This window comes from Microbacterium sp. GXF7504 (assembly GCF_054798235.1).
The window spans coordinates 568,977-625,182 of the sequence record NZ_JBSJZI010000003.1 but is presented as its reverse complement, the minus strand read 5'-3'; the positions used below and the strand labels follow the sequence as shown (position 1 = coordinate 625,182).

The 56,206-nt window shown below is 71.7% G+C and carries 53 protein-coding genes, 1 pseudogene and 2 riboswitches (2 of these 56 only partly in view); of the genes and pseudogenes, 17 read left to right on the top strand and 37 right to left on the bottom strand.

Going from position 1 to position 56,206, the window contains the following annotated elements; all coding sequences use genetic code 11:
* Positions 1–515 carry the 5' portion of a succinyl-diaminopimelate desuccinylase gene (gene dapE / locus ACWAUO_RS10360; RefSeq protein ID WP_460775190.1) on the bottom strand. It extends 559 nt beyond the left edge of the window, so 515 of the gene's 1,074 nt are visible here — the first part of the coding sequence; its start codon is at positions 513–515; its stop codon lies off the left edge, out of view.
* A 43-nt stretch (positions 516–558) separates the two neighbouring features.
* Between dapE and dapD the strand changes: the two genes are divergently transcribed.
* A complete protein-coding gene (gene dapD / locus ACWAUO_RS10355) occupies positions 559–1,503 on the top strand; it encodes a 2,3,4,5-tetrahydropyridine-2,6-dicarboxylate N-succinyltransferase (RefSeq protein WP_460775189.1) in 945 nt (314 codons plus the stop codon).
* Between the two features lie 82 nt (positions 1,504–1,585).
* Positions 1,586–2,383, top strand: a pseudogene (gene ppk2 / locus ACWAUO_RS10350) (polyphosphate kinase 2).
* Between the two features lie 21 nt (positions 2,384–2,404).
* On the opposite strand, the gene ACWAUO_RS10345 reads toward ppk2, so the two are convergent.
* From ACWAUO_RS10345 to ACWAUO_RS10270, 16 genes are all read right to left on the bottom strand, one after another.
* Positions 2,405–3,700: a citrate synthase gene (locus ACWAUO_RS10345; protein ID WP_460775187.1), complete on the bottom strand. Its 1,296-nt coding sequence runs from the start codon at positions 3,698–3,700 to the stop codon at positions 2,405–2,407.
* Positions 3,701–3,863: 163 nt separating this feature from the next.
* Complete coding sequence (gene dapC, locus ACWAUO_RS10340) at positions 3,864–4,973, bottom strand: succinyldiaminopimelate transaminase (RefSeq protein ID WP_460775186.1); 1,110 nt, start codon at positions 4,971–4,973, stop codon at positions 3,864–3,866.
* A gap of 1 nt (position 4,974) precedes the next feature.
* On the bottom strand, positions 4,975–5,295 hold the full coding sequence (gene fdxA / locus ACWAUO_RS10335) for a ferredoxin (RefSeq protein WP_460775184.1): 321 nt from the start codon (positions 5,293–5,295) through the stop codon (positions 4,975–4,977).
* A gap of 9 nt (positions 5,296–5,304) precedes the next feature.
* Positions 5,305–5,682 carry a histidinol dehydrogenase gene (locus ACWAUO_RS10330; protein WP_460775182.1) on the bottom strand — a complete coding sequence of 126 codons (378 nt, stop codon included), beginning with the start codon at positions 5,680–5,682 and terminating at the stop codon, positions 5,305–5,307.
* Positions 5,683–5,932: 250 nt separating this feature from the next.
* Entirely contained in the window at positions 5,933–6,247 is a 315-nt protein-coding gene (locus ACWAUO_RS10325) for an AzlD domain-containing protein (RefSeq protein ID WP_460775180.1), read from the bottom strand.
* Positions 6,244–6,978: an AzlC family ABC transporter permease gene (locus ACWAUO_RS10320; RefSeq protein WP_460775178.1), complete on the bottom strand. Its 735-nt coding sequence runs from the start codon at positions 6,976–6,978 to the stop codon at positions 6,244–6,246. Before ACWAUO_RS10320 ends, ACWAUO_RS10325 begins: the two co-directional genes overlap by 4 nt.
* A 17-nt stretch (positions 6,979–6,995) precedes the next feature.
* Positions 6,996–8,906 carry a translational GTPase TypA gene (gene typA / locus ACWAUO_RS10315; protein ID WP_460775176.1) on the bottom strand — a complete coding sequence of 637 codons (1,911 nt, stop codon included), beginning with the start codon at positions 8,904–8,906 and terminating at the stop codon, positions 6,996–6,998.
* 130 nt (positions 8,907–9,036) lie between these two features.
* A complete protein-coding gene (locus ACWAUO_RS10310) occupies positions 9,037–10,752 on the bottom strand; it encodes an ABC transporter family substrate-binding protein (RefSeq protein ID WP_460775175.1) in 1,716 nt (571 codons plus the stop codon).
* 56 nt (positions 10,753–10,808) lie between these two features.
* Complete coding sequence (locus tag ACWAUO_RS10305) at positions 10,809–12,863, bottom strand: dipeptide ABC transporter ATP-binding protein (RefSeq protein ID WP_460775174.1); 2,055 nt, start codon at positions 12,861–12,863, stop codon at positions 10,809–10,811.
* Positions 12,860–13,795 (bottom strand): ABC transporter permease, encoded by a 936-nt coding sequence (locus ACWAUO_RS10300; RefSeq protein WP_460775172.1) that lies wholly within the window; start codon positions 13,793–13,795, stop codon positions 12,860–12,862. Before ACWAUO_RS10300 ends, ACWAUO_RS10305 begins: the two co-directional genes overlap by 4 nt.
* 1 nt (position 13,796) lies before the next feature.
* Positions 13,797–14,816 carry an ABC transporter permease gene (locus ACWAUO_RS10295; RefSeq protein WP_460775170.1) on the bottom strand — a complete coding sequence of 340 codons (1,020 nt, stop codon included), beginning with the start codon at positions 14,814–14,816 and terminating at the stop codon, positions 13,797–13,799.
* A 115-nt stretch (positions 14,817–14,931) separates the two neighbouring features.
* Positions 14,932–15,333 carry a PH domain-containing protein gene (locus tag ACWAUO_RS10290; protein WP_460775169.1) on the bottom strand — a complete coding sequence of 134 codons (402 nt, stop codon included), beginning with the start codon at positions 15,331–15,333 and terminating at the stop codon, positions 14,932–14,934.
* 125 nt (positions 15,334–15,458) lie between these two features.
* The gene (locus ACWAUO_RS10285; RefSeq protein ID WP_460775167.1) at positions 15,459–17,132 is read right to left on the bottom strand and encodes a dipeptide ABC transporter ATP-binding protein; all 1,674 of its coding nucleotides are present in this window, start codon (positions 17,130–17,132) and stop codon (positions 15,459–15,461) included.
* Positions 17,129–18,082, bottom strand: a complete 954-nt coding sequence (locus ACWAUO_RS10280) for an ABC transporter permease (protein ID WP_460775166.1) — start codon at positions 18,080–18,082, stop codon at positions 17,129–17,131. Before ACWAUO_RS10280 ends, ACWAUO_RS10285 begins: the two co-directional genes overlap by 4 nt.
* Positions 18,072–19,001 (bottom strand): ABC transporter permease, encoded by a 930-nt coding sequence (locus ACWAUO_RS10275; protein WP_460775164.1) that lies wholly within the window; start codon positions 18,999–19,001, stop codon positions 18,072–18,074. Before ACWAUO_RS10275 ends, ACWAUO_RS10280 begins: the two co-directional genes overlap by 11 nt.
* A 165-nt stretch (positions 19,002–19,166) precedes the next feature.
* Positions 19,167–20,777: a peptide ABC transporter substrate-binding protein gene (locus ACWAUO_RS10270; protein ID WP_460775163.1), complete on the bottom strand. Its 1,611-nt coding sequence runs from the start codon at positions 20,775–20,777 to the stop codon at positions 19,167–19,169.
* A gap of 353 nt (positions 20,778–21,130) precedes the next feature.
* Here ACWAUO_RS10270 and ACWAUO_RS10265 point away from each other — a divergent pair, with 353 nt between their 5' ends.
* Both ACWAUO_RS10265 and ACWAUO_RS10260 read left to right on the top strand, forming a co-directional pair.
* Complete coding sequence (locus ACWAUO_RS10265; RefSeq protein WP_460775162.1) at positions 21,131–21,940, top strand: CPBP family intramembrane glutamic endopeptidase; 810 nt, start codon at positions 21,131–21,133, stop codon at positions 21,938–21,940.
* 237 nt (positions 21,941–22,177) lie between these two features.
* On the top strand, positions 22,178–23,155 hold the full coding sequence (locus tag ACWAUO_RS10260) for a hypothetical protein (RefSeq protein ID WP_460775160.1): 978 nt from the start codon (positions 22,178–22,180) through the stop codon (positions 23,153–23,155).
* A 115-nt stretch (positions 23,156–23,270) separates the two neighbouring features.
* Here ACWAUO_RS10260 and gcvP read toward each other — a convergent pair whose 3' ends face one another.
* The 4 genes from gcvP to ACWAUO_RS10240 all read right to left on the bottom strand — a co-directional run bounded on the left by gcvP (position 23,271) and on the right by ACWAUO_RS10240 (position 29,155).
* Positions 23,271–26,150, bottom strand: coding sequence for an aminomethyl-transferring glycine dehydrogenase (gcvP, locus tag ACWAUO_RS10255; protein WP_460775159.1), 2,880 nt, complete (start codon positions 26,148–26,150; stop codon positions 23,271–23,273).
* Complete coding sequence (gene gcvH / locus ACWAUO_RS10250) at positions 26,147–26,533, bottom strand: glycine cleavage system protein GcvH (protein WP_460775157.1); 387 nt, start codon at positions 26,531–26,533, stop codon at positions 26,147–26,149. Before gcvH ends, gcvP begins: the two co-directional genes overlap by 4 nt.
* On the bottom strand, positions 26,530–27,648 hold the full coding sequence (gene gcvT, locus ACWAUO_RS10245) for a glycine cleavage system aminomethyltransferase GcvT (RefSeq protein ID WP_460775156.1): 1,119 nt from the start codon (positions 27,646–27,648) through the stop codon (positions 26,530–26,532). Before gcvT ends, gcvH begins: the two co-directional genes overlap by 4 nt.
* A 38-nt stretch (positions 27,649–27,686) precedes the next feature.
* A riboswitch (glycine riboswitch) is annotated at positions 27,687–27,795 on the bottom strand.
* A riboswitch (glycine riboswitch) is annotated at positions 27,796–27,892 on the bottom strand. It abuts the riboswitch before it with no gap.
* An 84-nt stretch (positions 27,893–27,976) separates the two neighbouring features.
* A complete protein-coding gene (locus tag ACWAUO_RS10240; RefSeq protein WP_460775154.1) occupies positions 27,977–29,155 on the bottom strand; it encodes a MarP family serine protease in 1,179 nt (392 codons plus the stop codon).
* A 111-nt stretch (positions 29,156–29,266) separates the two neighbouring features.
* On the opposite strand from ACWAUO_RS10240, the gene ACWAUO_RS10235 reads away from it, so the two are divergent.
* From ACWAUO_RS10235 to ACWAUO_RS10210, 6 genes are read left to right on the top strand one after another with little or no spacing between them, the layout of a single operon-like run.
* Positions 29,267–30,025: an NUDIX hydrolase gene (locus ACWAUO_RS10235; RefSeq protein ID WP_460775152.1), complete on the top strand. Its 759-nt coding sequence runs from the start codon at positions 29,267–29,269 to the stop codon at positions 30,023–30,025.
* Positions 30,022–31,350: a quinolinate synthase NadA gene (gene nadA, locus ACWAUO_RS10230; RefSeq protein WP_460775150.1), complete on the top strand. Its 1,329-nt coding sequence runs from the start codon at positions 30,022–30,024 to the stop codon at positions 31,348–31,350. The genes ACWAUO_RS10235 and nadA overlap by 4 nt, the downstream gene beginning before the upstream one ends.
* A gap of 1 nt (position 31,351) precedes the next feature.
* Positions 31,352–32,920 (top strand): L-aspartate oxidase, encoded by a 1,569-nt coding sequence (gene nadB / locus ACWAUO_RS10225; protein WP_460775148.1) that lies wholly within the window; start codon positions 31,352–31,354, stop codon positions 32,918–32,920.
* Positions 32,914–33,780, top strand: a complete 867-nt coding sequence (gene nadC / locus ACWAUO_RS10220; protein WP_460775147.1) for a carboxylating nicotinate-nucleotide diphosphorylase — start codon at positions 32,914–32,916, stop codon at positions 33,778–33,780. Before nadB ends, nadC begins: the two co-directional genes overlap by 7 nt.
* Before the next feature lie 25 nt (positions 33,781–33,805).
* Entirely contained in the window at positions 33,806–34,945 is a 1,140-nt protein-coding gene (locus ACWAUO_RS10215) for a cysteine desulfurase family protein (RefSeq protein ID WP_460775145.1), read from the top strand.
* A complete protein-coding gene (locus tag ACWAUO_RS10210) occupies positions 34,942–35,895 on the top strand; it encodes a glycosyltransferase family 2 protein (protein ID WP_460775144.1) in 954 nt (317 codons plus the stop codon). The genes ACWAUO_RS10215 and ACWAUO_RS10210 overlap by 4 nt, the downstream gene beginning before the upstream one ends.
* Here ACWAUO_RS10210 and ACWAUO_RS10205 read toward each other — a convergent pair.
* Positions 35,855–37,801 (bottom strand): ABC transporter ATP-binding protein, encoded by a 1,947-nt coding sequence (locus ACWAUO_RS10205; RefSeq protein WP_460775269.1) that lies wholly within the window; start codon positions 37,799–37,801, stop codon positions 35,855–35,857. The genes ACWAUO_RS10210 and ACWAUO_RS10205 overlap by 41 nt on opposite strands.
* Before the next feature lie 72 nt (positions 37,802–37,873).
* Between ACWAUO_RS10205 and ACWAUO_RS10200 the strand changes: the two genes are divergently transcribed.
* Positions 37,874–38,059, top strand: a complete 186-nt coding sequence (locus ACWAUO_RS10200; protein ID WP_460775142.1) for a hypothetical protein — start codon at positions 37,874–37,876, stop codon at positions 38,057–38,059.
* Positions 38,060–38,077: 18 nt separating this feature from the next.
* Here ACWAUO_RS10200 and ACWAUO_RS10195 read toward each other — a convergent pair whose 3' ends face one another.
* Positions 38,078–38,713 carry a DUF1345 domain-containing protein gene (locus tag ACWAUO_RS10195; protein ID WP_460775141.1) on the bottom strand — a complete coding sequence of 212 codons (636 nt, stop codon included), beginning with the start codon at positions 38,711–38,713 and terminating at the stop codon, positions 38,078–38,080.
* 287 nt (positions 38,714–39,000) lie between these two features.
* Between ACWAUO_RS10195 and ACWAUO_RS10190 the strand changes: the two genes are divergently transcribed.
* Positions 39,001–40,425: an MDR family MFS transporter gene (locus ACWAUO_RS10190; RefSeq protein WP_460775267.1), complete on the top strand. Its 1,425-nt coding sequence runs from the start codon at positions 39,001–39,003 to the stop codon at positions 40,423–40,425.
* A gap of 84 nt (positions 40,426–40,509) precedes the next feature.
* Entirely contained in the window at positions 40,510–41,058 is a 549-nt protein-coding gene (locus tag ACWAUO_RS10185) for a type 1 glutamine amidotransferase domain-containing protein (protein ID WP_460775139.1), read from the top strand.
* A gap of 85 nt (positions 41,059–41,143) precedes the next feature.
* On the opposite strand, the gene ACWAUO_RS10180 is transcribed toward ACWAUO_RS10185, so the two are convergent.
* The gene (locus ACWAUO_RS10180) at positions 41,144–41,284 is read right to left on the bottom strand and encodes a hypothetical protein (protein WP_460775138.1); all 141 of its coding nucleotides are present in this window, start codon (positions 41,282–41,284) and stop codon (positions 41,144–41,146) included.
* A 43-nt stretch (positions 41,285–41,327) separates the two neighbouring features.
* On the opposite strand from ACWAUO_RS10180, the gene ACWAUO_RS10175 reads away from it, so the two are divergent.
* Positions 41,328–41,672 carry a hypothetical protein gene (locus tag ACWAUO_RS10175; RefSeq protein ID WP_460775137.1) on the top strand — a complete coding sequence of 115 codons (345 nt, stop codon included), beginning with the start codon at positions 41,328–41,330 and terminating at the stop codon, positions 41,670–41,672.
* A 31-nt stretch (positions 41,673–41,703) separates the two neighbouring features.
* Here the strand turns inward: ACWAUO_RS10175 and ACWAUO_RS10170 are convergent, their stop codons facing one another.
* The 4 genes from ACWAUO_RS10170 to ACWAUO_RS10155 form a co-directional block, all read right to left on the bottom strand.
* The gene (locus ACWAUO_RS10170) at positions 41,704–42,282 is read right to left on the bottom strand and encodes a hypothetical protein (RefSeq protein WP_460775135.1); all 579 of its coding nucleotides are present in this window, start codon (positions 42,280–42,282) and stop codon (positions 41,704–41,706) included.
* Between the two features lie 54 nt (positions 42,283–42,336).
* On the bottom strand, positions 42,337–43,143 hold the full coding sequence (locus ACWAUO_RS10165; protein WP_460775134.1) for a DNA-formamidopyrimidine glycosylase family protein: 807 nt from the start codon (positions 43,141–43,143) through the stop codon (positions 42,337–42,339).
* A gap of 71 nt (positions 43,144–43,214) precedes the next feature.
* Complete coding sequence (locus ACWAUO_RS10160; RefSeq protein WP_460775132.1) at positions 43,215–43,934, bottom strand: VIT1/CCC1 transporter family protein; 720 nt, start codon at positions 43,932–43,934, stop codon at positions 43,215–43,217.
* Between the two features lies 1 nt (position 43,935).
* Positions 43,936–44,343 (bottom strand): VOC family protein, encoded by a 408-nt coding sequence (locus tag ACWAUO_RS10155; RefSeq protein WP_460775131.1) that lies wholly within the window; start codon positions 44,341–44,343, stop codon positions 43,936–43,938.
* 73 nt (positions 44,344–44,416) lie between these two features.
* On the opposite strand from ACWAUO_RS10155, the gene ACWAUO_RS10150 reads away from it, so the two are divergent.
* Positions 44,417–44,761 (top strand): LysR family transcriptional regulator, encoded by a 345-nt coding sequence (locus ACWAUO_RS10150; protein ID WP_460775129.1) that lies wholly within the window; start codon positions 44,417–44,419, stop codon positions 44,759–44,761.
* 50 nt (positions 44,762–44,811) lie between these two features.
* Here ACWAUO_RS10150 and abc-f read toward each other — a convergent pair whose 3' ends face one another.
* Positions 44,812–46,464: a ribosomal protection-like ABC-F family protein gene (abc-f, locus tag ACWAUO_RS10145; protein WP_460775128.1), complete on the bottom strand. Its 1,653-nt coding sequence runs from the start codon at positions 46,462–46,464 to the stop codon at positions 44,812–44,814.
* A 189-nt stretch (positions 46,465–46,653) separates the two neighbouring features.
* Between abc-f and ACWAUO_RS10140 the strand changes: the two genes are divergently transcribed.
* A complete protein-coding gene (locus tag ACWAUO_RS10140) occupies positions 46,654–48,795 on the top strand; it encodes a hypothetical protein (protein WP_460775126.1) in 2,142 nt (713 codons plus the stop codon).
* A gap of 88 nt (positions 48,796–48,883) precedes the next feature.
* Here the strand turns inward: ACWAUO_RS10140 and ACWAUO_RS10135 are convergent, their stop codons facing one another.
* The 6 genes from ACWAUO_RS10135 to ACWAUO_RS10110 all read right to left on the bottom strand — a co-directional run bounded on the left by ACWAUO_RS10135 (position 48,884) and on the right by ACWAUO_RS10110 (position 53,572).
* On the bottom strand, positions 48,884–49,552 hold the full coding sequence (locus ACWAUO_RS10135) for a hypothetical protein (protein WP_460775125.1): 669 nt from the start codon (positions 49,550–49,552) through the stop codon (positions 48,884–48,886).
* Positions 49,553–49,582: 30 nt separating this feature from the next.
* Positions 49,583–50,449, bottom strand: a complete 867-nt coding sequence (locus ACWAUO_RS10130; protein WP_460775123.1) for an NADH:ubiquinone oxidoreductase subunit 4 (chain M) — start codon at positions 50,447–50,449, stop codon at positions 49,583–49,585.
* A gap of 44 nt (positions 50,450–50,493) precedes the next feature.
* Positions 50,494–50,772, bottom strand: a complete 279-nt coding sequence (locus tag ACWAUO_RS10125) for a GlsB/YeaQ/YmgE family stress response membrane protein (RefSeq protein ID WP_460775122.1) — start codon at positions 50,770–50,772, stop codon at positions 50,494–50,496.
* Between the two features lie 123 nt (positions 50,773–50,895).
* A complete protein-coding gene (locus tag ACWAUO_RS10120) occupies positions 50,896–51,660 on the bottom strand; it encodes an alpha/beta fold hydrolase (RefSeq protein WP_460775120.1) in 765 nt (254 codons plus the stop codon).
* Positions 51,661–51,713: 53 nt separating this feature from the next.
* Positions 51,714–52,379: a response regulator gene (locus ACWAUO_RS10115; protein ID WP_460775118.1), complete on the bottom strand. Its 666-nt coding sequence runs from the start codon at positions 52,377–52,379 to the stop codon at positions 51,714–51,716.
* A complete protein-coding gene (locus tag ACWAUO_RS10110; RefSeq protein ID WP_460775117.1) occupies positions 52,376–53,572 on the bottom strand; it encodes a sensor histidine kinase in 1,197 nt (398 codons plus the stop codon). The genes ACWAUO_RS10115 and ACWAUO_RS10110 overlap by 4 nt, the downstream gene beginning before the upstream one ends.
* A gap of 178 nt (positions 53,573–53,750) precedes the next feature.
* Between ACWAUO_RS10110 and ACWAUO_RS10105 the strand changes: the two genes are divergently transcribed.
* Positions 53,751–54,374, top strand: a complete 624-nt coding sequence (locus ACWAUO_RS10105; protein WP_460775116.1) for a hypothetical protein — start codon at positions 53,751–53,753, stop codon at positions 54,372–54,374.
* Positions 54,375–54,432: 58 nt separating this feature from the next.
* Here ACWAUO_RS10105 and ACWAUO_RS10100 read toward each other — a convergent pair whose 3' ends face one another.
* Both ACWAUO_RS10100 and ACWAUO_RS10095 read right to left on the bottom strand, forming a co-directional pair.
* Positions 54,433–54,888 (bottom strand): MmcQ/YjbR family DNA-binding protein, encoded by a 456-nt coding sequence (locus ACWAUO_RS10100; RefSeq protein ID WP_460775114.1) that lies wholly within the window; start codon positions 54,886–54,888, stop codon positions 54,433–54,435.
* Between the two features lie 175 nt (positions 54,889–55,063).
* A protein-coding gene (locus tag ACWAUO_RS10095) for an HNH endonuclease (RefSeq protein ID WP_460775113.1) crosses the window boundary here: on the bottom strand, positions 55,064–56,206 show its 3' portion. Its footprint extends 402 nt past the window's final position; the window shows 1,143 of its 1,545 coding nt (coding positions 403–1,545); its start codon lies beyond the right edge, outside the window — the gene reads right to left on this strand; it ends in the stop codon at positions 55,064–55,066.

Here is a 56,206-nt window from a genome sequence, read left to right as displayed (position 1 = left end):
TTGCCGTTGCAGCCGCCCTCGACCTGCCCGTTCGACGGCTCGCCGAGGATCGCGAAGTCGCCCGCGAACAGGTCGGGCCGGGTGCGGGCGAGCCGGGTGAGGCCGTTCAGCTCGGCCGCGACCTCCTCGTGGTCGTACCACATCCAGGTGAGGTCGACGTTCGGCGCGGTGAGCTCGGCGGCGAGCTTCAGCTGCACCGCGACCCCCGCCTTCATGTCGACGGTGCCCCGACCCCAGAGGTACGGCTCGCCGTCGATCTCGACGTCGCGGACCGGCACGTTGCCGTTGATCGGCACCGTGTCGATGTGCCCGGCGATGACGACGCGCTTGTCCCGACCGAGCTGCGTGCGGGCGACGATCGTGTCGCCGTCGCGGTACACGTCCAGGTGCGGCAGGCCTGCGACGGCGGTCATGATCGCGTCGGCGAGGACGGTCTCCTCCCCCGACACCGACGGGATGTCGCAGAGCGCCCGGGTGAGGTCGACGGCGGACGCGGTGAGGTCGAGCGGGGGCATGCTGCGAGTCTAGCGATGGGCGCGGAATCGATACGCTGGAGGGATGAGCGAACGCTGGATCTGGGGTACGGGACTGACGACGACGACCACGGGCGGGACGGTGCTGGACGCCTGGTTCCCCGCGGTGCACGAGGGCCGCCCGGACACCGCCGTGGTCCCCGGTGACGACCTGGTCGCGGCTGCGGGCCCGGACGAGCGCCGCGGCGTCGTGGTGGCGCCGGTGACGGTCGCGGTGGATCTGGACGCGGCGCCCGCGTCGACCGCCGACGCGTACCTGCGCCTGCACGCCCTGTCGCACCTCGTGGTGCGCCCGAACGAGCTGAACCTGGACGGCATCTTCGCGCACCTGCCGAACGTCGCGTGGACGAACGCCGGCCCGGTGCACCCGGACGACCTGCCGCGACTGCGCATGGGCCTGCAGCGTGCGGGCATCCAGGTGCAGAGCCTGGACAAGTTCCCGCGCCTGACCGACTACGTCGTGCCCGCCGGGGTGCGCATCGGCGACGCGAGCCGGGTGCGGCTGGGCGCCCACCTCGCCCCGGGCACCACCGTCATGCACGAGGGCTTCGTGAACTTCAACGCCGGCACGCTCGGCGCCTCCATGGTCGAGGGCCGCATCTCGCAGGGCGTCGTCGTCGGCGACGGCAGCGACATCGGCGGCGGTGCCTCCATCATGGGCACGCTCTCCGGCGGCGGCACCCACCGCGTCTCGATCGGCCGCCGCAGCCTCCTCGGCGCGAACGCCGGCATCGGCATCTCCCTCGGCGACGACTGCGTCGTGGAGGCGGGCCTCTACGTCACCGCCGGCACGAAGGTGCTGCTGCGCGACGAGCCCCTCCTCGACGACGGCTCGCGCCCGGTCGTGAAGGGCGCGGACCTCTCCGGCAAGCCGGGGCTGCTGTACCGCCGCAACTCCATGACCGGCCAGGTGGAGGCCGTCCGCCGCGCCGGGGTCGGCGTCACGCTGAACGAGGCGCTGCACGCCTGAGCGCACGCATCCGCACGAGGGGGCGGTCCGGTTCGACCGGATGCGCCCCCTCGCCGCATCCGGGACCGCTACGCTCACGGGCATGACGTCGAAGCTGCCGAAGAAGGTCTACAACCGCGAACTGCGGCGGCTGCAGGCGCAGCTCGTCGACCTGCAGGCGTGGGTGCAGGCCACCGGCGCCAGGGTGGTGGTGCTGTTCGAGGGCCGGGACGCCGCGGGCAAGGGCTCGACGATCACGCGGGTGCGGGAGTACCTGAACCCCCGCGTCGCGCGGGTCGTGGCCCTCCCGACCCCGACCGAGCGGGAGCGGACGCAGTGGTACTTCCAGCGCTACGTCGCGCACCTCCCCGCCGCCGGCGAGATCGTGCTCATGGACCGGTCCTGGTACAACCGCGCCGGGGTCGAACGCGTCATGGGCTACTGCACCCCCGAGCAGTACGAGCGGTTCCTCGAGCAGGTGCCGGTGTTCTAGCGGATGCTGACCGACGACGGCATCCTGCTGCGCAAGTACTGGTTCAGCGTCTCCGACGTCGAGCAGGAGCGGCGGTTCCACGACCGCGCCGAGGACCCGATGCGGCGGTGGAAGCTCAGCCCCACGGATGTGGAGGCGATCACCCGCTGGGAGGACTACTCCCGCGCGAAGGACGTCATGTTCGAGCGCACGGACAGCGACCACGCACCGTGGTACGAGGTCGACAACGAGGACAAGCGCCGCGGCCGGATCAACATGATCCATCACCTGCTCGGCAGCATCCCGTGGCATCCGGTCGAACCGCCGGCGCTGGAGATCCCGCCGCGGCCACCGGCGACCGGGTACCGGCGCCCGCCCGCGGACGAGCGGAACCTGGTGCCGGACCACGCCGCCACGCTCACGGCGTGAGGCGGGTCCGGCCGCCGGGGCTCAGACGCCCGGGTAGTTCCGCTCGGGCGCGCCCGTGTACAGCTGCTGCGGGCGGCCGATCTTGCCCTGCGGGTCGTTCGCGGCCTCGCGCCACTGCGCGAGCCAGCCGGGCAGGCGCCCGATCGCGAACAGCGGGGTGAACATGCGGGTCGGGAAGCCCATCGCCTTGTAGATCACGCCGGTGTAGAAGTCGACGTTCGGGTACAGGCGGCGCTGCACGAAGTAGTCGTCCTCGAGGGCGATCGCCTCGAGCTCCTTCGCGAGGTCGAGCAGCGGGTCGCTGACGCCGAGTTCGGCGAGCACCTCGTCCGCGGACTCCTTGACGAGCTTGGCGCGCGGGTCGTAGTTCTTGTAGACCCGGTGACCGAAGCCCATGAGCTTGACGCCGTCCTCCTTGTTCTTCACCCGCTCGACGAAGCGCTTGACGCTCTCGCCGGAGTCGCGGATGTCGCCGAGCATCGTGAGCACGGCCTCGTTCGCACCGCCGTGGAGCGGGCCGTAGAGGGCGTTGATGCCGGCCGAGATGGAGGAGAACTGGTTGGCGCCGGTCGAGCCGACCAGGCGCACCGTGGAGGTGGAGGCGTTCTGCTCGTGGTCCTCGTGCAGGATGAGCAGCCGCTCGAGCGCCCGCGACATGACCGGGTTGACCTCGTACTCCTCGCTGAGGACGCCGAAGTTCAGCTTCAGGAAGTTGTCGACGAAGCTCAGCGAGTTGTCCGGGTACAGGAACGCCTGGCCGATGCTCTTCTTGTGGGCGTAGGCGGCGATGACCGGGAGCTTCGCGAGCAGACGGACCGTGTTGAGTTCGACGTGCTCGGGGTTGTGCGGGTCGGACTCGTTCTCGTAGTAGGTCGAGAGCGCGGCGGTCGCGGCCGAGAGCACCGACATCGGGTGCGCGGTGTGCGGCAGCGCCGAGAAGAAGTGCTTGAGGTCCTCGTGGAGGAGCGTGTGGCGGCGGATGCGGGTGTCGAAGTCCTCGAGCTCCGCCGGGGTCGGCAGCTCGCCGTAGATGAGCAGCCAGGCGACCTCGAGGTAGGTGGAGTGCTTCGCGAGCTGCTCGATCGGGTAGCCGCGGTAGCGCAGGATCCCCTGGTCGCCGTCGATGTAGGTGACCGCGGACTTCGTCGCCGCGGTGTTCACGAATCCGTAGTCCAGGGCGGTGTGCCCGGTCTGGCGGGTGAGCGTCGACACGTCGATGCTCGGGTTTCCGTCGGTGCCGTGCAGAACGGGGAACTCGGCGGTACGGCCTCCCACGGTGAGGGTTGCTGTCTCCTGCTGTGCGCCCGTTTCGCTCACGGCGCCTCCTTGCGTGTCGATGTGTCGTCGAGTGGGAGCGATCGCCGATCGGCGATCCGGCACGACCCGCTCCACATCGGCAAGACCGTGCTGGTACAGCCTATCCGTCGCGGAAGCCTATGACGTTCATCGGCAACGGATGCAGGTATCCGATGTACGGATCCTACGAACCGTCGCCGAGGCGTGCCGCCGCCGTGCGGATGCGCTCGTCGTCCGCGGTGAGCGAGAACCGCACGTGCTGCGGGTGGAAGGGCCCGTAGAAGTGGCCGGGACCGGCGAGGATGCCGCGCTCGGCGAGCCACGCGAGGCTGTCCCAGGCGTCCTCGCCGCGGGTGGCCCAGAGGTAGAGCCCCGCCTCGCTGCGGTCGATGCGGAATCCGGCCTGCTCGAGCGCGGGCTTCAGCAGCTCCCGGCGGGTCCGGTAGCGCGCCTTCTGCGCGGCCACGTGCGCGTCGTCGCCGAGGGCTGCGACCATGGCCGCCTGGACGGGGGCCGGGACCATGAGGCCGAGATGCTTGCGCGCCGTGAGGAGGCGACCCACGATCGCGGGGTCGCCGGCGAGGAAGGCGGCGCGGTAGCCCGCGAGGTTGGACTGCTTGCTCAGCGAGTACACCGAGAGGAGCCCGGTGTGGTCTCCCCCACTCACCCGCGGGTCGAGCACGGACGGCACCGGCTCGGCGTCCCACGGGGCGTCCCACCCGAGTTCCGCGTAGCACTCGTCGCCGGCGAGCACGGCGCCGAGCTCGGCCGCCCGGTCGCGGGCACGGCGGAGCTCGGCCGCATCCCACACCCGCCCGTCGGGGTTGCCGGGCGAGTTCACCCACACGAGGCGGGTGCCCTCAGGCCATTCGTCGGGGTCGTCCAGCGCGACCGGGGTCGCGCCGACGAGCTTCGCGCCGACCTCGTAGCTCGGGTACGCGGCGCGCGGGAACACCACGGTGTCGCCCTCGCCGAGCCCCAGCAGGAGCGGCAGCAGCGCCACCAGCTCCTTCGACCCGATCGTCGGCAGCACGTGGTCGGGCGTGAGCCCCGGGACGCCGCGGCGGCGGGCGTACCAGTCCACGATGGCCTCGCGCAGCGGCACGGTGCCGACCGTCTGCGGGTAGGCGTGCGCGTCGGTCGCGGCACGGAGCGCGTCGGCGACCACGTCGGGGGTCGGGTCGACCGGCGAGCCGATCGAGAGGTCCACGATGCCGTCGGGGTGGCGGCGGGCGGTCGCCGCGTACGGTGCGACCGCGTCCCAGGGGTAGTCGGCGAGGTCGTCGACGCTCATCTCACTCGCCCTGCGGGGGCAGCGACGAGACGACCGGGTGGTCCTTGTGGATCACGCCGACCTTGGCGGCACCGCCGGGCGAGCCGATGTCGTCGAAGAACTCGACGTTGGCCTTGTAGTAGTCCTGCCACTCCTCGGGCAGGTCGTCCTCGTAGTAGATCGCCTCGACGGGGCAGACGGGCTCACACGCACCACAGTCGACGCACTCGTCGGGGTGGATGTACAGCGATCGCTCCCCCTCGTAGATGCAGTCGACGGGGCACTCGTCGATGCAGGCACGATCCTTGACATCGACGCACGGAAGGGCGATCACATACGTCACGGGACGAGTCTACCGGGGCTCGGCGGTGGGCCGGCCCAGCCGCGCGGGGTCGGGGAAGGCGACGACGAGCGCGGTCCAGACCGGCACCGCCGCCATCCAGACGAGGGCGGCGATCTCGTGCGCCTGCGTGAACAGCACCGACCCGCCGGCGGAGGGCTGGGCGAGCACGAAGGTCGCGATCATCATCCCGAGCCCGGCGGCGAGGGCCGCCCAGCGGTCGCCGACGAGGAGGCGGACGGCGAGCAGCAGCGCCCCGGAGCCGACCACGGCGAGGAACACGCCGACCGGGAGTCCCAGCCAGGTCGCCGCGTGCGCGGCCGAACCCGCGGCGCCGTACACGAGGCCCACGGCCAGCGCGATGGCCCACGATGCGATCCGGTTCCCCACCCGCCCAGTCTACGTGCGGGTCTGCGCGGGCACCGGGTGTGGCCGGGGTCCGCGCTCGCTCGCGTCGCGGCATCCGCCGCATCCCATCGATGCATGTGGCGCTTCGTGCGGCTTCGAAGCCCCGGATGCCGCAGCATCCGCCACCTGACCGTGAGACTGCGTCGGGCGCGTGCACGCAGGTGGCGGCTCGCGCGGGGTCAGGGGTTCGGATGCCGCAGCATCCGCCACGCGGGCGGCGACGCCGCCCGGGTCAGACCGCCCAGCCGAGGAGGCGCAGGAGGGCCGCGACCACCGCCGCGGCGACGACGACGACGAGGAACGAGGCGCGGAGTGCGAGCAGGCCGCCCGCCACGAGCACCGCGGGGATGCGGGCGTCGACCGTGATCGCCTGCCCGTCGCCGAGGGTCTGCACGGCGACGAGCGCGGCGAGGAGCGCGACGGTGAGCAGCTCCGCGATCCGCGCCGGCCGCGGCGCCTCGAGCAGGGAGGGCGGGATGAGGTAGCCCACCGTCTTCAGGGCGACGCAGGCGATGGCGGCGAGCAGCACCGCGGTCCACAGGGTCATGCGTCGGCCTCCTCGGGACCGCGGCGGGCGGGGCCGCTCCCGCGTCCGCCGAGCCAGTTGGTCCAGCCGACGACGATCGCGACGACCGCCGCGACGAGCACCGGGAGCCCGGGCATGAGCGCCGGGGTGAGGACGGCGGCGACGACGGCGGCGGCGGCGCCCACCGCGACCGCCTGCCGGCCGCGCAGGCGCGGCCACAGCAGGGCCAGGAACGCGGCGGCCGCCGCCGCGTCCAGGCCGTACGCCTTCGGGTCGCCGAGCACGTCGCCGAGGAGGGCCCCGGCGAGGGTCGACAGGTTCCAGCCCAGGTAGATCCCGATGCCGGTGACCCAGAACCCGACCGTGCGGGCCTTCGGCTCCTCCTGCGCGAGCGAGACGGCGGTGGACTCGTCGATCGTGAACTGCGCGGCGGCGGCGCGGCGCCAGAAGCCGCGGCCGATGACCGGCGACATCCGCATCCCGTACGCGATGTTCCGGGCGCCGAGCAGCGCCGCGGACGCGATCGCCGCGGGGGCGGCCGCCAGTCCCCCGGCGCCGATGACCCCGACGAACGCGAACTGCGAACCGCCGGTGAACATCACCAGGCTCAGCACGCAGGTCTGCCACACGTCGAGGCCGGAGGCGACCGCGAGGGCGCCGAACGAAATGCCGTACGCGCTCGTGGCGAGCGCCACCGCGAGGCCCTGACGGGCCGCTGCGGCGGACGGGGACGCGGGGCGGGCGGTGCTCACCCCACGATTCTGCCGGATCAGGCGTTGGCGTCCTGGCGCTTCAGCCGGGCGGTGGCGCGACCGCGCTCGGTCGAGTCGAGGACGACCTTGCGGATGCGGACCTTCTCCGGGGTGACCTCGACGCACTCGTCCTCACGGGCGAACTCGAGGCTCTCCTCCAGCGACAGCAGGCGCGGCGGGGTCATGGACTCGAACGTGTCGGCCGTGGAGGAGCGCATGTTGGTGAGCTTCTTCTCCTTGGTGATGTTCACGTCCATGTCGTCGGCGCGGGAGTTCTCGCCGATGACCATGCCCTCGTAGACCTCGTCGCCGGGCTGGATGAAGAACGACATGCGCTCCTGCAGGCCGATGATGGCGAACGGCGTGGCGGTGCCCGCGCGGTCGGCCACGATCGAGCCGTTCTGGCGCGTGGTGATCTGGCCGGCCCACGGCTCGTAGCCGTGCGAGATGGCGTTGGCGATGCCGGTGCCGCGGGTCGTGGTCATGAACTCGGTGCGGAAGCCGATGAGGCCGCGCGACGGCACGACGAACTCCATGCGCACCCAGCCGGTGCCGTGGTTCGTCATGCCCTCCATGCGCCCCTTGCGGGCGGCGAGCAGCTGCGTGATCGCACCGAGGTACTCCTCCGGGGCGTCGACGGTGAGGTGCTCGAAGGGCTCGTGCACGACGCCGTCGATCTTCTTCGTGACCACCTGGGGCTTGCCCACGGTCAGCTCGAAGCCCTCACGGCGCATGTTCTCGACGAGGATCGCGAGCGCGAGCTCGCCGCGGCCCTGCACCTCCCAGGTGTCGGGGCGGCCGATGTCGACGACCTTCAGCGACACGTTGCCGATGAGCTCGCGGTCGAGGCGGTCCTTGACCATGCGGGCGGTGAGCTTGTGGCCCTTGACCTTGCCGACCAGCGGCGACGTGTTCGTACCGATCGTCATCGAGATGGCGGGGTCGTCGACCGTGATGGCCGGCAGCGGCCGGACGTCCTCGGGGTCGGCGATGGTCTCGCCGATCGTGATGTCCTCGAAGCCGGCGATCGCGACGATGTCGCCGGGGCCGGCGGACTCGGCGGGGTACCGCTCGAGCGCGCGGGTCATGAGCAGCTCGGTGATGCGGGCGTTGCTGGTGGAGCCGTCCGAGCGTACCCAGGCGACGGTCTGCCCCTTCTTCAGCGTGCCGTTGAAGACGCGCAGGAGCGCCAGGCGACCGAGGAACGGCGAGGAGTCGAGGTTGGTGACCCACGCCTGCAGCGGCGCCTCGTCGTCGTAGGACGGCGCGGGGATGTGCTCGAGGATCGCGGCGAACAGCGGCTCGAGGTCGTCGTTGTCGGGCAGCTCGCCGTTCTCGGGCCGGTTGCGGGACGCGGCGCCGGCACGACCGGACGCGTAGACGATCGGCACGTCGAGCAGCGCGTCGACGTCGAGGTCGGGCACGTCGTCGGCGAGGTCGGACGCGAGACCGAGCAGGAGGTCCTGCGCCTCGCCCTCGACCTCGACGATGCGGGCGTCGGGGCGGTCGGTCTTGTTGACCAGGATGATGACGGGGAGCTTCGCCTCGAGGGCCTTGCGCAGCACGAAGCGGGTCTGCGGCAGCGGGCCCTCGCTCGCGTCGACGAGGAGGACGACGCCGTCGACCATCGACAGGCCGCGCTCGACCTCGCCGCCGAAGTCGGCGTGGCCGGGGGTGTCGATGACGTTGATGGTGACCGGCACGTCGGTGTGCTCGCCGTTGTAGGTGATCGCCGTGTTCTTGGCGAGGATCGTGATGCCCTTCTCGCGCTCGAGGTCGTTCGAGTCCATCGCGCGTTCCTCGACGTGCGCGTGCTCCCCGAACGAGCCGGTCTGACGCAGCATGGCGTCGACGAGCGTCGTCTTGCCGTGGTCGACGTGCGCGACGATGGCCACGTTGCGGAGGTCGGAGCGGAGGGCACGCGCCATGGAAGAAGTCCTAACAGAAGGGTGAAGGCCGGGATTCCGGCGTTCCAGCGTAGCGCAGCGTTCCTGAACGCGGCCGGTACACGCAGGACGGGCCCGGCGGATCGCTCCGCCGGGCCCGTCCGCGGGGGTGCTACTTCATCCACCCGACGTTCTCGACGGGCTGGAGCCCGAAGAGGTCGAGACCCGTGTAGGTCTCCGGGGTGAGGTTGGCCAGCCCCTCGGTCGCGACCGAGATCCAGGGGCCCGCGTACAGCGGCAGGATGCCCCAGGTCTCGGCGATGATCTCGGCCTCGAGGGCGAGACCGGCGGCGGTCTGCTCCTCGGCGGTGGGCAGGGCCGCGACCTCGTTCGCGATGCGCTCGTCGATCTCCGCGGTGCCCGAACCCGACAGGTTCAGCTGGCTGTCGGAGCAGTACACCTGGCACATGTAGGCGACGCCGTACGGGTCGGACGAGGAGAACCCGAGCATCACGAGATCCCAGTTCTTCGTGGTGAGGTCGTTCGAGAAGTCGGACGACGGGCGCACGTCGATCTCGACCGCCAGGCCGATCTCCTTCAGCTGCGCCTGCACGACGCGGGCGCGGGCCTCGACGATGGCGTCGTCGCCGAACACCGGGAGCGTGCCCTCGAGACGGACGCCGTCCTTCTCGCGGACGCCGTCGTCGCCGAGGGTCCAGCCGGCCTCGTCGAGGATGCTGTTGGCCTCGTCGACGTCGTAGGCGTACCCCGCCTCGCTCAGCGCGTCCTCGTAGCCGTCCTGGAACGGGAACAGCAGGAGCGAGCCCGCGTCCTCCTCGGTGTAGTCGAGGCCGTTCCAGACGACCTCCTTGATCTGGTCGCGGTCGATCGCCTTGAACACCGCCTCGCGCACGGCGAGGTCGGCGAACTGGGGCTTCTCCGCATCCAGCTGGAGGAGGTTCGTGGCGGTGCGCTGGGCGCGGTAGACCTCGATGCCGTCCATGCCCTCGACCTGGGCGAGGTTGTCGGCGGTGAGGTTGTCGGCGTAGTCGATCTCACCCGCGCGGAACGCGTTCAGCATGGCGGTGTCGTCGAGCTGGCGGAACGTGACCGTCTCCAGCAGCGGCTCGTCGCCCCACCAGGCGTCGTTCGGCACGAAGGAGACCGTGCCGCCGTTCGCGTCGAACTCGTCGATCGTGAACGGGCCAGCGCCCCACTCCGGGTGCGGGTCGCCGAGGTAGGCGTCGTTGAACACCTCGGGGCTGTTCACGGCGGGGTGCAGGATGTGCCAGAACAGGCCGTCGGTCCAGGGGTAGACCTGCGAGAAGGTGACGACCGCCTGGCGTTCGTCCTCGCCCTGCTCGACGGACTCGATGAGCGCGTAGCCGTCGGTGGTGTTGGGGACGTACCCCTCGTCGTAGGAGCGGTTGGCCTTCCACGTGAGGTCGTACGACTCCCACGTCATCGGGGTGCCGTCGTTCCAGGTGGCCTCGGGGTTGATCGTGTAGGTGACGACCGTCTTGCCGTCGACCTCCTCGGTCGTCCAGTCGCTCAGGTAGTTCGGGTTGGCGTACACCTCGCCGTCGGGCGTCATGAGGATCGTCTGCGGGTTGTACCACTCCCAGATCCGCGCGGTGTCCACCGTGCCGTCGGCGTGGTTGACGTTCAGCTGCGGGGTGATCTCCGAGATGGGGAAGGTCACGTCGCCGCCCTGCTGGAGCGCGTCGCGGTCCTGGGGGTTGTAGTCCGAGCCTTCGATCGTCGAGGCCTCGCCGCCGCCGTTCGTGCCGCCGCCGCCGTCTCCCCCGCCGCCGGCACAGGCGGTGAGGGCGAGGGCGAGGACGGCGCCGCCGGCGAGGACGCCGGCGAGCTTTCGTTGCAGGTTCATGGTGCTTCCTTCCGTGTTCGCGTTGCGTGTTCCGTGGGGGGCTCGGTGGGGTCGGGTCACCGGTAGTGGCACGCGTTCGCGTGGTCCGGGCCGGTGGGGGTGAGTGCGGGGCGCTCGGTGCGGCAGCGCTCCTTGCGCGCCTCGTCGAGCACGGCGTGCAGCTGGCACCGGGAGACGAACGGGCACCCGGCGGGGTCCTCGGTGGGGCTCGGCAGGTCGCCGCGCAGCACGATGCGTTCGCGGGTGCGTTCGGTGTCGGGGTCGGGGACGGGCACGGCCGACAGCAGCGCCTCCGTGTACGGATGCCGCGGATCGTCGAACACCGCATCGACGTCGCCGACCTCGACGAAGGTGCCGAGGTACATGACCGCGACGCGGTCGGCGATATGGCGGACCACGGACAGGTCGTGCGCGACGAAGAGGTAGGAGAAGCCGAGCTTCGTCTTCAGCTCGTCGAGGAGGTTGATGACACCCGCCTGGATCGACACGTCCAGGGCCGAGACGGGTTCGTCGAGGACGACGAGACGCGGGTTGGTGGCGAGGGCGCGGGCGATGCCGATGCGCTGGCGCTGCCCGCCGGAGAACGCCGCCGGGAACCGGTCGCTGTGGGCGGGGTCGAGGCCGACGAGCGCCATGAGCTCGTCGACGCGGTCCTCCGCCTCGTGGCGCGGGGTGCCGATGACCTTGAGGGGCTCGGCGATGACGTCCGCGACGGTCATGCGGGGATCGAGCGAGCCCACCGGGTCCTGGAAGACGATCTGCAGGTCGCGGCGCACCGCGCGCACGTCGCGGGCGCCGTGCAGGTCGGCGACGCTCCGACCGCCGATGCGGATGTCGCCGCCTGCCTGCACCGCGAGGTCCATGATCTCCAGCAGCGTCGTGGTCTTGCCCGACCCCGACTCGCCCACGATCGCCAGGGTCTCGCCCTCGCGGATGTCGAAGCTCACCCCGCGCACGGCGTGCACGTCGCCGACGCGACGCTTGAAGAGCGAGCCCTTCATGAGCGGGAAGGTCTTGCGGAGGTCCACCACCTCCAGCGCGGCGGCCCGTTCCTCGCGCGGCACGCGGGCCAGGGCGCTCTCCGGGATCACCGGCGGGGCGAACACGGGGGCGCCGTCGATGCGGCGCCGGTCGATCTCGTCGGCACGGATGCACGCGGCGCGATGCCCGGCGCCGTCGTCGACCACCGGCTCGAGCGCGGGTTCGACGTCCCAGCACGCGGGCACCGCGACCGGGCAGCGCGGCGCGAACGGGCAGCGGTCCGGTACGTCGATGAGCATCGGCGGCGTGCCCTCGATCGGCACGAGCGGGGTCTTCTCCGCCTTGTCGATGCGCGGGATCGCCCCCAGCAGACCGATCGTGTACGGCATCCGCGGGTCTCGGAAGAGTTCGCGCACCGGGGCCTGCTCGACGGGCTTGCCCGCGTACATGACGATGACGTCGTCGGCGGTGCCGGCGACCACGCCCATGTCGTGCGTGATCATGACGACCGCCGCGCCGGTCTCCTCGCGCGCGGTGCCGATGAGATCGAGGATCTGCGCCTGGATGGTGACGTCGAGGGCGGTGGTCGGCTCGTCGGCGATGATGAGCTTGGGGTCGTTCGCCATGGCGATCGCGATCACCACGCGCTGCCGCATCCCGCCGGAGAACTCGTGCGGGAACGCCCGCAGCCGCCGCTCGGGGTTCGGGATGCCGACCAGTCGCAGGAGTTCGACCGCGCGCACCTCGGCCGCCCGCTTCGAGATGCGCTGGTGGGTCTGCAGCGCCTCGACGATCTGGTCGCCGACCGTGAACACCGGGGTGAGCGAGGTGAGCGGGTCCTGGAAGATCATGGCCATGCCGTTGCCGCGGATGAGCGACATCTCCCGATCGGTCTTGCCGAGCAGTTCCTCGCCGTCGAAGCGCACCGAGCCGCGCACGGTGGCGTTGTCCGCGAGCAGGCCCATGATCGCGAGCGAGGTCACCGACTTGCCGGAACCCGACTCCCCCACGATGCCGAGCGTCCGGCCGGGCAGCAGGTCGAACGAGACGCCGCGCACCGCGTCGACCCGGCCTGCCTCCGAGGGGAAGCCGACCTGGAGGTCGCGGACGGAGAGGACGGGATCGGTCATGCGCGACCCCCGGCCGCCGACGTGGGATCGAGAGCGTCGCGCAGGCCGTCGGCGACGAGCGCCATCGACACCGTGAGCAGGGTCAACGCCGCAGCCGGGAACAGGAACAGCCAGGGGGCGCTGGAGATCGTGCCGGCGCCCGACCCGATGAGCGAGCCGAGGGAGACGTCCGGGGTCTTCACCCCGAAGCCGAGGAACGACAGCCCGGTCTCGGCCTGGACGGCGGCCACCACCCCGAGCGTGAAGTTGATGATGAGCAGCGACCCGATGTTGGGCAGCATGTGGCGCAGCACGATCCGGATGCCGGAGACGCCCATGTACCGAGCGGCGGCGATGTACTCGCGCTCGCGCAGGGACAGCGACAGCGTCCAGATGGTGCGGGCGGTGAAGAACCAGCTGACGAGGATCAGCATGAACGCGATGATGCGCCAGTCGCCGCCGGAGTCGTTCGAGATCATGGCGAGCACGAGGAAGGTCGGCACGACCATGAGGAAGTGGATGCCCAGCAGCGCGATCCGCTCGTACCAGCCGCCGAAGAACGCGGCCGAGGTGCCGACGAGTGCGGCGAGGACGGTCGTGCCGAGCGACACCGTGATCGCGATCATGAGCGAGCGCTGCAGCCCCACCACGACCTGCGCGTACAGGTCGTTGCCGGAGTTCGTGGTGCCGAACCAGTGGTCGGCGTTCGGCGGGTCGGAGAGTGCGAGGAAGTCAAGTTCGACGTGGTCGTAGCGCTGCGTGAAGGGCCCCACCAGTGCGAACAGCACGATGAGCACGAAGACGACCGCGCCGACCACCGCGACCCGGTTGCGCATGAAGCGGCGGGTGTACAGGCGCGCCTTCGACATGCGCTTGCGGCGGGGTGCGGGCTCGGGCACGACCGGCGGGTTGTCGCCGTGCTCCAGCGGGTCCACCATCGAGGTCACGGTCATGTCAGCTCACTCGCACTCGGGGATCGAGGATGACGACCGCGATGTCGGCGAGCAGCGCGCCGATCGCGGTCATGACGGCGCCGAACGCGGCGATCGCGACGGTGCCGTGGATGTCGTTGGTGGCGAGCGTCTGGGTGAAGTACTGCCCCATGCCCCGCCAGCCGAAGATGGACTCGGTGAGGATCGCGCCGGTGAAGATCGCCGGGATGGAGAACGCCACCTGGGTGGTCACCGGGATGAGCGAGGTGCGCAGGGCGTGCCGGCGGATCGCCTGCTGCTTCGTGAGGCCCTTGGCGCGCGCCATCCGCACGTAGTCGGCGTTGATGTTGTCCAGCAGGAGCGAGCGCTGCAGGAAGTGGATGCCGGCGTAGCCGACGAGCACGAGCGCGAGCGTCGGCAGGATGAGGTGCTGCGCCGCGTCGACGAGCACCGGGAAGAAGCCCGTCACCCCCGGACTCGACGCGCCGGTGACGTAGAACAGCCGGGTGCCGACGGCGTTGTTCACGATGATCGCGAGCAGCACGATCATGAGGGCCGCGACCACGATGGGGATGTTCAGCGTGATGATCGAGGTCGCGGTGCCGATGCGGTCGGCGAGCTTGTACTGGCGCGAGGCGGTGTAGACGCCGAGCGCGATGCCGAGGAGCGTCGTGATGATGGTGGCGCCCAGCACGAGCTCCGCGCTCACCCAGATGCGGTACGAGATCTGCTCGTTGACCGACTGGCCGACCGGGCTCACGCCCCAGTCCCATCGGGTGAGGATGCCGGTGAGCCACGTCCACCACCGCTCGATGAGCGGGGTGGTGTCGCTGAGGTTCCGGGGCTCGAGCAGCGCCTGGATCTGCGCCTCGTCGAGCGGCGGGCGGCGGCCGACGTAGTTGCTGCGGGGGTCGAGGTAGCCCCAGGCGAGGAAGAACACGAGGTTCGTCGCCACGGCGATCATGAGCAGCCAGCCGGCTGTCCGGCGCGCGAGGTACTTCAGCATCCGGCGCGGGTGGTTCGGCGGGCGGGCACGGCACACGACATCGTTCAGGTCTTTCGAGCGGGGGGACTCGGGATCGACCGAACGTAACACCGTGGACGCGCTCCGCAATGTGCGCGTCAGGTGTTGTGGATAACTCGCAATCCGCCTTGACTCAGGCGTTTACGATGAGCAAGGCGACCAGTGCGCCCGCGACGAGCACGAGCAGCGCGACGAGCGCCGGCACGTCCCAGGAGCGGGTCACGGCGGTGTCCGCGCCGGCGTCCCGACGGGCGGTCTCCCAGGCGTCGACGATGTCGCCGGACGCCGCGGACCCGGCATCCTCACCGCGCCGCACGGCGCGCGCGGGGCGACCCGTCGCGGGCCCGCCGTAGCAGGTGATGCGCCTGCCGTCGGCCGTCGTGATGACGAGCTGGTAGCGCATCGCGACGTCGGTCACGGCGCCCCAGCCGATGCGCGTGCGCCGGAGGTAGTTCTGCACCGTGACGCCCGTGGCGTCGGTGGCGACGTGCGAGGCGTACAGCCCCACGTACACGGCCCACAGGACCAGCAGCACCCACGGGCTCAGCAGCAGCGCGGTGCCGATGTCGGCGCGGACGGCCGCGTCGACGAGCAGGATCGCCGCGACGACCGCCGAGCCGATGAGCCCGACGGTCGCCGCGGTCGATCTGTGGACGGTCCTCAGCTCCGCCCCCCGAGCGGGATCGAGGCGCCGGGGATGGCGTCGAGGAGGCGCCGGGTGTACTCCTGCGACGGGTTCGTGAAGATCTCGTCGACCGTGCCCTGCTCGACCGCGCGTCCCCGTTCCATGACGCAGACGGCGTCCGCGACCACCCGGACGACCGCGAGGTCGTGGGTGATGAACAGGTAGGTGAGGTCGAGCTCGGACTGCAGTTCGGCGAGCAGCTGCAGGATCTGGTCCTGCACGAGCACGTCGAGCGCGGAGACCGCCTCGTCGAGCACGACGATGTCGGGCTTCAGCGCGAGGGCGCGGGCGATCGCGACGCGCTGACGCTGACCGCCGGACAGCTCGTTCGGGTACCGCGTGGCGAGGTCCTGCGGCAGCGACACCTGGTCGAGCAGCTCGCGCACCCGGGCACGGCGCGACGCGGCGTCGCCGACCTTGTGGATGTTCAGCGGCTCGGCGATCGTGTTGCCGATGTTGCGCAGCGGGTCGAGCGAGCCGTACGGGTCCTGGAACACCGGCTGCATCTTGCGGCGCAGCGCGAACGCCTCCCGGCCGCCGATCTTCGCGACGTCCTCCCCGTCGACCTCGATCGAACCGGCCGTGGGCTCCTCGAGCTTCAGCACCATCTTCGCCACGGTCGACTTGCCGGAGCCGGACTCGCCCACCAGGGCCAGGGTCTTCCCCTTCGGGATCGAGAAGGAGACGTCGTCGACCGCGCGGAACGGGATGCTCTTGAAGCTCCCCTGGCGGATCTTGTACTCCTTCACGAGGTGCTCGACCTTGATGGCCGGCGGGATCAGCGCGAGGTCGCCGCTCGTCTCGACCGCGTTCGTCTCCTCGACGCGGGCCTGGATGCGCTTGGAGGCGATCGAGGGCGCGGCGGCGACGAGGCGCTGCGTGTACGGGTGCTGCGGGTCCTGCAGGATCTCCCGGCTCGGGCCCGCCTCGACGATCTCGCCCTGCTGCATCACGATGAGCCGGCTCGCGCGCTCCGCGGCGAGGCCCAGGTCGTGCGTGATGAGGAGCACCGAGGTGCCCTTCTCGCGGGTGAGGTTCGCCATGTGGTCGAGGATGACCCGCTGCACCGTCACGTCGAGCGCACTCGTGGGCTCGTCCGCGATGAGCAGCTTGGGGTCTGCGGCCAGGCCGATGCCGATGAGGGCGCGCTGCCGCATCCCGCCGGAGAACTGGTGCGGGTACTGGTGCATGCGCTTCGCGGCATCCTTCAGTCCCGCCTGCTCCAGCACCTCCACCGCGCGGTCGTGGACGGCCTTGCGACCCTGCGCGATGCCGTTCGCCCGGACGGCCTCCTTCACCTGGAAGCCGATCGACCACACCGGGTTGAGGTTCGACATCGGGTCCTGCGGCACGTAGCCGATGTCGCGGCCGCGCAGGCGCTCCATCTGGCTGCGGCTGAGCTCGGTCAGCTCGCGCCCGTCGAGGGTGATCGAGCCCTCCGTGACGTGACCGGTGCCGGGCAGCAGGTTCACGATCGCCGAGGCGGTCGTGGACTTGCCGGAGCCCGACTCCCCCACGATGGCGACGGTCTCGCCGGGGAAGATGTCGAGGTCGACGCCGTGGAGCACCTCGCGGGAGCCGCGCTGCGTGTCGAAGGCGACCTTCAGACCGCGGATGCTGAGCAACGGGGTGGGGACGGTGCCGCTCATCGGCGGGCCCTCGCTCTCGGGTCGAGGGCGTCTCGGATGAGCTCGCCCAGCAGGATGAAGGCCAGCACGGTGACCGTCAGCGCGATCGACGGCCAGATGAGGGCCATGGGTGCGGTGCGCAGCGACTGCTGCGCCTGGCTGATGTCGGCGCCCCAGCTCATGACGTCGGAGCCGAGTCCGACACCGAGGAACGCCAGGGTCGCCTCCGCGACGATCGCCGCGGCGAGGCTCAGGGTCGAGATGACCAGGAGCGGTGCGATGGCGTTCGGCACGACGTGGTTGAGCAGCGTCCGGAACCGGCTGAGGCCGAGGGCCTGCGACGCGACGACGAAGTCCGCCTGCCGCACCCGCAGGATCTCGGCGCGCACGACACGGGCCGTGGAGGCCCAGGCGAACCCGCCGATCGCGAGGGCCAGGGTGAACACGTTCCGGTAGTTGTAGAACACGCTCATCACGACCACGGCGGCCAGGATGTAGGGGATCGCGAAGAAGATGTCGCCGACGCGGGAGAGCACCGAGTCGAGCCAGCCGCCGTAGAAGCCCGCGAGGGCGCCCATGACGAGGCCGATCGTGGAGCCGATCAGGGTCGCGAGCAGACCCACGACCACCGAGGTGCGGGTGCCCCACACGATGCGGGCCCAGATGTCGCAGCCCTGGAACGTGAACCCCAGCGGGTGCCCGGCCTCGGGGCCGCCGTTGCTGTTGGCCAGCTGGCAGTTGTTGTTCGGCGGGGTCTGCGTGAACAGCGTCGGGAAGAGCGCCATCAGCACGACCACGAACACGATCGCGACGGAGATCCAGAAGGTCGGGCGCTTGCGGAGGTCCCGCCAGGCGTCGCCCCAGAGGCTCGCCGGCTTCGCGTTCTCGTCGACCTTCACAGCGTCCACCGTGACGACCGTATCCTTCACGGGTGCGACGTAGTGCGTGGGCAGTTCGGTGTTACTTGACATAGCGGATCCTCGGGTCGAGCAGACCATAGAGCAGGTCGACGACGAGGTTGACCAGCACGTACAGGATGACGAAGACGGTCACGAACGAGACGATCGTCGGGCCCTCGTGGCGCAGCGTCGCCTGGAACAGCGTGTTGCCGACGCCGGGGACGTTGAAGATGGCCTCGGTGACGGTCGCGCCCACCAGCAGCACGCCGAAGTTCGTCGCGGAGTTGGTGATGACCGGGATGAGCGAGTTGCGCAGCACGTGCACGGGGATGACACGCCGACGCGGCAGGCCCTTGCTGTACGCGGTGCGGACCCAGTCCTGGTTGAGCGTGTCGATGACCGAACCGCGCATGAGGCGCATGCTCGTCGCGTAGAGGCTCACACCGAGCACGATGGCCGGGAGCCAGAGGTCGTTCCACCCGTTCTGCGCGCCGACCGTGGGGCGGAACCAGCCCCACTGGATCGCGAGGAAGTACTGGGCGAGGAACGCGAGCACGAAGATCGGGAGCGCGACGAAGATGAGCGAGATCACCAGCATCGCGTTGTCGAAGATCTTGCCCTTGCGCAGGGCCGAGACGGTGCCGATGATGATCGCGAGCACGAACTCGATGCCGATCGCCATCACGGCGAGACGCCCGGTGACGGGCAGGGTGCGGGCGAGCACGTCGTTCACCGACTGGCCGGAGAACGTCGTCCCCATGTCGCCCTGGAAGATGCCGAGCAGGTAGTAGCCGTACTGCACGATGAACGGCTGGTCCAGGTGGTACTGCGCCTCGAGCGCCGCGACGACCGCCTCGTTCGGGGTCTTGTCGCCGAACAGCGCGAGGATCGGGTTGCCCGGCATGGCGAACACCAGGGCGTAGATGAGCAGCGTGGATCCCAGGAAGACCGGGATGAGCTGCAGGATGCGTCTGAGGATGTAACCGAGCATCCTCACTCCCTCCGAATCACGGGACGTCTCCCCCGCGCGGTCGGCGCGGGTGGACATCCGTTGAGAGCATCGTGCCGTGTGTTCGACGCGGACGCGAGCTTTGCATGGACAAGCCGCGAGGCGGTGACGTGTCCGTCACCGCCTCGCGGGAGCGACCGAAGGGTGTCAGCCCTTGGTGATCGCGTAGTACAGCGGAACCGAGTTCCAGCCGAACTGGACGTTGTCCACCGTCTCGGCGAAGCCGCCGTTGACGTTGGAGTACCAGAGCGGGATGGCCGGCAGGTCCTGCAGGAGGACCTCCTGCGCGGCCTGGAACTTGGCGTTCTGCTCCTCGAGCTCGGTGGCGGAGATGCCCTCGCTCAGCAGGGTGTCGAACTCGGCGTTCGAGTAGTCACCGTCGTTCGAGCCGGCGTTGGTCGCGTAGAGCGGGCCGAGGAAGTTGTACAGACCCGGGTAGTCGGCCTGCCAACCGGTGCGGAACCCGGTCTCGATCACGCGGTTGGTGACGTCGGTGCGCAGCGAGGCGAAGTCGACGTACGGGGCGCCCGACGCGTCGATGCCCAGCGTGTTCTTGATCGAGTTGGTGACCGCGTCGACCCAGGTCTGGTGACCACCGTCGGAGTTGTACGCGATCTGGAACGAGCCGGACCACGGCGAGATGGCGTCGGCCTGGGCCCACAGCTCCTTCGCCTTCTCCGGGTCGTACCCCAGGACCTCGGCGCCCTCGAGCGAGTCCGACCAGCCGGCGATGACCGGGGAGGTGAAGTCGCTGGCGGGGGTACGGGTGCCCTGGAACACCGTCTCGGTGATCTCCTCGCGGTTGATCGCCATGGACAGCGCGGCGCGGCGGAGCTTGCCCTCCTCACCCGAGAAGTGCGCGAGGCGCTCCGGGATGGTGAAGGACTGGAAGATCGCGGCCGGCTGGTTGACGGCGCGGTCGGCGAGGTCGTCCTCGTAGGTGGCGAGGGCGGCGTCCGGGATGGCGTCGAGGACGTCCAGGTTGCCGGCGAGGAGGTCGGCGTAGGCCGCATCCTGCGAGGCGTAGAAGACGATCTTCAGACCGTCGTTCTGGGCCTGACGGCCACCCTTGTAGTCCTCGTTCTTGACGAGCTCGATCTCGACGTCGTGCTTCCACGCGTCCTCGGCGGCCAGCTTGTAGGGGCCGTTGCCGATCGGGGACTCGCCGAAGGCCTCCATGTCCTCGAACGCGACGTCCGGGAGCGGGTAGAAGGCCGAGTAGCCCAGGCGCAGCGCGAAGTCGGCGGCGGGCTTGTTCAGCGCGATCGTGAAGGTGTAGTCGTCAACCTGCTCGAGACCGGTCAGCTCGGAGTCCTCGTCCCAGCTGAAGCCCTCGATGTCCTCGAAGAAGTAGCTCGAGAGCTGCTCGTTCGAGAGCAGGGCGCCGTAGTTCCACGCGTTGATGAAGTTGTCGGCCGTGACCTCTTCACCGTTGGTGAACTTCTGGCCCTCCTTCAGCTTCACCGTGAGGTGCTGCGGGTCGTCGACCGTGATCTCCTCGGCGACGTCGTTGACCGGGTTGCCGTCGGCGTCGTAGTAGATGAGGCCCGCGAAGACCTCGTCGATGATCTTGCCGCCACCGGTCTCGTTGGTGTTGGTGGGGATGAGCGGGTTCTGCGGCTCCGAGCCGTTCGCCGTGATGATGGCGGTGGCGTCACCGGACGAGTCGCTGGACCCGCCTCCGGCGCAGCCGGCCAGGGCGAGAGAACCCGCCCCCACCAGTGCGATGCTCGCGAGCGCGATCTTTGAGCGCTTCACTGTTCCTCCTGTGCAAGGGGTTGTGCGGTCGCGTCTGTGCTGTGGGCAGGACCGACCGCGGATACGTGAAACCCTAAGCACGCGGTTCCGCCTGGTCAAAATATGTAAGCAAACTGTGACAGATCTCTCATACTGTCGCCGGGGCGTCGTGCAATCTGCTCACCCGGGCGGCAGGCGTAGCCGATCGCGGGGGTTTCTGTCTGGCACGCGGTGTCGCCGCATCCGGGACCGGGTTTCACTGGGTCGGCGTGTGGCCGAGGCGGATGCGGGGTGGGCGGGCGGGGCGGATGCGGGTGGCTGGGAGGACCGGATGCGGTGTGGCCGGGCGGGGCGGCTGTGCCAGGCTGTCGGTCGTGGCCGCTCCCCTGATCCGCGCCTTCGACCCGCCGCGCGCCGTGGGTGCCACGCGCACCCGGTTCGGCTGGGAGGTCGCGCTCGTCCTCGCGGTGTCGGTCGGCCAGTCGGCGCTGTACTCCGTGCTGTCGCTCGTGCGGTCGATCCAGCGCGCGCTGAGCGAGCAGGCGTCGATCGGGCAGCAGCAGACCCAGCTGAACCCGACCCGCGACGCGCTCGCGTTCTGGGACGCGCTCTACCAGCTGCTGTCGGTCTGCTTCGGCCTGGCGACCGTGGCGCTGGTCGTGTACCTGCTCTGGGAGCCCGGGTCGAACGCGCTGCGCCGCATCGGGCTGGACTTCCGCCGGTTCGGCGGCGACGCCGGTCGTGGGGTGCTCCTGGTCGCGGTGATCGGGATCCCGGGGCTCGCGCTGTACGCGGTCGGGCGGCTGCTGGGGGTGACCCTGCAGGTGGCGACCTCGCCCCTGGACACCGCCTGGTACACCGTGCCCCTCCTCATGCTCGCGGCGCTGCGCGCCGGACTCACCGAAGAGGTGATCTTCCTCGGGTACCTGTTCGACCGCCTGCGCCGGCTCGGGTGGGGGTGGTGGACGATCATCCTCGCCACGGCGGGCCTGCGCGCCGCGTACCACGCCTACCAGGGCTTCGGTTCGATCGTGGGCAACTTCGCGATGGGCGTCGTCTTCGGCTGGTGCTACCGCCGCTGGGGGCGCGTGATGCCGCTCGTGATCGCCCACACCCTCATCGACGTCATCGCCTTCGTCGGCTATCCCCTCGCCGTCGCCGTCCTCCCCGCCGTCTTCGCCTGACCCCCGCCCGGCCCCGGCCCGGCCTGGCCCGGCCGGCCCGGCCCGACTGGGCCGCGAGACTGCATCTGGGTGACGAGACTGCATCCATTGTCAGCAGTCTCGTCACGCAGATGCAGTCTCGCGGTTCGTGGTCACGCGTCGTGCGTCGGTCCTCCCCAGGCGGGGCATGTGCCAGCCGTCTCCACCGCCACGTGCACACCGACGACCGTTGCGAATGCGGCGGGCCAGGCTCGGCGCATGATCCCGGTCCTGCCGCTCTCCCAGTCACTCCGACCCTCCCCCGTTCCACTCCTGCGTCCGTCGGACACGCGCGGTGTCCGCCTCGACCGGGAGGCTGCAGCGGGCAGGCTCGTCACGGTGCGTCCCGGCGTGTTCACCCCGTCGGACGAGTGGCGCACGCTCGCGCCGTGGGGTCGCTACCTCGCACGCGTGCACGCGGTCGCGCTGCAGCAGCCCGATGCGGTGTTCAGCCACGAATCCGCCGCCGCCCTCCTGGGTCTCCCCCTGTTCGGCGATCCGGATGTCGTGCATGTGCTGAGCGGGCACGCGACCGCGCGCGAGACCGCCGGCATCCGCGTGCACACCACCGCGGATGCGCGCGAACTCGTCGACATCGGCGGCGTCGTCGTGACATCGCCGGTCGAGGTCGCCGTCGACCTGGCACGTGCGAGGCACCCCGCCGTCGCACTCGCGGTCGCCGACGCCGTCCTGCGCCTCGATCCGCTGGCATCCGTGGAGCAGCTCGTGGCACGGAACGAGGCGCGGTCGAGCAGCCGCGGGCGACGCCGTGCCCGATGGGTCCTGCACCGGGCCGACGCGCTGGCCGAGACCGCGCTGGAGTCGGTGAGCAGGGCGGTCGTCGAGTGGCTCGGGTTCCCAGCGCCCGAGCTGCAGGTGGTCGTCGCCACGGCCGTCGGCGACTTCACCCTCGACATGCGGTGGCCGGATGCCGCCATCGGCGGCGAGACCGACGGCCGTCTCAAGTACGACGGCCGCTACGGCGATCCGGCCGACGTCGTCTGGCGGGAGAAGCAGCGCGAGGACGCCCTCCGCCGCGAACTCAAGGGCCTCGCCCGGTGGGGCTGGGCGGAGCTTCGCGATCCGATGTCGCTGCGCCGCATCCTGCTGGCTGCGGGTCTCAGGCCGGTCGCCCCGCTGCGCTCGGACTCGCTCTTCTCCCTCCGCTCGGCGCTCGCCGGCGGCAGCACGCCGTGACCACCCCATGACCCGCGAGACTGCATCTGCGCCACGAGACTGCTGACATTGGATGCAGTCTCGTCCGGGAGATGCAGTCTCGCGGCCCAGCCCTCGCGGCCCAGCCCGGCCCGGGCTAGGCGAAGGCGTCGGGAGGCGGGCAGGCGCAGACGAGGTTGCGGTCGCCGAAGGCGTTGTCGATGCGGCGCACGGGGGGCCAGTACTTGCGGCGGACCAGCGAGGGCACGGGGTACACGGCGGTCTCGCGGGAGTACGGATGCGTCCACTCGCCCACCGCAATCGACTCGGCCGTGTGCGGGGCGTTCACGAGCGGGTTGTCGTCCGCGGGCCACTCGCCGTCGGCGACGCGCTGCGCCTCGGCCTTGATCGCGATCATCGCCTCGATGAACCGCTCGATCTCGCCGAGGTCCTCGGACTCGGTGGGCTCCACCATGAGCGTGCCCGCCACCGGGAACGACATCGTCGGCGCGTGGAAGCCGTAGTCGATGAGGCGCTTCGCGACGTCGTCGACCGTGACGCCGGTCTCGGCCTTCAACGGCCGGAGGTCGAGGATGCACTCGTGCGCGACGAGGCCGTCCTCGCCCGTGTACAGCACCGGGTAGTGGTCGCGCAGACGGGCGGCGATGTAGTTCGCCGCGAGCACGGCGGCGCCCGTCGCCTCGCGCAGCCCGTCGAGTCCCAGCATCCGGATGTACGCCCACGAGATCGGGAGGATCGATGCCGACCCGTACGGCGCCGCCGACACCGGCCCGCCGTCGAACCGCGAGGCGCGCGCGGTGAGGAACCCGCCGTGGTCGGCCCGCTGCGAGAACGGGTGCGAGGGCAGGTACGGCGCGAGGTGCGCCTTCGCCGCCACCGGCCCGACACCCGGGCCTCCCCCGCCGTGCGGGATCGCGAACGTCTTGTGCAGGTTCAGGTGCGACACGTCGCCGCCGAGGTCGCCGAAGCGGGCGAACCCGAGGAGCGCGTTGAGGTTCGCGCCGTCGACGTACACCTGCCCGCCGGCGTCGTGCACGGCCTGCGTGATCTCGAGCACGTCCTGCTCGTACACGCCGTGCGTCGACGGGTACGTGATCATGAGCGCGGCGAGCGTGTCGGCGTGCTCGGCGATCTTCGCGCGCAGGTCGTCGAGGTCGACGTTGCCGGCCTCGTCGCACGCGACGACCACGACCCGCATCCCGGCGAGCACGGCGGATGCGGCGTTGGTGCCGTGTGCGGACGACGGGATGAGGCAGACGGTGCGCCCGGTCTCGCCGTTCGCGTCGTGGTACTGGCGGATCGCGAGCAGGCCCGCGAGTTCGCCCTGGGAGCCCGCGTTCGGCTGCAGCGACACCGCGTCGTACCCGGTGACCTCGGCGAGCCAGGTCTCCAGCTGCTCGATGAGCGCGAGGTGCCCGTGCACGTCGGCCTCGGGCGCGAACGGGTGCACGCGCGAGAACTCCGGCCACGACACGGCGGCCATCTCGGTGGCCGCGTTCAGCTTCATGGTGCACGAGCCGAGCGGGATCATGCCGCGGTCGAGGGCGTAGTCGCGGTCGGCGAGCGTCTTCAGGTACCGCATCATGGCCGTCTCGGAGCGGTGCTCGTGGAAGACCGGATGCTGGAGGTACTCGTCGCTCCGGTGCAGGTCCTGCCCGACCGCGCGGAGCGGTTCGGCGTCCCGCCAGGCGAGCTCGCGCTCCTCCGGCAGTCCGAAGGCGTGCGCGACGGCCGCGAGGTCGGCGGCGGTCGTGGTCTCGTCGACGGAGACGCCGACGGTGTCCTCGTCGATCCAGGCGAGCTGGTACCCGGCGGCGCGCGCCCGGTCGATCACGGTCTTCGCCGGCCCCTGCGGGGTGACGCGGACGGTGTCGAAGAACGCCTCGTGCCGCACCACGAGGCCGTGGTCGCGCAGGGCGGCGGCGAGCGCCTCGGCCTTCCGCGCGACGTCGGTCGCGATCGCGCGCAGCCCGTCGGGCCCGTGGTAGACCGCGTACATGGCGGCCATGACGGCCAGCAGCACCTGCGCGGTGCAGATGTTCGAGGTCGCCTTCTCCCGCCGGATGTGCTGCTCGCGGGTCTGCAGCGCGAGGCGGTACGCGGGCTTGCCGGCGGCGTCCTGCGAGACGCCGACGAGCCGGCCCGGCAGCTGCCGTTCGAGCCCGGCGCGCACGGCCATGTACCCGGCGTGGGGGCCGCCGAAGCCCATCGGCACGCCGAACCGCTGCGTCGTCCCCACGGCGATGTCGGCACCGAGCGACCCGGGCGAGCGCAGCAGCGTGAGCGCCAGCAGGTCCGCGGCCATGACGACGAGCGCCCCCGAGGCCTGCGCGACGCCGATGACGGATGCAGGGTCCCACACCCGGCCGGAGGCGCCCGGGTACTGCAGGAACACCCCGAAGGCGTCGACGGCCTCCGGCGCCCCGGCCTCGAAGTCCACCTCGCGGATCGTGATGCCGAGCACGGTCGCGCGGTGCCGGAGCAACGACCGGGTCTGCGGCAGCGCGTCGGCGTCGACGAGGAACACGTCCGAGTGCGCCTTCGACGCCCGGCGGGCGAGCAGCATCCCCTCGACCGCGGCGGTGCCCTCGTCGAGCAACGACGCGTTCGCGGTGGCGAGCCCGGTGAGGTCGGTCACCATCGTCTGGAAGTTGATGAGCGCCTCGAGCCGCCCCTGCGAGATCTCCGGCTGGTACGGCGTGTAGGCGGTGTACCAGGACGGGTTCTCGAACACGTTCCGCGCGATCACGGCGGGCGTGAACGTGTCGTGGTAGCCGAGGCCGATCATGGCGCGAGCCGGCCGGTTGCGGTCGGCGAGTTCGCGCAGCTCCGCGAGCGCCTCCTGCTCGGTCGCCGCCGGCAGCAGGTCGGTGGTCTCCCGCTCGGCGGCGTGGACGGATGCCGGGACCGCCGCCCGCACGAGCTCGTCGACGCCGGCGTACCCGAGGGCGTCGAGCATGGTGCGCTGCGCCGCCGCATCCGTGCCGATGTGGCGGCGGGCGAAGGCGTCGGTCATGACGCGGCCCCGGTGAGCGCGGTGTACGCGGCGCGGTCGAGCAGGCCCTCGGGCAGGTCGCCGTCGAGTTCGACGCGCACGAGCCAGGCGTCGCCGAACGGGTCGGCGTTCACCTGCGACGGGTCGTCGTCGACGGCGCCGTTGACCTCGAGCACCCGGCCGGTGACGGGGGCGTACAGCTCCCCCACCGACTTCGTGGACTCGATCTCGCCGCACACCTGGCCGGCGGTCACCTCGCCGCCGACGGCGGGCAGGTCGACGAACACGACGTCGCCGAGCTGCTCGGCGGCGTAGTCGGTGACGCCGAACGTGACGATCGAGCCGTCGACGTGCAGCCACTCGTGCTCGGGGGTGTACAGCAGGGTCTCGATGTCGCGGCTCATTTCTTCCTCCGGTAGAAGGGCAGGTCGGTGACGGTGGCGGGGATGCGGGTGCCGCGCACGTCGATCTGCAGCACCGTGCCCGGTGCGGATGCGGCAGGGTCGACGTACGCCATGGCGATGGGGTGGCCGAGGGTGGGGCTGAGGGCGCCGGAGGTGACCTCGCCGACGCGGTCGTCGCCGTCGTACACGGCGTACCCGGCGCGGCCGGCGCGGCGGCCCTCGGACACGAGCCCCACGAGCACGGGCGCGGTCTCGACCGGGTCGACGCCGACCTTGCCGACGAACGACGGCTTGTCGACCGCGACCGCGCGGGAGAGCCCGGCCTGCGCGGGACGGATGTCGCGCGAGAGCTCGTGGCCGTACAGCGGCATGCCGGCTTCGAGCCGGAGCGTGTCGCGGGCGGCGAGCCCGGCGGGGACGAGCCCGTGCGGGGCGCCCGCCTCGAGCAGAGCGTCCCACAGGGCGGGGGCGTGCCGGTTCGCGACGAGGAGCTCGAAGCCGTCCTCGCCGGTGTACCCGGTGCGGGCGACGATGAGCGCCTCGCCCGCGAACGTCGCGCGGCCGAAGGCGTAGGAGCCGAGTGCGTCGAGCGTCGGGTCGAGATCGGTGACGGATGCGGTCGCCTCCAGCACCGCACGCGCGGCGGGGCCCTGCACGGCGATGAGCGAGAAGGCGTCGGAGACGTCCTCCACCAGGCCGGGCCTGTCGGCGCGCTCCGTGAACGCCTGCGCGACCGCATCCCGGTTGCCGGCGTTGGCGATCACGAGGAAGCGGTCCTCGGCGATGCGGTACACGATGAGGTCGTCGATGACGCCGCCGTCCTCCGCGAGCATGAGCGAGTACTTCGCCTTGCCCACCCGCATGGTGGAGAGGCGGCCGGCGAGCGTGTGATCCAGGAAGGATGCGGCATCCGCGCCGGTGACGAGGAACTCCCCCATGTGGGAGATGTCGAACAGGCCCGCCGCGGTGCGCACGGCGTGGTGCTCGGCGAGGTCGGAGGTGTAGCGGACGGGCATGTCCCAGCCGCCGAAGTCGGTGAAGGACGCACCGAGCGCCTCATGGCGCGGGCGCAGCACGGTGCTGCGCGGTGGTGCGGTGGAACGGGGGTCTGACATGAGTTCTCCCGGATCGGGCGGACGGGTGTCGTCCGGCGAACTCCCCCTCTGTCATGGGCCTGAGAGTTTCGCACCGTGTCCCGGGGGTCGGGGAGGCGGTGCTTTCACCGTCGGCGGACCCCACGAGGGGTCGCTTTCCAGAGTGGCCCGACCGAGGCGGTACGCGTACCTGAGAGATTGGCGGGGAGGCTTGCTCCTTCGGTGCCCGGCATGCGATCTGCCGGGGCTCTCCCGCAACGGTCCTTGGGCCGTATCGAATTGTGCGGCTCAGCATAGCCGCGGGGACCGGCGCCGCACAGCGCCCTGTGGGAACGGCGCGCCGCGGCACTCAGCCGGCGCAGCCGCCGGTGTCGACGGCAACACCGAGCGACGCCGCCTGGCCGGCGACCGGGGCGAGCTCGTTCACCGTCATGGCGTACCCGATCTCGGAGCCGTCGTCGGCCCGGGCGAACACGACGCCCGCCACCCGGCCGTCGCGGGTGAGGAACGGGCCGCCGGAGTTGCCCGGCTCGACCCGCCCCTGCAGGGCGTAGATCTCCCGCGGCGCGGATGCGGTGTCGTAGATGTCCGGGACCTGCGCGGTCCCCACCGAACGGACGACCGCCTCCCCGGTCGTGAACGGCCCGCCGAAGGGGTACCCGTCGATGACGCCGGAGTCGCCGAGGGCGAGCACCTCCGCGAGCGGCAGCACCGCGGCGTCGTGCACGTCGACCGCGATGACGGCGAGGTCGTCGACCGGGTCGAAGTACACGACCTCGCCCTCCTCCGCACGGCCGCCGGGGAGTTCCACCCGGGGCGAGGTGACCCCGGCGACGACGTGCGCGTTCGTGACGACGCGGTCCTCGGCGACGACGAAGCCGGTGCCGGTGAGGTTCTGCCCGCACGCGTTCGCGGTGCCGGCGATGCGGGCGACCGACTGCGCGGCCGCGTTCAGCACCGGGTCGGCGAGGTCCACGGGCGGCGCGTCCTCGACGGGCGGGCCGATCTCGATGAGTTCGCCCAGCCGCGGCAGCGCGTCGGTGACGACCGCCTGCCGCACCCGGGCGAGGGCGTCGTCGAGCGGCTGCGGGGTGATCGTGTCGATCGTCTGCAGCACGCGCGAGGAGGCGACCGAGGCGGAGACCTGCCCGAGACCGGCACCGGCGACCCCCTGCCCGACGAGCGCGATCGCGAGCGCCATGACGACGACGCTCGCGAGGCCCCCGAGCGTGCGGTCGAGGGGTTTCCAGAGCGTCCGGGCGGTCCGACGGCGGAGCGTCCCCGAGAGGATGCCGCCGACCATCGCGCCGAGTGCGAGCAGGATCGCGCCGGTCGCGACGACGAGGATGCCGCGGGCGTCGGGCCAGGGCACCCAACCGCTGACGAGCGGCATGAGGATCCAGGCGGCGACGCCGCCGAGCGCGAGACCGGCGATCGCACCGAGGTTCGCGAGCAGGCCCCTGGTCGCACCGCCCACGAGCGCGAGCACCAGGAGGAGCACGAGGATCACATCGATCACCAGCACCATGACCGTGCTCCCTTCCGACGCCTCAGTCTAGGAGCCGGCATCCGTCGCGCGGTCATGGAGTTGCACTTCGGGTCAGCATGACATTAAGATCGCATCGAACTTAGGGTCACCATGACACGAACTCAGCGAACCTCCCCCGCCGCCCGTGATGCCGAGACCTCGGACATCACGCGGGTCGCCGTGTCGACCGTGATCTTCAGCCTCCGCCGCGAACCCGGCGAGGACTGCCCGCACCTGGTGCTGCCGCTCGTGCGCCGCACCCGCGATCCGTTCAAGGACCTCTGGGCGCTCCCCGGCGGCTGGCTCGACATCGCCGAAGGCCTCGAGGATGCCGCATCCCGCACGCTCGAGGAGACCACCGGGCTCACGCCGAGCTACCTGGAGCAGCTGTACGCGTTCGGCGACGTCGACCGCTCCCCCACCCGCGTCGTCTCGATCGTCTACTGGGCGCTGCTGCGCGCCGACGAGGTGGACGCCCAGACGCAGGACGTGGACAACGTGCGGTGGGTGCGGGCGGACGAGCTCGGCACGCTCGCGTTCGACCACAACCACATCGTCGAGTACGCGCTGTGGCGCCTGCGCAACAAGGTCGGCTACTCGCGCATCGCGCACGGCCTCCTCGCCGACACGTTCACCCTCGCCGAGCTCCGCGAGGTGTACGAGGCGATCCTCGGCAGACGGCTCGACCCGGCGAACTTCCGCCGGCAGGCCGAGCACTCCGGCTCCCTCATCCCCACCGACGAGTTCCGCACCGGCAGTCACCGGCCGGCACGGCTCTACCGCTACAACCACGACGTCGAGATGGCCGACCGCGGCCCCCTCGGCGCCTCCGTCCGACCCGAACCGCGTCACGAAGAGAGCACGCCATGACCGCGACCCCCCTGACCCTGCAGCCTCGCCCGGTCGACCCCTCGGTCGACCACGAGATCCAGGCGATCGTCGCCGGCGAGACCGCCGGCAGCACCTGCAGCACCGACCTCGCGGCCGGCCCCTGGCTCTTCGACACCAGCCCCGGCTACGGGCCCGGCGCGTCGATGGGCGACGTCATCCCCACCGGCTCCCCGGTGCAGGGCACGCTGCCGCAGGAGTACCGCGACGCCGCCGACGACGAGCTGCACGCGCGCATCGCGGCCGCCAAGGCGACCCTCGGCGACCGCGTCGTCGTGCTCGGCCACTTCTACCAGCGCGACGAGGTCGTGCGGCACGCCGACTACGTGGGCGACTCGTTCCAGCTCGCGAACGCCGCGCTCGAGCACCCGGACGCCGAGGCGATCGTGTTCTGCGGCGTGCACTTCATGGCCGAGACCGCCGACCTCCTCTCCCGCCCCGAGCAGGCCGTCATCCTGCCGAACCTCGCCGCCGGCTGCTCCATGGCCGACATGGCCGACATCGATCAGGTCGAGGAGTGCTGGGAGCAGCTCGCCGAGGTGTACGGCGACCTCGACGCCCCCGACGACGAGGGGCTCCTGCCGGTCGTCCCGGTGACGTACATGAACTCGTCCGCGGCGATCAAGGGCTTCGTCGGCCGTCACCACGGCATCGTGTGCACCTCCTCGAACGCGCGCACCGTGCTGGAGTGGGCGTTCGCGCGCGGCCGCCGGGTGCTGTTCTTCCCCGACCAGCACCTGGGCCGGAACACCGCGAAGGCGATGGGCGTGCCGCTCGAGCGGATGCCGATGTGGAACCCCACGAAGGCGCTCGGCGGCTCCGACGAGCAGACCCTCCTCGACGCACAGGTCATCCTCTGGCACGGCTTCTGCTCGGTGCACCGCCGGTTCACGGTGGAGCAGATCGAGAAGGCACGCGCCGAGCACCCCGGCGTTCGCGTCATCGTGCACCCGGAGTGCCCGATGCCGGTCGTCGACGCGGCCGACGAGGCGGGCTCCACCGACTACATCCGCAAGGCCATCCTCGCCGCCACCGAGCCGACGACGTTCGCGATCGGCACCGAGATCAACCTGGTGCAGCGCCTCGCGGCCGAGCACCCGCAGCACGAGATCTTCTGCCTCGACCCGGTCGTGTGCCCCTGCTCGACGATGTACCGCATCCACCCCGGCTACCTCGCCTGGGTGCTGGAGCGGCTCGTCGCGGGCGAGGTCGTGAACCGCATTCAGGTCACCCAGGACGTCGCCGAGCCCGCCCGTGTCGCGCTCGAGCGGATGCTGGCGGCCAAGCCCACCGGGATCGCGGGCTGACGTGCACGCGCTCGTCATCGGCAGCGGCATCGCCGGGCTCGTCACGGCGCTGCACGCCGTTCGCACCGGGGTCGCGGTCACGCTCGTCACGAAGGACGTGCTCGACAACGCGAACACCCACCACGCGCAGGGCGGCATCGCCGCGGTGATGTTCGACGAGGACAGCGCCGACGCGCACCTCGCCGACACGCTCACCGCCGGTGCGGGCCTGTGCGACGAGGCCGCCGTGCGGGTGCTCGTCGACGAGGGACCCGACCGCATCCGGGAGCTCATCGCCGCCGGCGTCGCGTTCGACCGCACCGCCTCGGGCGAGCTGAAGCAGGGGCTCGAGGCCGCGCACTCGTTCCCGCGCATCCTGCACGCCGGCGGCGACGCCACCGGCGCCGCGATCGAGCACGCGCTCGTCGACACGCTGCGGCGCTCCGGCGTCACGGTGATCGAGCACGCGTTCCTCGTGGACGTGGTGGTGCGCGGCGGCCGCGCGGTCGGCGCCGACCTCCTCGTCGGCGACGCCGAGCGCCGGACGGTCGACGCCGACGCGGTCGTGCTCGCCACCGGGGGCGCGGGGCGGCTCTACGCGTGGACGACGAACCCCGAGGTCGCCACGGGCGACGGGATCGCCGCCGCGATGCGCGCGGGCGCCGCGGTCGCCGACCTCGAGTTCGTGCAGTTCCACCCCACCGTGCTGCCCGGCGACGACCCGTTCCTCGTGTCGGAGGCGGTGCGCGGCGAAGGCGGCGTCCTCATCGACGACGACGGCCGCCGGTTCGCGTTCGACGCGCACCCGGACGGCGAGCTCGCCCCGCGCGACGTCGTGGCGCGGGCGATCGCCCGTCGCGTGACCGAGCAGGGCGGCCGGCCGGTGCGGCTGGACGCGACCGGGCTCGGCGCGCCGGACACCGCCGCGTTCCTCGCGGAGCGGTTCCCCACGATCGACGCGGCGGTCCACGCCCGCGGGTACGACTGGGCGAGGAAGCCGATCCCGGTGACCCCCGCCGCGCACTACCTCATGGGCGGCGTCACGGTCGACCTCTTCGGTCGCACGACCGTGCCCGGGCTGTACGCCGTGGGCGAGGTCGCCCGCACCGGCGTGCACGGCGCCAACCGCCTCGCCTCGAACTCGCTGCTGGAGGGCGCCGTCTTCGGGGCGCGGGTCGGCGACGTGCTCGCCGCCGACGCCGCCGCGCCCGCCTCCGCCTGGCCCACCCCGGTCGACTCGCCTCGGATGGACGGTTCCGGGGCGGATTCGCGGACGTCTGTGGCCGGTCGATCCGATGACATCGACCCGGAGCCGTTCTCGCGGGCGGCGCTGCAGCGGCTGATGTGGGAGCACGTCGGGCTGCTGCGGGATGCGGCCGGGCTCGCGCACGCCGACGCGGTGCTGTCCGCGTGGGCCGCCGAGGACCGCACCCCCGTCGCCGAACGGGAGTTCGAGGACGAGAACCTGCTGCTCGTCGCCCGCGGCGTGGTCGCGGCGGCCGCTGCACGCACCGCCTCGGTCGGCGCGCACTTCCGCACCGACTCGGCGGACATCGACGCACCCGTGGACCTGGAGGTGGCGGCATGCTGAGCCGGACCGTGATCGACCGCGTCGTGGGCGCGGCGCTCGAGGAGGACGCCCCCTGGGGCGACCTCACGAGCGAGTCCCTCATTCCGGCGGACGCCGTCGCACGCGCCGAGCTCACCGCGCGGGAGGACGGCGTCTTCGCCGGCGGCGAGGTGTTCGCGGCGGCGTTCCGGCTCACCGACCCGGCCGTCACGGTGACCCTCCGGGTCGCCGACGGCGAGCGGTTCACGACCGGGCAGGTGCTCGCCACGGTCGAGGGCCCGGCACGGAGCGTCCTCACCGCCGAGCGGGTCGGGCTGAACTTCGTGCAGCGGATGAGCGGCATCGCGACCCTCACCGCCCGCTACGTCGCCGAGGTCGCGCACACCGGCGCCCGCATCGCCGACACCCGCAAGACCACCCCGGGCCTCCGGCAGTTCGAGCGGCACGCGGTCGTCTGCGGCGGCGGCCACAACCACCGGTTCTCGCTGTCGGACGCGGTCATGGCCAAGGACAACCACCTCGCGGTGCTCACCGCATCCGGCCTCTCGGTCACGCAGGCGCTGCAGTCGGCCATGGCCCGCCTGCCGCACACCACGCACGTGGAGGTCGAGGTCGACCGTCTCGACCAGATCGAGGCGGTGCTGGCGGCCGGGATCGGCACGATCATGCTCGACAACTTCTCGCTCGAGGACCTCGAACGCGGCGTCGCCCAGGTCGCCGGCCGCGCCACGGTCGACGCGTCGGGCGGGGTGACCCTCGAGACCGTCCGCGCGATCGCCGAGACCGGCGTCGACGTCATCTCGGTGGGCCAGCTCACGCACGGTGCGCGCGGCCTCGACCTCGGCCTCGACATGCACGTCGGGATGCCGGACCCGGCATGACCGCGCACCTGAGCGACGGCGCGGCATGAACCTCTACCTCGACAACGCGGCCACCACGCCGGTGCGCCCGCAGGTGCTCGAGGCGATGCTGCCGTACCTGACCCACGCCTTCGGCAACCCCTCGAGCCACCACGAGGTCGGCGAGCAGGCCGCCCGCGCGCTCGCGAACGCCCGCAGCCGCGTCGCGCGCGTGCTCGGGATGCGGCCGGGCGACGTCGTCTTCACCTCCGGCGGCACCGAGGCGAACAACCTCGCGCTCAAGGGGATCGCCGTCGCCGCCATGCTCGGCCGGGGCGCCCGGCACGTGATCACCACCCCGATCGAGCACGAGTCGATCCTGGAGTCCGTCGCGTACCTGGAACGGGTGCACGGGTTCACGGCGACCATGCTGCCGGTCGACGAGGCCGGCCGGGTGGACCCGGCGGGCCTCGAGGCCGCGATCCGCGACGACACCGCGCTGGTGAGCGTCGGCTTCGCGAACAACGAGATCGGCACGGTGCAGGATGCTGCTGCCCTCGCCGCCGTCGCGACGGCCCGGCGCGTGCCGCTCCACCTCGACGCCGTGCAGGCCGCGGGCTGGCTGCCGCTGTCGGGCACCGGCGCGGATGCGATCTCGATCGCGGGCCACAAGCTCGGCGCCCCGAAGGGCACCGGCGTGCTGGCGGTGCGCGGCCGCATCCCGCTGGAGCCGCTCCTCCACGGCGGCGGGCAGGAGCGTGGCAAGCGCTCCGGCACCGAGAACGTCGCGGGCGCCGTGGCGATCGCGGCCGCGCTCGAGCTCGCCGAGGCCGAGCGCCCGGCATCCGCTGCCCGGGTGCAGGCCGCGCGCGACGCGTTCGTCGCCGCGGTGCTCGCCGCCGTCCCCGCCGCGCGCCTCACCGGCGACCCGGTGCGCCGGCTCCCCGGCACCGCGAGCTTCACGTTCGCCGGCACGAGCGGCGAGGCGGTGCTGCTGGAGCTCGAGCGGCGCGGCGTCACCTCGTCGAGCGGATCGGCGTGCGCGGCCGGCAGCGACGAGCCGTCGCACGTGCTGCGGGCGCTCGGGATCCCGGATGCGGTCGCGCAGACCTCGGTGCGGTTCACGTTCCCGCACGAGCCCGTCGACGTGTCGGGGCTCGCCGCGGCGGTCGCGGACGCGGTCGCCGCCGTACAATCCCCCTCGTGAGCCGCTCCGCAGTCGTCACCGTCGTCGTGCCGGGGTACGAGGTCGCGCCCTACGCCCGGGAGGCGCTCGACTCGCTCCGCGCGCAGACACTGGCGGAGTGGACGGCCGTGCTCGTGGACGACGCGTCGACCGACGGCACCGCCGACATCTTCGCCGAAGCGGCCGCCGCCGACCCGCGGTTCCGCCTGGTGCGGCATGAGACCCGCCGCGGCCTCGGGGCCGCGCGGAACACCGGGCTGGATGCGGTCGGGACGCCGTTCCTCGGCTTCCTCGACGCCGACGACGTGCTGCGCCCGGACGCGCTCGAGCGCATGGTGTCGACGCTCGACGCGAGCGGCAGCGACTTCGTCGTGGGTGCGTACGTGCGACTGCGGCCGGACGGCGCCGGCGGGTACGCGGCGGGCGAGGTGCAGCCGTGGGTGCGGGCGGCGACCGATCCCGCGCGCACCGGCACGACGATCGACGAGCACCCGCAGGCGTCCGGGAACATCGTGGCCTGGTCGAAGGTGTCGCGCACGGCGTTCTGGCAGCAGACGGGGCTCCGGTTCCCGGAGGGGCGCCTGTACGAGGACCAGGTGGTCGCGCAGCGCATGTACACGCGGGCGCGCCGGTTCGACGTGCTGCCCGACGTGGTGGTCCACTGGCGCGAGCGTGCGGAGGGCACCTCGATCACCCAGTACGAGGCGCGGCTCGACGTGCTGCGGGACTGCCTGGCGGCGATGGCCGACGGGCTCGCGGTGCTGGATGCCGCCGGCCACGGGCGCGCCGCATCCGCCCGGGTGTCGCTCATCCTCGCGATGGACCTGCCGCGGCTCGCCCGGATCGCCGCGGACCACCCGGACCCCGCGCACCGGCGGGCGGTGGGCGCGTTCGCGCGGTCGCTGACGGATCGCCCCGACGCGGGCGCCCTCAGGCCCGATCCGCTCCTGTCCGCCGCCCTCCTGTGGTGACGCGCGCCGTCTCGTCGAGTTCGAGCCGCGCCTCGTCCGCCTCGATCCGGGATGCGGCGAGCTGCTGCGCGGCGAGGTCGGCGTAGAGGCCGCCGCGGGCGATGAGCTCGGCGTGCGTGCCGGACTCGACGATGCGGCCGGCCTCGACGACGTGGATGACGTCGGCGCCGATGACGGTGGAGAGCCGGTGCGCGATCGTGATGGTGGTGCGGCCGCGGGCCGCCGCGTCCAGGGCCTCCTGCACGACCCGCTCGGAGACGGTGTCGAGCGCGCTCGTCGCCTCGTCGAGGAGGAGCACGGGCGGGTCCTTCAGCAGCACGCGCGCGATCGCGATGCGCTGCTTCTCGCCACCCGAGAGCCGGTAGCCGCGCTCCCCCACGACCGTGTCGTAGCCGTGCTCGAACCCGCTGATGACGTGGTGGATGTTCGCGGCACGGCAGACGGCCTCGAGCTCCGCGTCGGTCGCGTCGGGTTTCGCGTACCGGAGGTTCTCCGCGATCGTCGCGTGGAACAGGTACGTCTCCTGCGACACGATGCCGATGTGGTCGATGACCGATCCCGCGGTGAGATCGCGCACGTCCGCCCCGGCGAAGCGCACCTCGCCGCTCGTCGCCTCGTACAGGCGCGGCACGAGGTAGAGGATCGTGGTCTTGCCGGCACCGCTCGGGCCGACGAACGCGACGTGCCGCCCGGGTTCGGCGGTGAACGAGACGCCGGCCAGGGTGGGTCGGGACTCGTCCGAGGAGTTCGGGTAGCGGAAGCCGACGTCGCGGAACTCGACCTGCCCGAGCGGCCCAGGTGCGTCGGTCACGTCGATCGCGTCGGGCCGGTCGACGATGGCCGGCTCCAGGTCGAGGTACTCGAAGATGCGGGCGAACACGGCCGAGGAGGTCTGCAGGTCGAGCGCCACGCGCATGAGGCCCATGAGCGGCTGCAGCAGCCGCGCCTGCACGGTCGTGAACGCGACGATCGTGCCCGCGGTGATGGCGTCGGCGCCGCCGGTGATGAGGAACCCCGAGACGAGGTAGATCACCGCGGGCACGGATGCCATGAGCACGCCCACGACGGCGAAGAAGCCCTGGCCGCTCATCGCGCGGCGCACCTGCAGCGCCACCTGGTTGCGGTTCTCGTCGCGGTAGCGCTCGGACTCGTCACCCTGCCGGTTGAACGACTTCGCGAGGAGGATGCCGGACACGCTCAGGGACTCCTGCGTGATGGCCGACAGCTCCGACAGCGACTCCTGCGTCTGCCCCGCGATGCGGGCGCGCACCTGGCCGACGCGGCGCTGCACGAGGGCGAGGACGGGCATGAGGAACACCGCGATGAGGGTGAGCCGCCAGTCGATGATGAGCATCGCCACGAGCGAGGCGATGACGGTGACGCTGTTGCCGAGGATGCTGGTGACGGTGTTCGTCAGCACGTCGGAGACCGCGCCGACGTCGTTCTGCAGCCGCGACTGGATGACGCCCGTGCGGGTGCGGGCGAAGAACCCGAGCTCCATCGACTGGAGGTGGTCGAACAGGCGCACGCGCAGGTCGCCGGTGACGCGGTTGCCGACCGTGGAGGTGAGCCAGGTCTGCGCGACGTTCACGAGCGCCGACAGCAGGAACAGCCCGATCATGAGGCCGACGAGCACGGCGAGCAGGCGCAGCTGCACCGGGCCGCCGTCGGTCGGGAACAGGGCGTCGTCGAACACCCGCTGCACGATGAGCGGCGGGACGACCGCGATGCCGGCGCCGAGCACGACCAGCACCGCGGTCAGCGCGAGCCGGCCCCGGTACGGGGCGAACAGCGCCCGCACGCGTTTGCCGAGGTCCGGGATGCGGGGCGCCTCGGCGTTGGCACGGCGCTGCGCCTCGATGTTCACGCCGCGGAACGTCGCCGCCTGCGTGGGGGGTCCGCCCATGCTCATGGCCACAGCCTATGCGCGCCCGGAGGGGTGGGGATCGGGCGGCGCGACGGGCGATATGGTGTCATCATGAGCACTTCCGCCACGCCCGACCCGCTGCACAACGAGGCCCTCGACGAGCTCAAGAAGGAGCTGCAGGAGAAGGGCGTCGACGGGCTCGTCACGCCCGACGAGGTCGTCTTCCAGGCGATCAGCGACCCGCAGCCCACCGACTCCATCGGCTCCGAGGACTGGAACAAGGGCAAGAAGGCGTAACCGGGTTCCGAAGCCGGGTCACAGCCCGGTGACGAGGCTGATGATCGTGGCGAGGATGACCGCCCCGAACAGGTAGGTCAGCAGCGCCTGCCCGATGACCATCCGGCGCACCTCCCCGGCCGTGATCGTGGTGTCGCTGACGCTGTAGGCGATGCCGATCGTGAACGCGGCGTACGCGAAGTCGGTGTACACCGGCTCGGGGGTCTTCGCGAACTCGATCCCGCCCTCCGGGTCGGCGAAGTACTGCGCGGCCAGCCGCAGCAGGAAGTCGACCTGGATGAGCGCCCAGGATGCGGCCGCCCCGGCGACCGCGACGGCGGCGAGCGTGACGGTCTCCCACCGCGGTGTGTCCTGGCTCTGCAGCAGCACGAGCACGATCCCGCCGAGGCTCGCGAGGGAGCCGAGCAGCGCGACGAACCGGGCGGCCGATCGTCCCGGGTCCTCCCGCCGGGCGTGCGCGCGGGTCTGCGCCGCGTCGAGCGGCCAGATCCGGCTCAGCACCCACACCACCTCCACCGCGCAGAACGCCGCCCAGCCGGCGAGGAGCCCCGCCGGCGCCCGCAGCAGCGGGCCCACGATCACCGCGACGGCGACGCCCACGACGAGGGCGACGCCGCGGACGAGCACCGGCGACGGTCCTTGATGCGCACTCATGATCGAATGATCCCAAAATTCGGCGGACGGATCGGGAATACCGGTGGGGTTCCCTCCGTTGCGGGTCGTGGGGTGGAGCGCGTGCTCGCATCCCCGATCTCCATCGTCGGGCCTCCGACGCCGTATCGCGTCCGTCAGGACGCACCGCACGACGCCGCTCCGCGGTGTCGGACAGCCGTAACGCACCACGTGACTCTTAGGACCAAGACTTGACGACGCAAGACCTCGCCCATCCGCCCACCTCGCCCACGCCCGTCGCCTCGACCGGGTCCGTCGCGACGCCTGCGGTGAAGACCGGTCCGGTCATCGCGCTGCTGGTCGTCTCCGCCTTCGTCGTCATCCTGAACGAGACCGTCATGGGCGTCGCGCTGACGCCGATCATGGAGGACCTCGGCATCAGCGCCGCGATGGGCCAGTGGCTCACCACCGGCTTCCTCCTCACGATGGCGATCGTCATCCCGCTGACCGGATTCTTCCTCGAGCGCTTCCCCATCCGCCGGGTGTTCTTCGCCGCGATGATCCTCTTCTCCGCGGGCACGCTCATCGGCGCGCTCGCACCGGGCTTCGAGGTGCTGCTCGCCGGCCGCATCGTCCAGGCCTCCGGCACGGCGATCATGATGCCGCTGCTGTTCACGACCGTCCTCAACGTCGTGCCCGCCAGCCACCGCGGTCGCATGATGGGCGTCATCAGCGTCGTCATCGCGGTCGCTCCGGCGATCGGCCCGACCGTGTCCGGGGTCATCCTGTCGAGCCTCAGCTGGCACGCGATCTTCTGGATCATCCTCCCGATCTCGCTCATCTCGATCGCGCTCGGCGCGGTCTGGGTGAAGAACGTCACCGAGACGCGCCCCGACGCCCGCTTCGACGTGCTCTCTGTCATCCTCGCCGCCTTCGGGTTCGGCGGCCTCATCTTCGGGCTCGCGAGCATCGGCGAGGCCGCATCCGGCGAGGCGATCATGCCGGTGTGGATCCCGCTCGTCGTGGGCGCCGTCGCCCTCGCGCTGTTCGTCGGCCGGCAGCTGCAGCTGCAGCGCACCGACTCGGCGCTGCTCGACCTGCGCGTCTTCAAGTCCTCGTCGTTCAGCCTCGCGATCGCGCTCGTCGTGATCGTCATGGCGTCGCTGTTCGGCTCGCTCATCCTGCTGCCGATCTACCTCCAGCAGGTGCTCGGCCTCGACGTGCTCGGGGTGGGCCTCATGCTCCTCCCCGGCGGGGTGCTCATGGGGGTCATGGCACCGTTCGTCGGCAACGCGTTCGACCGGTGGGGCCCGACCCCGCTCGTCATCCCCGGCATGGTCATCGCGGCGGGCTCGCTCTGGGGCATGACCACGTTCTCGCAGGACACCGCGCTGTGGTGGATCATCGCGATGCACCTGGCGCTGAACCTCGGTCTCGGCCTGGTCTTCACGCCCCTGCTCACCTCGGCGCTCGGCTCGCTGCCGAAGAAGCTGTACCCGTTCGGCAGCGCCGTCATGGGCACCGTGCAGCAGGTCGCCGGCGCCGCCGGCACCGCGCTGTTCGTCACGCTGTTCACGGTGACGGCCGCCGGCGCGATCGGCGGCGGCGCGGGCGAGGTCGCGGCGAAGGCCGACGGCGTGCACATCGCGTTCCTCGTGGGCGCCTGCATCATCACGGTGGCGGTGCTGCTCGCGCTGTTCGTGCGCAAGCCCGCCGAACCGGTCGACGGCGAGCTGATGCACGGCGCGCACTGACCCCGCGCACACCGCATCCCGTTCCGGGCCCCGAGGCTGTCAAGCCCCGGGGCCCGGTCCGTTCCCGCTCGGTAGCGTGGCGGCATGACTGATCTGAACGGCAAGGCGGTCGCGTTCCTGGCGACGAACGGCTACGAGGACTCGGAGCTCACGTCGCCGTGGAACGCGGTGCAGCTGGCCGGCGGCGAGCCGGTCATGGTCGCCCCCACGACGGACGCGATCGAGGGCAAGAACGGGCACCTGCAGCAGGTCGATCTCGCGGTGGCGGACGCCGACGCGTCCGACTTCGCGGCGCTCGTGCTGCCAGGCGGCGTGGTGAACGCCGACCACCTGCGGATGGATGCGGATGCGGTGCGCTTCTCGAAGGCGTTCTTCGAGCAGCACAAGCCGGTCGGGGCGATCTGCCACGCGGCGTGGACCCTCATCGAGGCGGGCGTCGTCGAGGGGCGGACGCTCACGAGCTACCCCAGCCTGAAGACCGACCTCGTCAACGCGGGCGCGTCCTGGGTCGACGAGGAGGTCGTGGTCGACGCCGGGTTCGTGTCGAGCCGGACCCCGGACGACCTCCCCGCGTTCAATGCGAAGGTCGTCGAGGAGATCGGCGAGGGCGAACACAGCGGTCAGACGGCGTGACGCCGTTGTCAGCGCGCGTCTGACCTGTCGGAACGAGCCGCCGGCGCCCCTCGCGGGTGCCGGCGTCGCTCGTGTGGTCGCCGGTTCAGCCGATGCCGCAGGCGGTGCCGCCGCAGCATCCGCCGGCGTTCTCACCGGAGGTCTGCAGCAGCTGCAGCGTGGTCTGGTCCAGGGGCTCGATCGGGACGGTGTCGAGCTGCGTCGTCGGGTGCGAGGCGTTGCGCATCGCACCATGCTAAGGGTGAACGGAGCGAAAGGGCGAGCATCGGATGACGTATCCCACGGCGCAGTGGTGTCGGAGCCGCCGCGGTCGCGCGCTGTGCACGCGCCCCGCGGGCCACACCGGGCTGCACAACCGAGTGGGCACCTCGCGCATGTGGTCGGACGCGCAGGCCGATCCGCCGCGGTGCCCGGGTGGCGGGCGCGCCGCCGAGCCCGCGCCGACGCTGGCGTCGGGCTTCCCCGGTGGGCGGGCGCTGTGTCCGGAGTGCACCGGGTTCGTGCCGCTCGAGGACGGGATCCTCGCAGCGCACGACGCCTTCCGCGGCACGGTGGACCGCGCCGAGCGCGAGGGGCGCGCGGCGTGGTTCAACGCGTTCGGGTGGGCGTCCTGACGACGCGCGGTGCCGGGCGTGGTCGCCGCGCTCAGCCGAAGATCTGTGCGGCGATGTCGGAGAGGAAGGCGCGGGCGTTCCGGTTGACGCTGGAGAGGTAGATCCAGACGCCGTCGCGGGCGACGATGTCCTCCTCGGTGTCCGTGCCCTGCCCCTCGAGGCTGCAGAACTCGGCGCCGAAGTCGTCGGCGACCGCACAGGTGTACCCCTGCTCCGAGAGGTCGGCCACGGCGGCGGTGACCGCATCCGGGCTCGCCGTGCTGATGAGGACGAGCAGGCCGGACGCCTCCCCCACGATCCAGTCGCAGCCGAGCTCGAGCGTGGCGCCCTCCGGTGCCGGCCGGACGAAGCCCGTGCCGTCGCTTTGCAGCGTCATGTCGCCGACCGTCTCGTCACGGCTGGCGGCCGTGCCGAGGTCGTCGCAGTCGCTCGGGATGCTGACGGGCGCCGGCTCCTGGGTGGGCGCTTCGGTCGGCGTCCCGCTCGCGGCGGGGGTCGTCGTTGCGGTGGGGGCGGCGGTGGGGTCGGCGGCCGGGGTGGTGCACCCTGCGGTGAGGAGGGCGGCCGCGAGCAGCGCGGCCAGGGAGAGGGCGCGGACGGGTCGGGTCATGTCCCACACTTTGCCGCACGCGCCGGGCGCACCGCGTAACGATTCGGGGACGGATCAGGGGGATTCCCGCTGGCAGTCGGGGCAGTACTGTGCGGTGGTCCCGCCGAAGGTGAAGTCGACGATCGTGCCGTGCCCGTCGGGGCAGGGTTCGCCGGCGCGGCCGTGCACCCGCATCGCGGCGGTCTTCGCCGCCTTCATGTCTGCGGGCGCGAGCCCGCGGCGGTCGGCGACGGCGCCGCGGATGACGGTCGTGATGGCGGTGTAGAGCCGGTCGACCTCCTCCGGGGAGAGGGTGCTCGCGTGGCGGGTCGGTGCGAGGTGGGCGGCGAAGAGGATCTCGTCGGAGTACGCGTTGCCGATCCCGGCGATGGATTCCTGCTCCTGCAGGATCGCCTTCAGCATCTTGCGCCGGCCGCGGAAGGCCCGATCGACGTCGGCTCGGGTGAAGCTCGGGTCGGCCGGGTCGGTGCCCAGTTTGCGGATGCCGGGGACGTCGGACGCCTCGGCGACGGTCCAGAGGCCGACGGAGCGGAACGAGCCGGTGTCGACGATGTCGAGCGTCGACCCGGTCTCGAGGTCGAGGCGGGCGACGGCGTCGGGTCCGGGGTCGGGCGCGTCGGCGTCGTGCCACAGCGCCCACCCGTGCCGGCCGAAGCTGCAGACGAGGTGGTCGGCGCCGGCGTCGATCTCCAGGTGCTTGCCGAACCGGATGACGCCGTTGACCCGCTCCCCCGCGAGGTCGGCCACCGGGCGGGTCTTCGCGACGCGGTGGTCGAGGACGCGCAGCGAACGGATGCGGTGTCCGATCATGCGGTCGGCCAGGTATTCGGCGAGGGCCTGCACCTCTGGGGATTCCGGCATGCGGGCATCATGGCATCCCGACGGCCCCGGGTCACGGGGTTGCGCTCGTCGGGCGCGGTGCCGACGCCCGCTCAGACCACGGTGGTACCGAGCAGCGTGCCGATGAGGAACGTCGCGGCGAGCGCGAGCGCACCGCCGATCACGACACGCAGCGTCGGCTTCAGCATCGGGCTGCTGCCGAGCCTCGCGCCGAGCGCGCCGGTGAGCGCCAGCGCGACGAGCACGAGCACGAACGTGGCCGGGATGCGGACGGTCTCGGGCAGCAGCAGCGCGAGGAACGGGATGATCCCGCCGACCGTGAACGCGAGCGCGGACGCCAGTGCCGCGCGCCACGGACTCACGAGGTCGTCGCGGTCGATGTTGAGCTCGGCGGACAGGTGGGCGGCGAGCGCGTCGTGCGCGGTGAGCTCCTCGGCGACCTTCCGCGCGGTCTCGTGCGAGATGCCCTTCGCCTCGTAGAGCGCAGTGAGCTCGTCGAGCTCCTCGGCCGGCATCTCCGCCAGCTCGCGGGACTCCTTCGCGATGAGCGCGCGTTCGCTGTCGCTCTGGCTGCTGACCGAGACGTACTCGCCGAGTGCCATGGAGATCGCCCCTCCCACGAGCGCGGCGGACCCCGCGGTGAGGATCGGCGCGATGTCGTTGGTGGCGCCGGCGACGCCGACGATGATCGCGGCGACGGAGACGATGCCGTCGTTCGCGCCGAGGACCCCCGCGCGCAGCCAGTTCAGCCGCCCGGCGATGCCCGCGGCGTGCGGCTCGTCCGCGTGGGCGACGGGAGCGGTGGGGCCCACGTCAGTCCGCCGCGGGCCGGGGCGGGTTGTGCATGAACTCGAGGCGGATGCCGCAGGCGTCCTCCACGAACGACGCGTAGTACCGGTCGGAGAAGCGCGGGTACTCCTTCGGGTCGCGCACGGCGGTCCAGCCGGCGTCGAGCGCGAGCCGGTGGAAGCGGTCGACCTCGTCGCGGGAGTCGACCGCGAACGCGAGGTGCTGCCACCCGACGCGGCCGTGGACGTGGGTGGCCGGGTCGAGCTCGCGCGGCGGGTACAGGATGAGTTCGGTCTCGCCGTCGCGGTCCCACGACACGGTGTCGTTGTACTCGTTGCGGATGAAGCCGAGGGCGGACATGATCGGGCCGAACTGCGCGTCCGCACGGGCGACGTCGTCGACGGTGATGCCGAGGTGATCGAAGACAGGCATGCGCCCAGTCTCACCGATGCGGCGGACACCGGCCACCGGCTGCGAGAATGGGACGACCGACGGAAGGCCTCCCGTGAACATCACCCAGCTGGAACGCTTCGTCGTGCTGGCGGACGAACTGCACTTCCCGCGCGCGGCCGAGACCCTCGGCATCCCGCTGGCGTCGCTCTACACGACGATCGAGAAGCTCGAGGACGAGGTCGGCCAGCCGCTCGTCACGCGCGGCGCCGGCACGCGGCTCACCCCTGCCGGTGAGGCGCTGCTGGCCGACGTGCCGCAGCTGCGGAAGACCCTCCCGCCCCCGCCGCCGAAACCGGTGAAGCCCGCGGGCGGCAAGGCGAAGGCGTCCAAGGGCAAGGGCCGCGCCCCTATCGTCAAGGGCCAGCCGAAGCCGTACAAGAAGCGTCAGGGACGCTGACCCGCGACCGGCGCCGGGGCCGGTGAATCCCGGTGAGTCCCCGACCGAGGTCAGGCCTCGGTGACCTGGCCGTCCTCGACGCGCCAGCGGCGATCGGTGCGCACGGCGTCGAGCATCCGCCGGTCGTGCGTGACCAGCAGCAGCGTCCCCTCGTAGGACTCCAGCGCCTGCTCGAGCTGCTCGATCGCGGGCAGGTCGAGGTGGTTCGTCGGCTCGTCGAGCACCAGCACGTTCACTCCGCGCGCCTGCAGCAGCGCGAGCCCCGCGCGGGTGCGCTCCCCCGGTGAGAGCGCGTCGACCGGGCGTCCGACGTGGTCGGCCTTGAGGCCGAACTTCGCGAGCAGAGTGCGCACCTCACCGGCCGCCATCTCGGGCACGAGCGATTCGAAGACGTCCACGACCGTACGGCCGCCGGTGAACAGCGACCGGGCCTGGTCGATCTCGCCGATCTGCACGTTCGCACCGAGGCTCGCGGACCCCTCGTCGGGGGCACGGTGTCCGAGCAGCATCCGGAGGAGGGTCGTCTTGCCGGCGCCGTTCGGCCCGGTGATGCCGATGCGCTCGCCCGCGTCGACCTGCAACGTGACCGGGCCGAGCGTGAAGTCCCCCTGCCGGGCGACGGCACCGCCGAGCGTGGCCACGACCGCGCTGGAGCGGGGCGCCGTGCCGATCGTGAACTGCAGCTGCCACTCCTTGCGAGGTTCCTCCACCTCCTCGAGGCGCGCGATGCGGCTCTCCATCTGGCGCACCTTCTGCGCCTGCTTCTCGCTGGACTCCGTGTTCGCCTTGCGGCGGATCTTGTCGTTGTCGGGCGCCTTGCGCATGGCGTTGCGCACGCCCTGGCTCGACCACTCGCGCTGCGTGCGGGCCCGCGCGACGAGGTCGGCCTTCTTCTCCGCGAACTCGTCGTACCGCTCGCGCGCGTGCCGACGCACGGTCGCCCGCTCCTCGAGGTACGCGTCGTAGCCGCCGCCGTAGACGCGGTTCGTGCCCTGGGCGAGGTCGAGCTCCAACACGCGGGTGACGCACCGGGCGAGGAACTCGCGGTCGTGGCTCACCAGCACGACGCCGCCGCGAAGGCCCTGCACGAATCCCTCGAGGCGCTCGAGCCCGTCGAGGTCGAGGTCGTTCGTGGGCTCGTCGAGCAGCACGATGTCGAAGCGCGACAGCAGCAGCGCCGCGAGTCCGACGCGCGCCGCCTGCCCACCCGAGAGCGAGGTCATGAGGGCGTCACCGGCGAGGTCCAGCCCGAGCTCGGCGAGGACGGCCGGGATGCGCTCCTCGAGGTCGGCGGCACCGCTGGCCAGCCACCGGTCGAGGGCGACCGAGTATGCGTCGGCGGGGTCGACACCGGCCGGTGCGAGCGAGGGGTCGCCGAGGGCGGCGGCGGTCGCGTCCATCTCCGCGGTCGCCTGCGCGCAGCCGGTGCGGCGACCGATGTACGCGGTCACGGTCTCCCCCGGCACCCGCTCGTGCTCCTGCGGCAGCCAGCCGACGAACGCGTCCGGCGGGGCGAGCGAGACCGAGCCCGCCTGCGGCTCGTCGACCCCTGCGAGCAGACGCAGCAGCGTGGACTTCCCGGCACCGTTCGCCCCCACCACGCCGACGACGTCGCCGGGTGCGACGGTGAGGTCGAGCTCGTCGAACAGGGTGCGGTGGCCATATCCGCCGGCCAGGCCGTGCGCGACGAGGGTGGCGGTCATCGTTCCATCCTCCCACCGCCCCGCGTCCAGGCTTTCCACAGGCTCCTCGGCAGGATCGGCGCCGCGGTGCTTGACTGACCGGGTTCAGCGGCGGGGTGCGACGACGCGTCCCGTCGGACGACCGGCGTCCGTCCCCCCGGACCGACCGTCACGAGGACGGGCGTCTCGATGGCAAAGGATCCCCCACCTGTGATCAGACACCAACGCTCGGCGATCGGCGGTGCGCTCACCGGCGCAGCCGTCCTCGCGCTGGTGGCGACCTCCGTCGCCCCGGCCGTCGCCGACGACCACGAGAACCTGCCCGGCGAACCGACCGTCACCCTGCCGATCAACGACAGCGCCGCGGGCGGCACGTACGACCAGGACTTCACCCGGGCGTACGCCGGCGCCACCCCCGACGGCACGCCCGTGTACATCTACGTCCCGGCGGGGACGCCGCTCGACGGCTCCGCGCCCACGGGCGTCGCGAGCCTCGACCCGGCGTTCGACCCGACCCCCGACGACGGGTTCACCCCGTGCACGGATGCCGCCGCATCCGACTACGCGCTGACCCAGGCGCAGATCGACTACATGGGCGACCAGCTGTCGAACCAGATCGTCGCGGTCGACGAGGAGCACTTCGGCCTCATGGACGCGGCCGACCCGTCGGAGCCGGCGAGCGACTCGCTCGTCATGGTCGTCTACAACGTGCAGGACGAGAACTACTACGACTGCGCGGAGACGAGCTACACGGCCGGGTACTTCGCGCCGGACTACGTCGACTCGGTCGGCATGAACGTGATCGTCATCGACGCGTTCGACTGGGCGAACCGGGTGGGACCCGAGGACGCCGAGTGGAACGACGGCGACCCGTCCAACGACCAGCCGACGCTGTACGAGGGCGTGATCGCGCACGAGCTGGAGCACCTGCTGCACAACTACAGCGACGCCGGTGAGCTGTCGTGGGTCGACGAGGGCCTCGCGGACTTCGCGGTGTTCCTCAACGGTTACGACATCGGCGGCTCGCACCTGACCTACCACCAGGTGTTCTACGCCGAGACGTCCCTCACCCGCTGGGCCGGGGGCCTGGAGAACTACGGCGCCGCGTACACGTTCTTCCAGTACCTGTGGGAGCAGGCGGGCGGCAACGGCGACGGCACGTACGAGCCCGACCTGACCTACAGCGGCGCCGGTGGCGACCTGCTCATCAAGCGGATCTTCGAGAACCCCGGCGACGGCATGGACGGCGTCCAGGCCGCGATCGACCAGTTCAACGCCGAGACCGGTGCGGGCCTGCGCGGCGCGGACGTGCTGTTCCAGGACTGGGCGGTCGCGGTGTACCTCGATGACGAGGAGTCGGACCGGTTCGACATCAAGGCGGCGGACTTCGGCGACCCCGAGGACACCTCCTGGACGATGGACCTCGCCGACGACGAGTTCTGGAGCGGGCGCGGCTCGAGCCAGGGCGCGCAGCCGGCGTCGAAGTGGAACAAGCGCGCCAACGGCCAGTCGCCGATCGCGGTGCCGTACGGCATCCAGGTGGAGCGGTTCCGCAACCCGGGCCCGGTCGTGACGGTGTCGCTCGACGGCGACGACGTGACGCAGATCGCCCCGCACTCCGGTGACACGCACTGGTACGGCGGGTACGAGAGCCAGACCGACAACATCCTCGACGTGGACGTGACCGGTGAGGCCGCCTCGCTCGACTTCTGGACCTGGCACTTCATCGAGGAGGGCTGGGACTACGGCTTCGTCGAGGCGTTCGTGGACGGGGCGTGGGTGACCGTGCCGCTCGTCGACGACGCCGGCACCGTGGTCACGAGCGACGACGACCCGCACGGGAACAACCCGGACGGCAACGGCCTGACCGGCACCTCGGGCGGGGCGTACTTCGTCGACGAGCCGCAGTACGTGCACTACACGGCCCAGCTCCCAGCGGGTGCGACGGATGTGCGGTTCCGCTACTCGACGGATGCGGCGTACCTCGACACCGGCTGGTTCGTCGACGACGTGCTGGTGAACGGCACCGAAGCGGCCCTGTCGTCGGCCGAGGGCGCGTGGACCGAGACGGACGGCGCCCAGGACAACAACTGGACGCTGCAGATCGTCGCCGAGTGCGACCTGACCCCGGGTGTGGACTCGCCGTTCGAGATCGTCGACACCGCGGGCAACCACGTCTACCGGCTCACCGGTGACGACATCTCGCAGCCCGGGTTCGACACGAAGTGCGCGAACGGCAACCAGCGCGACTTCGCCACGCTCGTGTCGAACTCCCCCACCGGCCAGCTGTCGTTCCTCGACGCCGGCTACACGCTGGGGGTGAAGAACACCGGCAACGGCAAGAAGAAGTGACGCTGAGGATGCGGGGGCGTACCGGTCGCGGTGCGTCCCCGCATCCGTGCGGAAGGGGTCGGTCAGGGTTGTGCGTCAGGGGCGCGCGTCAGCCGCAGTATTCGCCGGCGGTGTCGGGCGTGGGCTGCACGGTGATCGTCTGGACGACCCCCTCGAACAGCTGGAAGGAGAGGTAGCGCTCGGTGCCGTCGGCGCCGGTGCCCGCGACGAGCAGCACCGGCAGCGCGCCGCCGCCCGTCGTCACGCGCTCGGTCGCGTCGGGGTACGCCTGCCGCGCCTCGGCCTCGGTCGATCCGACGGCGATGCCCTCAGCGGTGCGGGGGCTGCCCGCGTCGCGGCTGCCGTCGGGGACGTCGCCGCCGACACCGATCGCGGTGATCGTCGGGTCGGCCGAGATCCACACGGTCGGGTTGGCGTCGGAGCCGAGGATCGTCATGTCGGGGTTCGGGCACGACTCGGGGTCGGCGACCGCGTAGGCGGGGGCGGTCGCGGTGACCTGCTGGTGCACGTCGCCGCCGATCGTGAGCGGACCGACCCCGTCGAACGAGATGAGCCAGTCCGCCGGGTCTGTCGACGTGGTCGCCGCGCTCGGCGACGGCGCTCCGGTCGGGGCGGGCGCCGTCGTGTCCGTGACGGTCGGCGGGGCGACGGTCGGGTCCTCGCCCGCGCCGGCGCAGCCCGCGAGGCCGACGACGAGGAGGAGACCGAGTGCGGCGAATGTGCCGGACGCCCGCATCGGGGGCCTGGTGCGTGTCATCGCAGCAGGCTAGCCGTCGCGGTCACCGGCTCAGTACTCGACCCACGTGATGTCGCCGAATTCGGCACGCAGGCGGTCGCGGATCTCGACGAGTTCGGGCCATTCCCACATGAACGCGAGCTTCTCGGCGATCTCGCTCGCCGCCTTGTCGTCGGGGCGGGGCTCGGCGACGAATACGGTGAACGTCTCGGCGAAGTCCTCCCCGACGTTCGTGGCGGCGTAGGCGCTGACGAAGTCCTCCTCGTTCTCGTCGAGGAACTCGGCGATCTCGTCCTCGTCGTTCTCGTCGGCGTACGACGGGGCGTCGGCGCCGTACTGCGCCCAGAACGCGTCGTAGTACGCGTCGAGGTAGGCGCCGTGCTCGGTGCAGGGCTCCGCGGGATGCGGCACCTCGCAGTCGCCGCTCTCGTCGGTCTGTCCGGGTCCCATGGAGAGCAGGTGGGCGTACTCGTGGATGAGGGTGAGGAGCAGCATCCCGTCGTCCTCGGCGCCGGCCAGGTTGACGGTGAGGTTCCACAGCGACGGGTCCTCGTCGCTCTCGATCACCCACGCGAGGGTGTCGGAGTCGGGGTTGTCGCCCACCTGGTACCAGAGGATGCGTTCCGCGGCGTACTCGGGGGTCGCGACGCGGCGGAACATGTCCCAGACCGCCGCGTCGGTCTCGGATGCGGCAGGCATGAGCTCGCCGTCGATGTCGACCTCGTAGACGGTGAGGCGGCCGAGGTCGTCGTCGACGACGGTGGAACCGGCCGGCTGATCGATCTGCTCGTCGGGCAGGTCCTCGATGACACTGCAGCCGGCGGCCGCGATCGCCAAGGTCAGTGCGGTGAGGAGGGCGGCGCCGGCGCGGGCGAGGCGGGCGAGGCTGCGGGCGGAGCGGGCCGGACGTGAGGACACCCGAGCACACTATCGGCGCGCTCGGGTGTCCTGGGAATGCTGTGTCAGCGGGTGGTGCGGCGACCGCGGGTCGCGAAGACGTAGATCGCGAGCACGATGATGGCGCCGATGATCGAGCCGAGGATGCCGGAGGGCTGCAGGAACCCGCCGTTCGGGTCGCTGCCGAAGAGCAGGAAGCCGAGGAAGCCGCCGACGAACGAGCCGACGATGCCGAGCACGATGGTCATGAGGATGCCCATGCTCTGCTTGCCGGGGATGACGGCACGGGCGATGAGTCCTGCGATGAGACCGACCACGATGAGGCCGAGGATGGTCCAAAGCATGTTGTCTCCTTCGTTCTGGCGCCGACCCGGGTGTGGACGGCGTCGCTCGAAGGAACCTAGCAACGGGCTGCGCGTGCGCCGCAGGGGGTTGCGCGGGGGCGCCCGGATCGTGCAGGAGGGGGCTCAGTCCCAGCCGAGGTAGTCCTCGATCGCCATCGCGACATCGCCCGGGTGGGTCATCGCGACGAGGTGGCCGCCGTTCGGGATGGTGACGACGCTCGTCCGGGCGGGGGCGGCGGCCTTCAGTGCCTGACCGTTCGCGGGGACGGTGATGCGGTCGTCGTCGCCCTGGATGACGAGCACCGGCAGGTCGGCGGCGAGTTCTGCCCACTCCGCGGCGGGGGTGGCGTCGAGCGCCGCTTGCTGGCCCTCGGCGACGGTGAGGTCGCGGGAGCCGGCGTAGACGGGCCAGGCGAGGTCGAGCTTGACCTTCTCCCCCACGAGCGCGCGAAGCTCGTCGGGCGCGGCGGCGTCGGCGGGGAGGCTCGTGAGGGTCTCGAGGGCTCCGGCCGCATCCGCTGCGGGCTGCTCGTCGCCGAGCGCGCCGAGGATGAGGATGCCGTTCGCTCGGTCGTGGTGGTCGAGCGCGACGGTGCGGGCGACGGCGCCGCCGAACCCGTGGCCGCCGATCCAGGCGTCGGCGACACCGGTGTGGTCCATGACGTCGACGGCGTCCTGCGCGTGGTCGTGCAGGGTCGCGGCCGGGGTGCGCCGCGAGCGGAGACGCAGCACCCGGAAGCCGAGCTCGACGAGCACGCTCGCAAGCGTGCCGAGGTAGGCGGGGTTCAGGCCGAGGCCCGGGAGGAGGACGATCGTGGCGGGTCCTTCGCCCTCGTCGATGTAGCTGATGGCGCGGCCGTCGGGCTCGAACGTGGCTCGGGTCGTCATCCCTCCAGGATACCGGGCGGATGCGGGTCGCCCCGGCCGGCGCCACTCCCGGCTCAGCCCTGTCCGACCTGCACGGCGCCGGTCTCGTAGGCGGCGACGACGGCCTGCACGCGGTCGCGGACGCCGAGCTTGGCGAGCAGGCGCGTCACGTGCGCCTTCACCGTCGCCTCGCTGAGGAACAGCCGCTGCCCGATCTCGAGGTTGGAGCTGCCGCGGGCGATGAGGAGCCAGATCTCGTGCTCGCGCGGGGTGAGTCCGTCGGGCACGGATGCGGTGGGCGTCGGCGCCGCGAGATACCGCTCGATGAGCCGGCGGGTGACCGCGGGCGCGAGGAGGGCCTCCCCGGCGGCGACCGTGCGGACGGCGTCGACGAGCCGGTCGGGCGGGGCGTCCTTCAGCAGGAACCCGGAGGCCCCGGCCTGCAGGGCGCGGTACACGTACTCGTCGAGGTCGAACGTGGTGAGCACGAGTACCCGGGGCGCGTCGGGCAGGGCGGTGACGGCGGCGGTCGCCTCGATGCCGTCCATCCCGGGCATGCGGATGTCCATGAGCACGACGTCGGGATGCAGGCGGCGCACCGCATCGATCGCCTCGGCGCCGGTGCCGGCCTCCCCCACGACCTCGAGGTCGGCGGCTTCGAGGAGGGCGATGATGCCGGAACGGACGAGGGCGTGGTCGTCGGCGACGAGGACGCGGATCGGATTTGCATCCGTGGTCATGGCGTGCCTCCGTGCTGGGCGGGTGCGGTCGCGGTGCGCGGGAGGACGGCACGGACGAGCCAGCCGTCGCCGTCGGGGGCGGCGTCGAGAATGCCGCCGTAGACGCGGACGCGTTCCCGCATGCCGGGAAGGCCCCGGCCGCTGCCGACGGTCGCGCCGGCGTGCAGCGCGCCCGTGCCGGCGCCGTTGCGGACCGTGACGACGAGGTCGCGGGCGCGGGCCTCGACCCGCACGTCGACGGGGGCACCGGGCGCGTGGCGGCGGACGTTCGTGAGCGACTCCTGCACGACGCGGTAGACGGCGAGCGCGGCGCCGTCGGGCAGGTCGGTGAGCGCGGGGTCGACGTGCAGCGTGCAGGCGTGGCCGGCGGCCTCGGTGTCGGCGACGAGGTCGGGCAGCGCCGACAGCCCCGGCTGGGGCACGTAGACGGCGTCGTCCTCGCGGAGCACCTCGAGCAGGTGCCGCATCTCGTCGAGCGCGCCCTGCGCGGTGCGGCGGGTGAGCTGCAGGTGTGTGCGGGCGCGGGCTGGGTCGCGGTCGACGTACTGCTCCGCGGCGGCGGCCTGCAGCGCGACGATCGAGAGGGCGTGGGCGACGATGTCGTGCAGTTCGCGCGCGATGCGGCGGCGTTCGGATGCGGCGGCCTCCGCGGCGCGGACCTCGGCGCTCTCGGCGGTGCGCTTCACGGAGAGTGCGCGCATGCGGACGATGCGGCCGGCGGCCCAGGTGGCGCCCACGAAGAAGACGAGGAAGATCATGCCGCTGAACTCGATGCCCGGCGACCCGAAGTAGCCGAGGGTCTCGGCGCCGAGCATCGCGGCGATGGGGACGAGGCCGAGGATGCCCGCCGCCCACCAGGAGGCGATGCGCTCCGCGACCGTGAAGGTCGCGACGAGCAGGCTCGGGAACGGGTTGAACGTGGCGTCGGGGCCGGCGAGCGCCGAGTGGACGACGAGGGCGACGGCAACGACGAGGAGGACGGCGGCGGGCAGGCGCCGGCGCACCGCGAGGGGTGCGGAGATCACGATCGCGAAGAGGATCTGCGCGAGCGGGTTCGCCGAGGGGACGAGGAGGCTCTCGAGGAGCGCCCAGACGCCGATGCCGCCGGCGATGGCGAGGTCGAGCGGGGTGGTCCACCGGCGCCGGTCGCGGCGTGCGTGCGCGTCGTCGCGCGCGGGTGCGGTGGTGATCACGGCTCGATCGTAGGGGCCGCTCGAGCGGCGCCGATAGCGACGTTGGTCGATGGTCTTGTGCGACGCGGGTCGGCAGCATCCGCGACCTGGGCCCGATGTCCGCGGGTGGGTCGCGTCCGTAGGTTCGCTGTCGTCGCCACGGACGGCGGCTTCGATCCATCGACCGAAAGGGCCAGTCATGGCATCCCTCACCTCCTCTCCCGCCGTCGCCGGTTCCCGGCCGGTGCAGGTTCCCGAGCCGCGCGACGGTGCGGTGATCCGGCGCATCGGCGATCGGCTCGCCGGCGGCGCCGCGCTCGTCGCGGGCGTCTTCTCGCTCATCACGGGTGTGCTGCAGATCGTGTTCCCGCAGGACGAGACGCCGGAGATCGATCCGCGGACGCGGCTCATCCTCGTCATGTTCACGCTGAGCCTGTGGGCGCTCGCGGTGGTGTTCCTGGGGCTCGCCCGCTACGCCAAGTCGAGCTGGGGCGCGTGGGTCGCCGGCACCGGCACCGTGCTGCTCACGGTCGGCACGGTCACGAGCGCCGCGTACGGGATCGATCAGGCGTTCTTCCCGCCGGTGGCGATGGCCGCGAACGCGCTGTGGCTCGTCGGTGCGATCGGACTGAGCGTGTCGCTCGCGCGTGCCCGTCGCGTGAGCCTCTGGTTCGCGATCCTGCTGCCGATCGTGCAGGTGGCGCTCGTGCTGGGCAGTCAGCTCGGCGGCGGCCTCGTCGCCGGCGCGTTCCTCGTGCCGCTCGGTGCGGTGCTGCTCGCCGGTCGCATCCAGTCGCGTGCGGCGGCTCGGCTGCGCCGCTGATCCGCACTGTCCGTCGCCCCTCGTGCGCCCGGGTCCGGGTGTGCGAGGGGCGACGTGCTCAGTGCTCGGTGTGGTGTGCGGGATGTTGCGATGGAAGTTGCTCGGGGTGCGGTGCGGGATGCTGCGCGGGATGCTGTGCGTCGAACTCGCGGCGGAGGTACGCCGGGGCCTGTGACCGCCAGGCGTCGGTGACGAGTTCGGCGAGGTGGTCGGGGTCGATGCGCCGCATCCGGAATGCGACCTTGGGTTCGATCCAGCGGGTGGTCTCGCGGAGGAACACGTCGGGTGCCATCTCGCGGAGCGCGAGCGCGTCGAGGCGGTCGGCGACCTTGACGCCGACGACGGGTTCGGCGGCGATGATCGCGCGCATGTCGTCGGGGATGCTCGGCCACGGGTGGCATTCCCAGGCGTAGAGCTTGTTGCGGACGAACCATGCGGCACCGCCGGTCGTGGCGCGCTCCTCGCTGCCGGGCAGCGTCGCCGCGACCGCCCGGATGTCGTCGAGCGTCGGCATGGAGCGAGTGTAGGTGTGGGTGGGGACACGGATGCGGGTGTAGGTGCGGGTGGGGACATGGATGCGGGTGTGGGTGCGGCGGGGGGCGCCGACGGCAGCCCGGCCTCGCCGACCGCGACCCGGCCTCGCCGACGGCGGCCCGCCTCGCCGACCGCGGCCATGACCGGGCGCCGCCTCAGAACGGTGCCGGAACCGCATCGCCGTCACCCGCCGCCCCGTCGTCCCACGGCTGCCCGTACGCATCCGGCGTGAAATGGACCGCGGGCACGGGCGGGGTGTCGAGGTAGGTCTTCCCGAGGGGCGAGGTCCATTCCAGCAGGCCGTCGTCGAGTTGCCGGACCTTCCAGGGCGTGAACTGTTTCATCGAATGATGTCGTTGGCACAGGTGTGCCAGGTTCTTAACCTCGGTCTTGCCGCCGAGCGCCCAGTCGTGGGTGTGGTCGACCTCGCTGCGGATGGCGGGCATGGAACACCCGAAACCCCGGCACCGTTGATCGCGACCCCTGACGTACCGGTCCATCCGGGCCGGTCGTTTGTACGTGTCGACCTGGAGGACGGCGCCGCTCACCGGATCGCTGAGGAGCCGTTCGAGCGGTGAGCCGGTGACCTCGGCGAGTTCGCGGGCCGTGTGCGGATCGATCGGCGCCCGGCCGATGAGGCTGGCCGGTCCGTCGTCGGTCCCGAGGAGCGTGAGCGCCGACACCACGACCTGCACCTTGGCCCGCAGCGCCCCGAGGAGGCCGGGTCCGTCGTCGTCGCGGGTCGGATCCGCGCCTGCGTCCGAGGTGAGCAGCATGTCGGCGAAGAGGTCCGCGCGGAGCTGGTCCATCGTGCGGTTGTCCGTCGACGACACCCGCAGCGCGTCGTCGTCGACCTGCCGCAGCGGGCGCTTCGGGTCGGTATCGCCAGGACCGAGCGCCGCCCCGAAGCGAGACCCGCCACCACCGTCGCCGGCCCCGTGGCCGTCACCGCGGCCACCCGCATCCGTGTCGGCACCCGGGGTCATGATCGGCACCGGGGCTGCGGCATCCCGTTCGCGTTGCCGCATCTCGTGCTTCGCCTGTTCGCGATGCTCCACGAGGAGGTGGCCTTGCTGGGTGAGTCGGTCGTAGATGCCGTCGGCGATGATCGTGGGGAGCACGGCGAGCAGTTCGGACATGCCGTCACGCAGTGGCCGGACGCAGATCTTGCGCTGCAGCTTCGCGTCGCGGTGTCGGTCGCCGAGGCTCCGCGGATGCATCCGTTCGGCGAGCACGGCCAGGTGCTCCTTCGCACGGTTCGGGGTTTCGTGCTCGCACAGCTCCAGCGCGGCGAGTTC

Bases quoted from the DNA above. Each gene is read 5' to 3' on its own strand.
- dapD (WP_460775189.1), top strand. From the start codon at position 559: ATGAGCGAACGCTGGATCTGGGGTACGGGACTGACGACGACGACCACG.
- dapC (WP_460775186.1), bottom strand. From the start codon at position 4,973: ATGAGCGTCGACGACCTCGCCGACTACCCCTGGGACGCGGTCGCACCG.
- ACWAUO_RS10325 (WP_460775180.1), bottom strand. From the start codon at position 6,247: ATGACCCTGTGGACCGCGGTGCTGCTCGCCGCCATCGCCTGCGTCGCC.
- typA (WP_460775176.1), bottom strand. From the start codon at position 8,906: ATGGCGCGTGCCCTCCGCTCCGACCTCCGCAACGTGGCCATCGTCGCG.
- ACWAUO_RS10310 (WP_460775175.1), bottom strand. From the start codon at position 10,752: ATGAACCTGCAACGAAAGCTCGCCGGCGTCCTCGCCGGCGGCGCCGTC.
- ACWAUO_RS10305 (WP_460775174.1), bottom strand. From the start codon at position 12,863: ATGACCGATCCCGTCCTCTCCGTCCGCGACCTCCAGGTCGGCTTCCCC.
- ACWAUO_RS10300 (WP_460775172.1), bottom strand. From the start codon at position 13,795: ATGACCGTGACCTCGATGGTGGACCCGCTGGAGCACGGCGACAACCCG.
- ACWAUO_RS10285 (WP_460775167.1), bottom strand. From the start codon at position 17,132: ATGAGCGGCACCGTCCCCACCCCGTTGCTCAGCATCCGCGGTCTGAAG.
- ACWAUO_RS10280 (WP_460775166.1), bottom strand. From the start codon at position 18,082: ATGTCAAGTAACACCGAACTGCCCACGCACTACGTCGCACCCGTGAAG.
- ACWAUO_RS10275 (WP_460775164.1), bottom strand. From the start codon at position 19,001: ATGCTCGGTTACATCCTCAGACGCATCCTGCAGCTCATCCCGGTCTTC.
- ACWAUO_RS10260 (WP_460775160.1), top strand. From the start codon at position 22,178: ATGATCCCGGTCCTGCCGCTCTCCCAGTCACTCCGACCCTCCCCCGTT.
- gcvP (WP_460775159.1), bottom strand. From the start codon at position 26,150: ATGACCGACGCCTTCGCCCGCCGCCACATCGGCACGGATGCGGCGGCG.
- gcvH (WP_460775157.1), bottom strand. From the start codon at position 26,533: ATGAGCCGCGACATCGAGACCCTGCTGTACACCCCCGAGCACGAGTGG.
- gcvT (WP_460775156.1), bottom strand. From the start codon at position 27,648: ATGTCAGACCCCCGTTCCACCGCACCACCGCGCAGCACCGTGCTGCGC.
- ACWAUO_RS10240 (WP_460775154.1), bottom strand. From the start codon at position 29,155: ATGGTGCTGGTGATCGATGTGATCCTCGTGCTCCTCCTGGTGCTCGCG.
- ACWAUO_RS10235 (WP_460775152.1), top strand. From the start codon at position 29,267: ATGACACGAACTCAGCGAACCTCCCCCGCCGCCCGTGATGCCGAGACC.
- nadA (WP_460775150.1), top strand. From the start codon at position 30,022: ATGACCGCGACCCCCCTGACCCTGCAGCCTCGCCCGGTCGACCCCTCG.
- nadC (WP_460775147.1), top strand. From the start codon at position 32,914: ATGCTGAGCCGGACCGTGATCGACCGCGTCGTGGGCGCGGCGCTCGAG.
- ACWAUO_RS10215 (WP_460775145.1), top strand. From the start codon at position 33,806: ATGAACCTCTACCTCGACAACGCGGCCACCACGCCGGTGCGCCCGCAG.
- ACWAUO_RS10205 (WP_460775269.1), bottom strand. From the start codon at position 37,801: ATGGGCGGACCCCCCACGCAGGCGGCGACGTTCCGCGGCGTGAACATC.
- ACWAUO_RS10200 (WP_460775142.1), top strand. From the start codon at position 37,874: ATGAGCACTTCCGCCACGCCCGACCCGCTGCACAACGAGGCCCTCGAC.
- ACWAUO_RS10195 (WP_460775141.1), bottom strand. From the start codon at position 38,713: ATGAGTGCGCATCAAGGACCGTCGCCGGTGCTCGTCCGCGGCGTCGCC.
- ACWAUO_RS10185 (WP_460775139.1), top strand. From the start codon at position 40,510: ATGACTGATCTGAACGGCAAGGCGGTCGCGTTCCTGGCGACGAACGGC.
- ACWAUO_RS10180 (WP_460775138.1), bottom strand. From the start codon at position 41,284: ATGCGCAACGCCTCGCACCCGACGACGCAGCTCGACACCGTCCCGATC.
- ACWAUO_RS10175 (WP_460775137.1), top strand. From the start codon at position 41,328: ATGACGTATCCCACGGCGCAGTGGTGTCGGAGCCGCCGCGGTCGCGCG.
- ACWAUO_RS10170 (WP_460775135.1), bottom strand. From the start codon at position 42,282: ATGACCCGACCCGTCCGCGCCCTCTCCCTGGCCGCGCTGCTCGCGGCC.
- ACWAUO_RS10165 (WP_460775134.1), bottom strand. From the start codon at position 43,143: ATGCCGGAATCCCCAGAGGTGCAGGCCCTCGCCGAATACCTGGCCGAC.
- ACWAUO_RS10155 (WP_460775131.1), bottom strand. From the start codon at position 44,343: ATGCCTGTCTTCGATCACCTCGGCATCACCGTCGACGACGTCGCCCGT.
- abc-f (WP_460775128.1), bottom strand. From the start codon at position 46,464: ATGACCGCCACCCTCGTCGCGCACGGCCTGGCCGGCGGATATGGCCAC.
- ACWAUO_RS10135 (WP_460775125.1), bottom strand. From the start codon at position 49,552: ATGACACGCACCAGGCCCCCGATGCGGGCGTCCGGCACATTCGCCGCA.
- ACWAUO_RS10125 (WP_460775122.1), bottom strand. From the start codon at position 50,772: ATGCTTTGGACCATCCTCGGCCTCATCGTGGTCGGTCTCATCGCAGGA.
- ACWAUO_RS10120 (WP_460775120.1), bottom strand. From the start codon at position 51,660: ATGACGACCCGAGCCACGTTCGAGCCCGACGGCCGCGCCATCAGCTAC.
- ACWAUO_RS10115 (WP_460775118.1), bottom strand. From the start codon at position 52,379: ATGACCACGGATGCAAATCCGATCCGCGTCCTCGTCGCCGACGACCAC.
- ACWAUO_RS10105 (WP_460775116.1), top strand. From the start codon at position 53,751: ATGGCATCCCTCACCTCCTCTCCCGCCGTCGCCGGTTCCCGGCCGGTG.
- ACWAUO_RS10100 (WP_460775114.1), bottom strand. From the start codon at position 54,888: ATGCCGACGCTCGACGACATCCGGGCGGTCGCGGCGACGCTGCCCGGC.